The sequence below is a fragment of the Leuconostoc holzapfelii genome, from assembly GCF_012396485.1.
GTDB lineage: Bacteria > Bacillota > Bacilli > Lactobacillales > Lactobacillaceae > Leuconostoc > Leuconostoc holzapfelii.
The window spans coordinates 1-57,212 of sequence record NZ_JAAXPO010000008.1; the positions used below are offsets into that span (position 1 = coordinate 1).

Consider the following 57,212-nt stretch of genomic DNA (forward strand, 5'->3'; position numbering starts at 1 on the left):
AATAGACATAAGAGGGGCCTGTAGCTCAGTTGGTTAGAGCACTGTGTTGATAACGCAGGGGTCACAGGTTCGAGTCCTGTCAGGCCCATCAGTGAGAGAGTTAGCGTTTGCTAGCTCTTTTTTTGTTTTCTCTTTATATTTTCTGAAAATTATCACTACTTGTTTCAAACTACAAAATTTCACTAATTTTATTTTGTGAATATCATAATTAGTTGTTGTGTTGTCAACTAAGTTGACGTGTTTATGAGATATTAAATAAAATTTTGCTTACTTTGTGAAAAAGTGGTATCCTAAATGCAACTGTTTTCGTTTACAATATTTTCATGCAAGCGCGCGGTGTAAATTTTAACGAGGATATTTAACATGGATGGCGCGAAAACCGTCCTGCGTTTATCACCATCGCCCACATAGCTGCCTTGAGGCTTAACTATGAGAGTAATGATAAACAAAGGACGGATAAATGGAAGAGAAGTTATTTAACAAAGGTTTTGTCACAGTTACAATTATTAATTTTATCGTATATCTTGTGTACTATCTCATGATGGTCATTATTGCGGTAATTGCGCATGATCAATTACATGCATCGTTTGGACAGGCGGGATTGGCGTCTGGAATCTATATCATTGGGACATTAATCGCACGTCTCATCATGGGAAAAGAATTAGAGTTGATTGGTCGGCGTCAAGTTGCCCGCTGGGGGGCCATTTTGTATTTAGTCACGACCATTGGTTATCTTTTTGTGCCAACAATTTGGACATTAGATATTGTGCGACTACTGAATGGTTTTGCTTACGGAATGACCTCAACGGCATTAAATGCCATCGTTACCGAATTTATTCCCGAACGTCGTCGCGGTGAAGGAATTAACTACTATGGCTTGAGTACCAGTTTAGCCGCCGCTATCGGGCCCTTTATTGGGTTACTGCTACTCAATGCTACGAGCTTCCACTTTATTGTCATTATGTCAGTCATTCTAATTGCATTGTCAACTGTGGCACTATTTGTGATTCAAATCAATAATGTTGAACTGACTCCAGCACATCTTGCTGAACTTAAATCATGGCGTTTATCGAGTTTTATTGAATATAAAGTCTTGTTGATCGCGATTGTTGGCTTTTTGATGGGTTTGTCCTATTCTAGTGTTTTGGCGTTCTTAGCGTCATATGCGGAAAGTTTGAATTTGGTCGCAATTAGCTCATTTTTCTTCGTTGTTTACGCAGGCATTGTGACGGTCACACGGCCTATGTCAGGGCGCATATTTGATCGTTTCGGCGAAAATATGGTGATGTATCCCAGTTATGCGTTTTTAACCATTGGGCTGTTGGTCTTAGGATTAACCACTAATGGCGCAATGTTATTGCTATCAGGTGCGCTTATTGGTTTGGGGTATGGGACATTTATGTCAAATGGGCAAGCTGTGACCCTCAAACTCGTTCCTAGTCGCCGAATCGGGATTGCGTTATCAACTTACTTTATTGGATTGGATCTTGGATTAGGTGTTGGCCCTTATGCCTTTGGCGCTTTGCACGCGCAATTACCATTTCGTGATCTATATTTTGTCGCAGCAGTTATTCCAGTTATTTCAGCATTACTATATTTTCTCTTTTATAAACCTGGAAAAAATCAGTTTGAACAGACAAGTGTTGCAAACTAAAGAAAAAGCGTTGTTTCACGTGAAACAACGCTTTTTATAATACCCAATCATCTAATGAGTCGACTTCGTGAGTCGGTTTTGGCGACACTTTGGCAATTTGTTCCGGCGTCGAAACGCCAGAATAAACCAAGAGTGTATCAATACCATGATTGATTCCGGCTAGAATATCAGTATGATAATTATCACCGACCATAATGGCGTCTTGTTTTGCCGTTTGCGTTCGTTCTAACGCACCAGTCATAATCGGTGCTTGGGGTTTGGCAATGACAGTGGGCGTGACCTGAGTTGCGGTCTGCACAGCAGCAACGAGGGCCCCGGCTCCGGGCATCATGCCATGTTCTGTGGGTAAATTCGTGTCAGTATTGGTCGCTACGAAAAGTGCACCTGCTTGGATTGCGAGGGTAGCTTGAGCTAACTGGTCGTAGTTAAACGAACGATCCAACCCAACGACCACGACATCAGCAGGCGCTTGGTTAACGAGTGTGAATGCTGCGGCCTGCAAGGCGGATTTCAATCCAGATTCGCCAATGACCAGGACGCGAGCTTGTTGCGCCACTAGCGTGGCCAAATGATCAGCAGTGGCCATCGCACTCGTATAGACCTGATCGGGGGTGGTCGGGATGTCATGATTACGGGTTAAATTATCAGCCACTTCTTCTGGGGTTTTGGTTGAATTATTTGTGACGAACAGATAATTCAAATGATTGGCACGCAAGCGTTCAATAAAGCGTTTACCAGCAGGGTAACGTTCTTTGCCTTGATAAATCGTCCCATCTAAATCAATCAAATAAGTTTTGTATTGCGCCATCTGCTTTAATCTCCATTTAATTTCTATCATCTATATTATATACATCAACAAGTGTTGATATCAAACAACGAATCAACGGACTTCTCTCCAATCTCAATCTCCCTAAAATAAAATCTCCTAAAATATTTTATATTAATGTCCGCCCGCAAGCAGTTGCGGGTTTTCGTTGCTTTTAGGGGTATTTTTTGCGAGATTACGCGGATACGCGTAAAATGAGAAGAGAAAGCGCGTGGTCTAAACGCGTGGTTTAAAAATCGTCATCTGTGTTTCACGAAGTATCTTGGGGGAATTATGTCAAAAAAATATCGCACGCCACCATTTTTAACACCAGCGGCAATTGTGTCGTTGATTGTTGCGGTGAGTGCAGGAAACATCGTTGTGAATGTCGCCACTGGCACGCATGAGGGCGGCCAGGTCGCGCCGAGACAAACGAGTGTCGTATCATCGGTTAGCCAGTCATCAAGTAGTAGTAGTAGTACGACCCCAGAATCCAGTAGTACAACGGCAGAAAGCAGTGTGACTTCTTCATCAGATACAAAGCCAACCTCTTCGTCGTCACAGTCCAGTGTCTCTGATACCAAAGCTTCATCCTCGTCAGTGCCGGAAAACACAGCGCCAGCAAGCTCTGCCTCGGCGAAAACACCAGATACGGCTGTTTCATCCTCAGTGCCTGAAACGACGCCAGCAGGAGGTGCAAAATAATGTTTACAGTACTTGATTTAATTAATCATTATCTCGGTTTTTTCACGACAAATTCGAAGACGAAAGATCGTATCTATACAGTGGTGGGCGCAGTTGGTATCTGGTACTTATTGTATATTGCCTATCGTTTTTTTGCCAATGGGCGTTGGCTGCGTGGGACGCTCATTGCAGCCGTGTTTGCGCTACTAGCATATTTTGTTATTTTAAATATTATTTATTATTTCACCAATAAAGTGATGCGCTGGGACATCTCACCGCGGATTGAAAAAATGATGGGTGGCCCACAACAAGTTGCTGACAAAAACCAACAACATGAGGTCATTGTGCCAGCCAATGGGCTGTATCAAAAACAAGATGTCATGCGTGGAGAGATTACCGTCGATGATGCGCAGCAAGAAAATATTACCCAACTCGCTACGGCCTTATTGCAACTCGGGTTCATGAAACAAGACTACGGACACCTTGGTGCGCAAGCACAACGCCAAATTATTTTGCAACAGTCGGTCATTTTTGCCAATCATCCTGGCACCCTGTTACCTTATTTTGGCATGGTGACGGCGGGAAATATAACCACAATTGTGGGTGGCATCAATCAGTTGCAGGCGCGCGAATTAGGGACACTCGTCACCGTGGGGATGACCCCAACGCCACAAGCGCTTGAAAAATATCGCATTGCGTTATCGTCAGTAACGTTGACGGGTGGGTTGGGTCATGTTGCCACCCGAAGTGAGCTTTTATCTGTGCAACAACCGTATAAGATTCAAGTGGAAGTCGCTTACGAAAAAAAGAATTGATTTATACCAATTCTTTTTTCATGTTGATATGTAAAATGTTTGCTTCGATGAATGCGTCACCGTAGGGTTGAAACCCTAAGCTTTCATAAAAGCCCTTTGCTTGCACTTGGGCACCGAGATCAAGGGTTTGAATTCGGTAGCCTGGGGCTAACTTTTCAATGTAGTCAAATAACTGACGCCCGATCCCTTGCCCGCGCATTGGAAAAAGCGTGGCAACGCGTTGCACATGCCAAATTCCGGGATGCGCTTCAAAAACGCGGGCGGTCGCTGCCAATTTACCATCGACATAGGCCACGATATGCAAAGCAGCTGCTTCGATGTCGGGATTGTCGAGTTCAAGCTGCATTGGGACGCCTTGTTCGGCCACAAAGACGGCTTTTCGGATATTGAGGGCATCGTCATGAATTTTGCCAAGCCCAATTTGATGTAAGATTTGAATTGTCATATTGGTATTATAACAAGATTTAACGCCAGGCGTATCGCTTTATTGGTATAATGGAAACTATGAAAAAACGTGTAAGAAATTTTTTTAAACATTTTTGGCAGGCAATATTAGCGCCTAAAAACTGGTTAGGTCAGTTAAATACGCGGCGTGGATTCTTTACTTGGTTATTAACGTTATTTACCTTAAAAACAATCCTAGCCTATGGCGCTGATTTTGAATGGCTGCATGCACAAGATCCGTTACAAATTGTGTTGATGCTGGTCAATCCAATTGGTTTTACCATGATTTTGTTCAGTTTAACGTTATTCATAAAGCCAAAGCAACTCTATTATGGGGCCTTACTCATTTTAGACACGGTGATGACCTTATTGTTGTACTTGAATGTGGTGTATTTCCGTGAATTTTCGGATTTTATGTCGATTAACACCATTTTGGGCTATAATACGGTGAATCAAGGCGGAAAGGCAGCAGGCGCGATCGCCTTTGGCGTCCACGACATCTTATTTTGGGTAGATATCCTCGTGATCATTGGCTTGATGTTGGCCCGAAAAATTCAACTGGACCGTAACCCGCTGCCACGTTTTCAACCGTTTAAGCTACTAACAGTCGGGGTATTTATCCTGACTGCTAATTTGTTTTTTTCAGATATTGATCGCCCACAACTCTTAACGCGGCAATTTGACCGGGAATATATGGTGAAGTATTTAGGGTTGGGTCCATTTACGATTTATGATGCCATTAATACGTATCAAACAAGCCAAGTCCGAAAAAGTGCTACCCCATCGGAATTTACGCAAGTAAAAAATTATGTGACACAACACTATGCTGACATTAATCCACAGTTCTTTGGTCGTGCCAAGGGTAAAAATGTGATTGTGATTCACTTGGAAAGTTTCCAACAAATGTCTATTGATCGTAAAATCAATGGGCAAGAAGTCACGCCTTTTTTGAATAGTTTGTATCATAGCCAAAGTACGATTGCCTTTGATAATTTCTTTAATGAGGTCGGACAGGGTAAAACTTCGGACGCGGAAAACATGTTAGAAACGTCGACTTTTGGTTTGCCACAAGGGTCACTGTTTTCTAAATTAGGCAATGATCAGACTTTTCAGGCTATGCCCGCTATTTTGAACCAACGCGCCGGCTATTCAAGTGCCGTCTTCCACGGAAATATCGGGACTTTTTGGAATCGTAACAACGTCTACAAGCATATGGGGTATCAAAACTGGGTATCAGGGGATTACTTTGATTTGACCGGCCAAAAGGCCACAACTTGGGGCCTGAAAGATAAATTATTGTTCCAGGAATCAGTCCCATATTTGGAAAAGTTACAGCAGCCCTTTTATGCTAAATATTTGACGGTGACAAATCATACGCCATTTACATTAGATAAAGAAGATCAAGATCCAAATTTTGTGACCACAAATAGTGGGTCGAAAATTGTGGACAATTACTTTATCACGAACCATTATTTGGATCAGTCAGTTAAAGAATTTTTCGATTATCTGAAAAAATCTGGTTTATATGACAATACAATGGTTGTGTTATACGGTGATCATTATGGCATTTCAAATACTGATGCGAAGTATTTGGCGCCGATTTTAGGTAAGAATCAGGATCAGTGGAATGATTTAGATAATGCCAATTTGCAGCGTGTGCCATTTATGATTCACGTGCCGGGCATGACAGATGGCTTCATTGATCACACTTATGGTGGTGAAATTGATGTTGCGCCAACGATTGAACACTTGTTAGGCATTAGCACACAACGCTATATCCAATTTGGGCAAGACTTACTCAGTCAACAACATGCCCAAGTGGTCGCCTTTAGAAATAAGGATTGGATGACCCCAGAATATGCCAGCTTGTCTGGACAGTATTGGAATGTCCAAACCAATCAACTCATCCCAACGCCCACACCTGAACTTCAAAAAACGCTGGATAATATTCAAACAGATGTGGACAACAAGCTTGATATGTCAGACAGTTTGAATCAAAAGAATTTATTACGCTTCTATACGCCAAAGGGCTTTAAACCCGTTGATGCGAATAAATTTGATTACAGTAAAGCCGCGACGATTAAGCGTCTACAAAAGCAAAATAAAACGTTGGGTAAAGCGTCAACGAGCTTATTTGCTAAAAATGGTGATAAATCAACCTTGAGTGATTATGTCACTGATGCACCTGAATTGCATGATGAAAAGACGGATTCAACGCGTCTCGTGCCACGAAATGCTGATGACTGGAGTCAAAGTGAGTAGTGGTTAGATTAAAAGCCCCGAACTGAGTTACCATTACGTTTGGGGCTTTTTTTGATACAATAGAATGGATGCTACATTGGAGGCGCTGCGATGAAGATTTTGATTGGATTAGAAAATATTGGCTTGGGCGGAATGAAGCGGGCCACAACAGTTGTGGGCAATGCCTTGGCCGCAACACATGATGTGACGTATTATAGTTTTTCGGCAATGCCACCCTTTTATACTTTGGCGGCCCCTTTGATGGTGAGCCCAAAGCCGGTCGAATTAGATAATGACGCGCAGCCGTTTCAACGTTTCGCTGAACAAATCCGCGCTTTTGAAACAGTGGCTCGTGGCTTTGATATTGTGATTTTAGCGGGTGGGCTCTTGTCTAGTTTTGCTGCGCAATTGACGTTGCCACGCACACAAGTCATTGGTTGGATGCATAATAATGTCACAACTTATCAAACGCAGTATTATGCGGCAATGCAAGACGAATTCAATGCAGGCTTGCGGGCATTAGATGTGATTGTTGCGCTAACAGAATCAGATTTAGCTGGCTTTTCAGCGTATAATCGTACTGTAAAAATATGGAACCCGCTCACGATTACGCCAAGTGGACGGGCAGATCTGAAACAAAAAGTGATTGCGTTTACGGCGCGAATTGCAATTCAACATAAAGGGATTGATTTTGCGGTGCAGTTGGCAGCCAAATTACCGGATGACTGGCGCTTAGCCATTGCTGGTGGTGGGTCAACAGCGGATATGGCAACCTTTGAGGCGCTAATTGCTGAGTATGGCGTGAGGGATAAGATAATTTATCGGGGCCCGTTAAAAGATGATGCCTTGCGTGACCATTATCGCCAAGCGAGTCTTTTTGTGCAAACGTCGCGCTGGGAAGGGTTACCTTTAGTATTAGCGGAAGCGATGAGTTTTGGGCTGCCGATTGCCGCGATGCAAAATACTGGTTCGGCAGAGGTTTTAGCGGCAGGACAGTATGGTATATTGACGCCCAATGGGGCTGTCGATGCCTTTTATGATGCGATTTCACCATTGTTGCAAGATGAACAGTTACGCACTGAATATGCACAAAAAAGCTTGCAACGGGTGGAAGATTTTAAAATCGGTCCCATTTTAGCACAATGGGAGACGGTGTTTCGCCAAAAATTTGACAACTAAGTTGACAAGAATATAATATTCTTAGAGGCAAACGTGATGACTGAAGAATCTCATTTTAATCATTTAACAAAATTTAAAAAGCCAACGTTTGATAACTTACAATTTCGAATTGGCGAATTGGCACGCATGACAGGGGTCTCAACGCGACAGTTACGCTATTGGGAAAAGCAGGGGTATGTTTCTGCGAGTGCCCGAGAAGATGAACAAGAGTCGCGCTTATATGGGTTCCCCGCTTATGTGAAGGTGACAATTATTAAGCAACATTTAGATGATGGCGAAGCCCTACATGAAGCGGTTGATGCGGCGAATCAGCAAATTGAAAATGTTGGAGTTATTCAACATATCATGAAAACGGCTTTTCAGGGATTAGAAACTTACGAAGGGCAACATGTGGTGAATCTAGGCTTTTTTGATGCAGCAGAAACCCAATTGTTGTACGTATCATTAGATGATACTGGCAAAGCTGTGTATCGCTTGGTCGATGCTAAAAAAGCCAAGCCGCAGACAGCAGCGCAATCATGACAATGTGGACTTATCACATCCCAGTAGCAACACAGCGCGTGGGGCAGACGGTGAAGGCAACGCTTAATGCGTGGTTAGTGCCACAACGAATTCGGGGCGCTTTGCGCATGAAACAACATATTTCTGTCAACGGTCACCAGGTGCCGACGAGTTATGTTTTTCAGACTGGGGATGTGTTGACGTTGCAGTTTGATGCGGCTGATTTTCGGACGAGTACGTCTAACTATCAACCAAACGGGCAACACACGGTGCCTATTATCTTTGAAAATGATGACATCGTTGTGGTCAGTAAACCTGCTGGCATGAAGATGCATCCACATGCGCCAAATGAAACGGACACCTTATTGAACTATTTAGCGGCTGATTTTTCGGCACGTCACTGTATGAGCGCTGGTATGCCGGCACGGCCTTATATGGTTCACCGGATTGACCGGGAAACCTCGGGGGCGGTGATTGTGGCCAAGAATCCCGTTGTTGTCCCGTTATTAAATCGACAGATGGTCGATAAACAGATTCAGCGCACCTATCTGGCTTGGGTGCATGGGACGCTAACTGATTCAGCAGGTATGATGACCACACCAATTGGCGTGGATCCGTTAAATCCGCGTAAGCGGCGCGTGGATGGGTTGGCTGCGCAGGCGGCGAAAACTCATTGGACTAAAATACATACGGTGTATCAGAACACATTGTTGCGTTTACAACTCGACACGGGACGCATGCATCAAATTCGCGTCCATTTGGCAAGTATCGGCCACCCTATTGTGGGGGACTCGCTCTACGGACCGGTTGCGCCAGTGACACGGATGATGTTACATGCCGCGACTATATCAGTCCCGTTACCTTTTGATGGGGGGACACGGCAGGTCAGTGGTCCGTTGCCGACAGATTTTCCAAGACAATTAAAAACAATATAAAAAGCAGCGCATCCGCGCTGCTTTTTATATTGTTGGTTTAAGCTGCTGTGTTAACGTCTTTGTTGAAGTAATTAGCGGCAAAGGCTGCCAATGCGCCACCGAGTAAGTCAGCGACAACATAGACCCAAACGTGACCAAGTGCGTTACCCTTAACAAAAATAACGGGTGACAAAGCACGTGCTGGGTTAAAGGCCCCACCAGTAATTGGTAGTGCGACAATAATGAAGGCTGCCAAGATCAAACCGATGACCAACGGTGCTGGCACATTAGCCAACTTTGTCACAATTGAAATGATCAAAACGAACAAGAATGTTAGGACAAATTCGAACAAGAAGGCTGTGACTGCTTGACCGTTTGAGAAGTTTGTTTGACCCAAACCAGCAATGTCAACGAATTGTTGTACAGTCATCTTTTGACCAGACAAAGCTTGTGTCACTGTTGATGACTTCAAGTAAGCAGAAACACCACCGTAAACGGCAAGTGATGCCACCAAAGCCCCAAGTAATTGGGCAATGACATAGCCAACGAATTCAAGCCATGACAAACGCTTTTGAATAGCCATTGATAATGATACGGCTGGGTTGAAGTGCGCACCTGAAATATGTGCGAAGGCATAGATAGCACCAGTCAAGGCTAGGCCAAAGGCTAGCGCAATTGTGATTGGTGAGGGGGTTGTGGCAGCTGAATAAACAACGCTACCTGTTCCGACGAACACTAAGATAAATGTGCCGAGGAATTCTGCGAGATACTTACGCATGGTGTGTTCTCCTTAATTGTAGATGTAAAATTACCAACACCATCTATTATACACTTTTACATTAATTTACAGTTAAATATTGGTTGAAAAAAGGCAAGTCTGACTTGTTAAACATCGTTGTAGTTTTTTATAACAGGATGTGATAGAATATATTTTGTTGAAAGCGCTTACAATAAATAATAAAAAATCGGACAAGTCTATACAGAAAATATCTTGTACTTACTCATAATGTGTACCAGCACAGTATCACAAACAGAATGGAGAAATCGCTATGATGTCTTTTGTTGTCTTAACAATTGGGATCTTGTTCCTCTTGTTGCTCATTATAAAGTTTAAAATCAATACATTTATTGCCTTGATTTTAACGTCAAGTCTTGTGGGGCTTGGCTTAGGGATGAAACTGGAACAAATTCCGGTGTCCATCCAAAACGGCATTGGGTCATCACTTGGTGAATTGGCCATCGTGTTCGGCTTTGGGGCAATATTGGGGCGCTTAGTCGCCGATGCTGGTGGGGCTTACCGCATTGCTCATACTTTAATTGAAAAGTTCGGTAAACAACGCGTCCAACTCGCCATCATGGTCGCTGCCTTTATCATCGGGATTGCCCTGTTCTTTGAAGTGGGGATGGTCTTATTGATTCCAATCGTCTTTGCGATTGCGTTAGAGGCCGCGGTGCCACTCCTTTACCTGGGCATCCCTATGGCGGCAGCTTTGTCAGTCACGCATGGTTTCTTGCCACCACATCCAGCGCCAACGGCGATTTCAGGTGCGTTGGGTGCTAATCCTGGGACGGTCTTAGTTTACGGCTTAATTGTGGCGATTCCGGCCGCGATTATTGCTGGGCCAGTCTTTACGAAGCTCGCTCAAAAGTTCGCGCCAGATGCGTTTGTTGTCAAACGTCAACTCACCGCATTTGGTGAACAAAAGTCATTTGTTTTAGAGGAGACGCCGAGCTTTGGTATCTCGGTCTTGACGTCATTGTTCCCCGTGTTGATGATGGGGATCACAACCGTGTACACTATTATTTTCAATGACGGGCAACCGTTCAAAAAGCCAACCGGCTTGGATGCTTTCATTACAATGATCGGGAATCCGGTCGCCGCTATGATTATCTCCTTAGTCTTTGCTTTGTGGGCCATGGGTTGGCACCAAGGCCGAAAGACGCCAGAGATGATGGTAACGGTGGAAGAAGCGGTGAAGTCAATTGCCATGTTACTACTTATCATTGGTGGTGGCGCTGCCTTTAAGCAAATCTTGATTGATGGGGGTATTTCCGGTCAGATTTCGCAACTCTTTATTCATTCAGCCATTTCGCCATTGCTATTAGCTTGGTTGATTACCGTTGTGCTGCGCGTAGCGCTTGGTTCAGCGACAGTGGCCGCTTTGACGGCGGCGGGCTTAGTGCAACCATTGATGCTTGCATCGCATGTGAATCCAGCATTGATGGTGTTGGTGATAGGTGCTGGATCATTAGCTGCTTCACACGTTAATGACGCTGGCTTCTGGATGTTCAAAGAATATTTTGATCTTAACGTGAAGCAAACGTTACAGATTTGGACGGTGTTGGAAACGATTATTGCCGTTGTGGGTCTCGGCATGGTACTTTTGTTAAGTCTCTTTGTCTAAGAGAGGCAAAAAAGGTCTTAAAGTCACGACTTTAAGACCTTTTTTGATGACGATGGTATAATGAATGAAAAATGAGCCACAGGAGGGTGGGCGATTGACTGAAACAATGACGCGGCGTTGTGTCGTGGATCATGCAGCTAAAGAGATGGTTGAAGGCGTGTTGTTGCGGGAATTAGAGACTGGCTTACAGCAGGCGATTTTGACAGATTTTCCTGTGTCACAGGATGATGCTTTTATTTGTTTTGATCATCTGTTGCCCTATCGTTTGGACCGCATCAATACGATGCGGCAAGAGAACCACAAAGCCAGTCGCCATATGAATAATAAGTTGACCCATATTTTAACGGATAAGAACTTTAAAGTGATCAACGTGAAAAAACATCAGCGCGCGAACTATACCTTTGGGCAGCGGGTGGCGGATAATGTGGCACAATTTGGCGGCAGCTGGGGCTTTATCATTATTGCGATTGTGACAATGGTCGTTTGGATTGTGGTTAACGGCTTGCATTTATTTCATGTGAATTTCGATCCGTATCCCTTTATTTTATTGAATCTCTTTTTAAGTATGACGGCGGCTTTACAGGCGCCCCTGATCTTAATGAGTCAAAATCGTTCGTCAGATTATGACCGCATGCATGCGGATAATGATTTCCATGTGAATTTGAAGACAGAAGAAGAGATGCGGGTGTTGCACGCAAAAATTGATCACCTGATTCAAAAAGATAATCCGGATTTGTTAGAAGTTCAGGTGCTCCAGACAAAAATGTTAGGCGAAGTCCAGCAACAATTAAGTGCTTTGATTGAGCAACAAACCAAACAATCAGAATAAAAAGACAGCAGGTTAACTGCTGTCTTTTTATGACGCCTTGAGTGTCATGGCATTTAAGGCGACGATGACAGTTGAGAGCGACATGAGGATCGCCCCGACCATTGGGTTGAGCATCAACCCAAAATTAGCCAACGCGCCTGCAGCCAGGGGCAGGGCGAGCAGGTTGTACCCAGCACCCCACCAGAGGTTTTCGATTTGCTTTTTATTGGCCCGCTTGGTGAGTTTGAGAAAATCAATAATGGTTGGTAATTGATTGGTCACCAAGACAGTGTCGGCTGCGGCCTGGGCCACTTGGGTGCCAGCCCCAATAGCAACTGATAAATCCGCCTGGGCGAGTGCCGGCGTATCATTGATCCCATCCCCAATCATCATGACGGCGCCTTGCTTTTGATACGTTTTGACCAAGGTAATCTTTTCTTGGGGAGACACTTGGGCATGGACAGCCGTGATGCCAAGTTCTGCAGCTACACTGTGAGCGACTTGGTGGTTGTCGCCGGTCACGAGGACTGGCACGAGGTGTTGGGCTTTGAGGTAATTGATAAAGACTGGGGCGGTCGGCTTAATGGCATCGCCTTGTGCGACGGCAGCGACAACGTGCTCGTGTTGTAGCAAATAAGAAATAGTCCCTTCGGCTTGCAAGGGGGTATAAGTGAGTTGCTGATCGGTTAAGTACCGTGCAGAAACGAGGCGGAAGTGCGCGCCAGCGACCATGCCGGCAACCCCATAACCGGCCATATTTTCTACCTGTGTTGCAGTCATCACTGGTGCCTGTTGTTGTTTGGCATAATTTAGGATGCCTTGGGCTAGGGGATGCGTTGATTGCGCGTCAAGAGCGGCCATGATCCCAAGTGCTTGGGCACGGTCAAAATTGTCGGTCACTAACTGGGTGACTTTAAACTGGCCAGTTGTCAGTGTGCCGGTTTTATCCATTAAAATATAGCGGAGATGGTTAGCTGCACTGAGTGCCTTATGATTTTTGATTAAAATGCCTTGTGCTGCAGCCAAGGCTTTGGTACGTTGAATAACGAGTGGCACAGCCAGGCCTAAGGCATGTGGACAAGCAATGACTAATACCGTGACGGCAACGTTAATGGCATAACTGAGGCCGTGAATCGGCAGCCAAATCAAGAGGCTGGCACTCGCCACGATGAGCGCGACCCAAAACAGGTAACTGGCAACTTGATCAGCACGGGTTTCCACTTGTGATTTAGTGCCTGCTGATGCCGCAAGTGTGGTTTGTAATTGTCCCACAAAAGATTGTGCGCCCGCCTGCGTCACCTTTACAGAAAGGGTGCCGTTACCGTTGATGGTGCCCCCGACCACAGTGCGGCCGGGGGTTTTATCAATTAAGCGACTTTCGCCAGTCATCAGAGATTCATCGACCTGGCTCTCACCAGTTAAAATGATCCCGTCAGCAGGAAAAGCTTCACCGGCCAAGACTTGGACGACCATACCGGGCTCTAATGTGGCAACGGGCATATCCATCATATGATCGCCATGTTGCACATGAGCAATTTGTGGGAGGAGGGCTTGAAGTTGTGCTGTGGCATCCCCAGCTTGCATGGTGGCGGTCATTTCAATGCGATGGCCCAATAACATGATGACTGTTAGGGTGGCAAACTCCCAAAAAAAGGTCATCACATGTTGGGCTGGCCAAAATAGTTGTGCCAGTAAAGCATAGATGGAATACCAGAAGGTCACGAGCAGTGAGAGGCTGACCAAGCTCATCATGGCTGGTTTTTTGGCTTTTAGTTCGGCTTTTGCGCCATTAAAAAACGGCGGCGTGCCAATGATGTAGAGGGCAATGGCTAAGATCGTCGTGACCCACGTATCACCTGGAAACTGGATGGTGAAAGGCAATGTCATGTCCATCAACGGTGTGATCAAGATGATAGGCAACATCAACGCCAGTGACCACCAAAAGCGCTTGGCCAAGTCAGTCATATCCATGTGTGCCATGCCAGGATCATCAGCCATGTGGCCATGATCGTGCATCATAGGCATGGGATGTGCCATTTTCTCGGCGCCATGGTCATGGTGTGCCATGTCATGGTTGTGTGCTGGTGTGGCTGGGTGTGTATGATGTGCATGTTCATTTGTCATGGTGGGCAATCTCCTCTTGTTGATGTGGCATGCAATCACAAGCAATGCGATCAGGCGCTTGGGCGTATTTCGTCTGGAGCGTGTCTTGGAGGTGTGTAATGTCGTGTTTGGATAACGGCGTGGTGGCCAAGACATCTACCAGGGCTTGACCGACACACATGGCACACATCGCATGGAATGTGCGGGACAAAGTTGCAGTCATTGCCTCATGCTCTGCCACTGTGGGCAAATACAAGCGGTCGCGAATAGCGCCATTGTCTGTCAGATAGCCTTTGGCCTGTAGGCGCGTGATCAGTGTCTTAATCGTTGAAGGCGACCAGTCGGTTTTTTTGGCCATGACACGGATGACTTGGCGACTCGTGGCTTCGCCAAGTGTCCAAATCACGCGCATAATTTCCCATTCACTTGTTGTCATTGTTTGTGTTTGTTTAACCATGACTTTAGTCTACAACTGTAGATTATAAAATGCAAGGTGATTTTTAAAGCACATGGTATGATAGATAGTGACTAAAGAGGTTTTAAACATGGAAAATTGGTTAGTGAAACGTGCGCGGTTAACACCCAACCGGGTGGCAGTGTCGGCGGGTCAACAACAACTCACATTTCAAGAGGTGGCGCAAGCAGCCAACAAATTAGCTGGACAAATTGCTGCGCTTGGGGATGATCACCCACGCGTGGCCGTTGTTATGACGAATACCTTACAAGGGTATTTAGTCATTATGGGTTTGCAACAATTGGGCAAAACCATTGTTTTTATTAATCGGCGGTTGTCCGTGTCAGAAATTAATTTCCAATTGGCTGATGCCGAGGTGTCATTGCTGCTAACTGACGATGCTTATACCGCAAAACTGACGGTCGCACAGCAAGTCAAATTCTCTGAATTACCTCCGGGTCAAGCAGTGACACCAGTGGCAACTTATCCAGATGAATTTGTCACAAGTATCATGTATACATCAGGCACCACGAGTCAACCCAAAGGCGTCATGCAAACGTATCATAATCATTGGGCGTCAGCGATGGGGAGTGCCTTGAATCTTGGACTCACCCACCAAGACGCTTGGCTTGTGGCCGTGCCGATTTTTCATATTAGTGGGTTTGCAATTCTAATGCGCAGTTTGCTCTATGGGATGCGTGTGGCACTCGTTGAAAAGTTTGACGCACATCAAATCAACGATATACTCATTCATGATACAATAACAACAATGTCAGTCGTACCAGTGATGTTAAAGCAATTATTGGCTGATTTGCCCGAAGGGGCCCACTATAATTCACAATTTCGAGCGATGCTACTTGGGGGTGGGCCAACGGATCGCACGACGTTACACCGTGCACAAGCCCACCACATACCAATCATTCAGTCTTACGGGATGACGGAAACGGCGTCGCAAGTGGTCGCGCTTGACCCAGCTGATGCTGATGAAAAGTTGGGCTCAGTGGGGAAACCTTTATTTCCTGTGACCCTGCGTGTTCAAGATGAACAAGGGCAGGCTGTTCCTGCAGGAACATCTGGGACGGTCTGGTTACAGTCGCCAACCTTAACACCGGGCTATTTCAATCGCCCAGAACTATTGGCAAAGAACATGCAGGCAGGCTGGTTTAATACTGAAGACTACGGCTACCTTGATGCGGCGGGCTTTTTATACATTCAAGGTCGCGCAGGCGATATGATAAGCTCTGGTGGGGAGAATATATTTCCTGATGAAGTGGAGTCTGTCTATGCTAAGATGCCAGGATTGGACAAAATTGTCGTAGTGGGCGTCCCTGATGACAAGTGGGGGCGTGTTCCGGTGGCGGTTGTACAAGGGACGGCGTTATCAGCTGCAGCATTGCGGCAATTTGGTCGTGAAAAATTAGCCCACTATAAAGTGCCCCAACGTTTTTACCAAGCTAAAGACTGGCACTTAACGGCGAGTGGCAAAGTACAACGGCGGTTGTTTACAGCGGAGCTAAATCAATTAAAGGCATTACATTAAAACAGGAGTAGCGTAACTAACACAGTTCACGCATTAAAGTTTATGACACAATCACCGAAAAATACCGATGTGCAAGCACTTTTTAATACCATTGCACCCGAATATGACAAGATGAATAATATTATCTCGCTTGGCACACATAAATTATGGCGTCAAAAGGTGATGGCACGCATGACCTTCCCTGATGGGGCGAATATTATTGATTTAGCCACTGGGACTGCGGACTGGGCGTTAGCGCTAGCTGAGAAAAGTGATCCAACGGCGCATGTTACTGGCCTAGATTTTAGTGAGGAAATGTTGGCCGTTGGGCAAAAAAAGGTCGATGTGAGCGATTATTTTGACAAAATTACTTTAGTACAGGGTGATGCGATGGCCCTGCCATTTGATGATGCGGTATTTGACATCGTGACCATCGGTTTTGGCTTGAGAAATCTGCCAGACCCTGTGATGGGACTCAAAGAAATGTACCGTGTGCTTAAGCCTGGGGGACAATTGGTCATCTTAGAGACATCACAGCCAGATAATCCATTGGTTAAGCCTTTCTGGCAATTCTATTTTGGCCAAGTGATGCCAATATTTGGCAAGGTGTTTGCCAAAGGGAAGTATCAAGAGTATAAATATCTCGACGATACAACCGAAAAGTTTATGGACTATATGACACTAGGTCAGGTCTTATTACGCGTTGGTTTTGAAAAAGTAACGATTTCTCGGTTTAACCTTGGGGCTGCTGCAGTGCATTATGCGGTGAAATGAAAAAGCAAAGTACGCTGAGCGTGCTTTGCTTTTTATGTACACAAAAACATGCACAAGGAGTAATTAACCTATTATTTGCCTTCGAGAACCCTAAGTAATGTTTCATGGCATGTTTTTGTATGTGTACTGGTAAGGTACTTCTCTAGTTTAGCTGATGTGAGTGGGGATGATTATTTTATTTTTCTCGGATTTTAAAAACGCTGAAAAAGGGATTTTGATTGCACCGGATGTCTTTGTTGGCCTGTCAATAATACAGGTATGATTAGTGTATCTTGTCAAGAAAAGCCCACGCAACAACCGTGGGCTTTTCTTTCAGTTTATGTGGTACTGCTCCACCTGGATTCGAACCAGGGACCTGCGCATTAACAGTGCGTTATTCTACCACTGAACTATGGAGCAATATGTCGTTTACTCAACTATTTAAGTATAACAACATGAGAATTAAATGTCAATGGTTAATTTTTTCCGAGTTGAATTTTAATCTTATCCAAAGTTTCCAAGAGTTGTGTGGTGGGGATTGTCAACGGTGGCAGCAGGCGTAACGTATTGTGGCCAGCAGATAAAACAATAATATGTGCCGCCAAAAGGTCAGCAACGACTGATTCAACAGGCACCGTGAGTGCAATACCAGCCATCATTCCCAACCCGCGGACGTCATCTACGACTGATAAGTTTTTAAATTCCGCTAATTTATCCCAAAATAGGGCAATTTTTTCTGGCAAGGTTGGTAACACGTCATCCAAGACCGTCAACGTGGCTTGAGCGGCGGACATCACTAAGGGATTGCCACCAAACGTTGACCCGTGGGTGCCATAGCCTAAGGCGTCAGCATACGCATTTTTTGCTAACATAGCGCCGACCGGAATACCGTTAGCCAATCCTTTGGCGGTGGTGAAAATATCCGGCGTAAATCCATATTGTTCAAAAGCAAATCTTGTGCCAGTTCGGCCCATCCCCGTCTGAACTTCATCAACGAGCAACAAAATACCGTTTGTCTGGGCTAAAGCCACTAGCTCAGTGATAAACGCTGGGTCAGCGGGGAAAACCCCACCTTCACCTTGAACGAGTTCCAACATAATGGCCGCCGTATCGTCGGTAATCTGTGCTTTGACGCTGGCAATATCGTTAAATTTCGCGTAGGTAAAGCCAGTTAACATCGGTAGGCCAGCATGGATGCTGTCTTGGCCGGTGGCTGACATCGCCGCATACGTCCGGCCGTGAAACGAGTTGGTAAAGGAAATAATCGTTGATTTGCCGGTGACTAAACGGGCCAGTTTAATGGCTGCTTCATTGGCTTCGGCACCGGAGTTGGCAAAGTAAGTCGTGTAGTCCGGCCCACCGAGTTGTTGCGCGACCGCTTCTTGCAACGGATTTTGGTATAAATTGGGGAGATGCCACATTTTCTCGGCCTGCTGGGTCAGCGCGGCCACGACTTTGGGGTGGGTCGCGCCGATGTTGTAGACACCAATCCCACTGGTTAAGTCACTATAGGCTTGGCCTTGGTCGTCAAACCAAGTCGCATTTTGCGCTTGGGTAAAAGTCACTGGTGCGCGATGGTAATTTGGAAAGAGGGTCATAAATTACTCCTTGTTAAAGTGTGACGACCGTGCCAGGTTGGGAGACGGTGTTGGTGATATGGACATGGTGCACGCCGCGTTTGACCGCGCTCAAGGCACTGTTGATTTTTGGGATCATACCACCGGTGACGAGATGATCGGCCGTTAACTGTTGGGCGGTTTTTGGGGTGAGTGCTTGGAGTAAACAACCGCTCACTTTGACGCCGGCAACATCGGTGAGTAAATAAAGGGCATCGGCGTGGAGTTGCTTGGCAATAGCGGTGGCGGCGTGGTCAGCATTGACGTTTAACCACTGCCCGTCATTTGTCATAGCTAATGGGGCAATAATAGGAATTAAATTTTGTTGCCAGAGTTGTTGGATGAGCTGGGTGTTGACTTGATGAATCACGCCGACATAGCCATAACGCGCTTGATCTAACACATGACCGGTTAAGAGTTGATTACTGCCGGCATTAAGCCCGATGGCAGCGAGCCCGTGTTGGCGAAAGGCTTCGGTGAGTGCAGGTTGGACTTGGCCGAGGAGTGCTAGTTGCGTGAGGTGGAGCCCTTGCGCGGTAGTGACCCGAATACCGTTAAGCTTTTGTACCGGTTCGTTAAATTGCGTCATCAAATGAGAAATCTGGTCACCACCGCCGTGGACAATGGCGACTTGAATATGCTGTTTTTGCCAATGTTTAATCGTCTCAAAAAACTTGGGGGTGAGCTGTTGGGCGGCATTACCGCCAATTTTAATGATGTATTTTTGGGTCATCGTTTCGCTCCTTGGTGTTGCTTACGTGGTATAGAGGGCGTTAATTTTCACATAGTCATACGTCAAATCTGATCCCCAAGCTTGGCCGGTGGCCGCCCCGTTGTTCAGGTCGATTTGAATCGTGATGTGTGGGTCTTCTAGTGCGGCTGTTAGGGCTGCTTGATCGAAGGCCACTGGGGCACCGGCTTGCATAACAGAATAGCCATTGATACTGATAGCGATGGTTTCTGGGGTGATGGCTGTTTCGGCCGCACCGATGGCGGCAATAATGCGACCCCAGTTGGGGTCTTTGCCAAACATGGCGGTTTTGACCAATGATGAGCCGACGACTTTTTTGGCAATGAGTCGGGCGGCAGTCGCTGATGGGGCGTGTGAAACCGTGACGGTGATGAGTTTTGTGGCCCCTTCGCCATCACTAGCGATGGCGATAGCAAGAGCAGTGGTGACGTGATGTAACATCGCTTTAAATTGCGCGTAAGACGCGTCGTCTTGGGCAATTAGCGAATTGCCAGCTTGCCCATTGGCCATGACTAAGACCATGTCGTTGGTGCTGGTATCGCCATCAATGGTGATTTGATTAAAACTCGTCTCGACATCTTCTGACAAGGCTTGTTGCAATAAGTCACTGGTAATGTGCGCATCCGTGGTGATAAACCCAAGCATGGTAGCCATGTTGGGATGAATCATCCCCGAACCTTTGGCAACCCCACTCATCGTGATGCGCTTACCGGCAATGGTGCCTTGAATCGTCACGGCCTTCTCGTTGGTATCGGTAGTCATGATGGCGTGGGCAAACCCAAGCGCATCGCCATCAGGCTGGAGTTGATGAATGCCTGCGGTCACGGTTGCAATGGGGAGGATTTGGCCAATAACCCCAGTTGAGGCGACGCCGACTAAGCTGGGGTCAATCCCTAACTTATCGGCGGTGGTGGTTTGCATGTGTTTGGCATGGGTGACCCCGATTTCCCCCGTGACCGCGTTGGCATTACCGGAATTGACAATAATTGCTTGTAGTTGGCCGTTTTGAATGGTTTGTTTGGTCACTTGGACGGGAGCGGCTTGGACTTGGTTGGTTGTAAACACGCCGGCCACCGCAGCGGGCACGTCGCTGATTAGCCAGCCAAGATCTTTGGCTTTGTGTTTGAGCCCAACATGTTGCCCGTCAGCGTGAAAGCCTTTGGGGGCGGCGATGCTGGGGTGCGATAAGCTGGTGAAAGGGGTGCTGAATGTTTGGGTCATGAATTTTCCTCGCTGTTGGGTTAGGCGTATTGGGCAATCAAATTTAAGCCAGTCGTTTCCTCAAAATGGTACAAGTGATTCATATTTTGAATAGCTTGGCCGGCCGCGCCTTTAATCATGTTATCTAGCACGCTGACAATCGTGAGATAGTGGGTGATGGGATTATAGGTGAGGCCAATATCGGTGAAATTCGTGCCAACGACTTGTTTGATGTCGGGCAAGGTATCCAATGGCATCAAGCGGACGAACGGCTTGTCCGCGTAGGTCTGGTGATAAAGGGTGTCAATGGCTTTGGGTGTGAAAGGTTGTTTTAATTTCACATACGCACTGACGAAAATGCCACGGTTAATCGGCAGCAGTGAGGTGGTGAATTGAATATGCGCTAGACCGGGCTGCCAGCGTTGTAACTGTTGCATGATTTCTGGTAAATGTTGGTGCTGGTTGGGTTTGTACATCATCATATTTTCATTGACGGTGACAAAATGGCTTGCTACTGTGAGTGATTTACCAGCACCGGAGAGACCACTTTTGGCATCGATGACGATACTGTCTGTATCGAGCAACTGTGCTTGGGCCAGTGGTGCTAAAGCCAGTAAGGTAGCGGTCGCGTAGCAGCCGGGGTTCGCAATGTAAGGTTTATCATTATCGTAAAAATCAGCGAGGCTGTAGTTGGCTTGGTCTAACAACGCTTGTGGCGCGGCGGGTTGGTGATACCATTGGGTGTAATCTTTAGCGTTTAAGCGGAAATCACCAGACAAATCAATCACTGGAAAGTGGCGCGCGATAAAGGGCGCGGCGAGTGTTTTGGTCACACCACTTGATGTGGCGAAGAAAACCAAATCGGCGTTTTGCATAATATGCACTGGATCAACCGGTGTTGGTGTAATTTTATACAGTGATTGCAAATGGGGGAAGGTTTGGTCTATGGGTGTCTGCGTGTCAGTTGTCTGGTGAATCGAGACGATTGTCACATAGGGATGCAAGTGCAGCAAACGCAATAATTCCATTCCGGCATAGCCGGTGACACCAACAATCGCAACTTTGAGCTGTTTTTCAGTCATACCATTTCCTCCCGAGTCGTTGCTTTAAATCATAAAACGTTATGTATTTAAATGCAATAAATATGCAATTACGATTTGAATAATCCTAAATTATTGCATAAAAAAAACACCTCGATGAGGTGTTAAGCGCGGGCGGGCAGTTCTACGATTGCCATATCCAATACGTGGCCTTGGCTTTTGGTGCGCAGTTCGTTTAAGAAGAAGCCATCTTGGAGATCTAGCTGCGTATCGAGGGCAAAAACGGTCAGTGTGTAGTTGTGCGTTTGATCTGGTGGCATGGGGCCGATGTAGGCTTGGTTGATCGCCGGATTGGCCGGTTCCTGACACTTTTGGACAAAATGCCAAGTTGAGTTCGTGCCCGAAACAGCCAGATCGGTTGCGCGCAAGTCTTCTGGCACATTGCCAACAGGGACATTGGCGGCTAACCAATGAATCCAAGGAAAACCGCCAACGGGGATGGCGTCATAATCAATCAGACTAATCGACAAGGATTGTGCGCCGGCGGGGATAGCCGTGATGGTGATTGGAAAGTTTGTGGTCGGCATATCTTGCGTGCGATACGCTGCTGGGGCATATTTGGCGTATTTATCCGGCATGAGACCATTTTCGAGTGGCACAGTGAGCTGCATATTATTCTCCAATTAAATTTTTCTTGGCTTGTGCCAAACGGGCGCGAACGGCGACAGACATCTGTCGATTGTAGCGACGAACGGTGCTAACAGCCGTAATGACAGCCGCTGTTCGTTCATCAAGATCGCTGATGTTGTCGATGTCGGTCCGTGTTTTGGCTTCAAAGCGGTCAATAAAGGCCAGTTGTAAGGAGGGTTCGTTTGCCCGCAGGGTTTCTGCGGCGGCGTGCTTGCCGGTAGTAGTTAAGGTTTCTACGGCGTCTTGATAGCCAGTAAAAAAAACGTCGGGGTCGGGCGTATTTTCCCAAGTGAGGGGTTCAGGTGTAGTGGCGTCTTCAGGTGTTGGTGTGACAGTGGGGGCTTTCTTTTTAAAGAGATCAAATAAAGACATGTGGACAACCTTTCATGATAAAATGATTATCTTAATTGTACCGAACATCTGTTTTATTTGGTACAATAAATTTAACATTTAGAGTTGGGGATAATCATGGCGGCACGGAAAACAGTATTTAACGATAAACAGCGTATTTTGAGGCTTTATTCGGCTTTAATTAGCCATCGCGCCTTGTCAATTGAGGAAATTGAAGACATGTTTTTTATTGGGCGAAAAACTGTCCAGCGCGACATTTCTGAAATTCGTGATTTTTTACATGATTTGCAAGTTGGGGAGCCGATTCAATCAGAAATTGTCTACGATCGTCATTCGCGTAAGTATCAATTAACCGAAATGGAGAATTTATTCCGTGTGTTTGATAAGATCAATCAAATTGATGAAAGCGATCCGATGGATTAATGGTAGCCAAAAAGACACCTTGAACTGAACCCCATAAGTTGGAGTAAATCCAACCTATGGGGTTCAGTTCGCCTAAAAGGAAGTGTCTTTTTTTTATGGACAAAACTCTTGACAAAATTACCAACATCGCCTATATTAACATTGTTTATATAAATTATATTAATATGGAGAATAAAATGAAGCAAAAAGATGTAAGAATCTTTATTTTTGTATTAGGTATTTTTGTTTGTATGCTCGATACAACGATAATGAATGTCAGTTTACCCAAAATTGGCCAAAATTTAAACGTGGGGTTGGATGAACTGGCCTGGGCACTCAATGTGTATCTGATCTTATTTGCGGCATTGACCATTCCTTTAACACGGGTATCAGAGTATTTTGGCCCTGAACGTGGTTTTATTTGTGGCACGTTATTTTTTGGGATAGGTTCGTTGCTGTCAGCGATGTCCGACACTTTATTAGCGTTACTCATTGGTCGTGGTATCCAAAGTATCGGCGCAGCGTTGGTATTTCCATTGGCCATGACTTTGGCGATTAAGTCCGTCCCAGTTCAGAAAAGAACGGGCATAATTAGCCTTTTGGGGATTACACAAGGTATTGCGGCAGCTCTTGGTCCGACAGTTGGTGGCGTTGTGACGCAATTTTTGGGCTGGCGATGGCTTTTCTTGATCAATGTACCAATTGTGTTATTGATGTTGGGTTTGAGTTTGAAATACTTATCTATGGCGCGTGAAAGTAAACAATCCGTGGTGCTGGACATCCCTGGGGCAATCTTAAGCATCCTATTTTTGAGTTGTTTTTCCGTGGGCTTGATGCAGGGCCGCATTTGGGGGTGGACTGATTGGCCAACGATAATGTGTCTGGGCAGTGGAATGATCGGCTTTATATTGTTCATCATTGTTGAGTATTTCAGCAAGAATCCAATGGTGCCTTTGCGATTGTTTAGCGATGGTGGCTTTTCCATGGCTGCTTTTGTGATTGTTGTGAGTAACCTATTTTTGGTGGCGACAACGGTCATTTTACCGAATTATTTCACGAACGTTGCTGGAATGGACACGCTACAAGCTTCACTACTGATTACACCAATTTCAATTGCTATCTTTATCTTGGCGCCACTTTCAGGCCTCAGCTTATCGCGTGTTTCAGCATGTTGGCTATTGTCAGGTGGTTTCTTCATGATGGCGTTGGGGTATGCCTGGTTGGGGACCGGCGGCCTTGGTGATATCAAGGAAACAATTGTTGCTGGTTTATTGATTGGCGGTGGGTATGGTGTCATTACAGGTCCGATACTAGTCATTGCAGCGGGACATTTACAGGGAGAGCTTTTGACTGCTTCGCAAAGTGTCACTGGCGTGTTAAGGCAGGTGGGAACGATGCTTGCCGTGGCGATTTTTGTCACCGGATTGTATAGTAATTTGACGCTTGCACGTCAACATACGCGAGACTATGCACAGCAACAAATAGAAGTGTTAGACTTGCCAGAAAAAAATACGCAGCATGTGCTAGCAGATACTGATCAGAAACTGAGGGCAACAGTATTTTCTCCCACAAAGACGAAGAACATGCCGATCCAATTGGCGAAGCAAATAGCAAAAATTGAAACCTATGGCCGTGACCAGCTATGTCAAGCATTTAACAAGCTATACTTAATAACCGTGCCGTTTATTATAGGTTGTGCCATAATCAGCTTCATATTAGGCAATAAGCGCACGCGTTCTGGTGGTGTATAATGAGAAGGGAAAATACGCCAGTGGAGGAATATAAATGATGAAGGGGCGCGAAATTATTTTAGGTATCCTAAAGGGTGGACCACACACTGGTTATGAAATTAACGACATCTTGCAAACACGACTCAATCATTTTTTTGATGCTTCGTTTGGGATGATCTATCCAACTCTGAAAAAGTTGGAGGCCGAGAAATTGGTGACAAAATATCAAGTCACACAGTCAGATAAACCCAATAAAAATGTCTATCAAATTACCCCTGCCGGAGAAGCAGTTTTTTTAAAAGCGCTGCATGAACCAACCGCTGATGAAGTTTTTAAATCTGACTTTTTGATGCGTTTGTATTTTGGACAAGATTTACCAGATGAAGAAGTGGCACAATTTTTAGACGAAGAAATCGCACGGAAAACACAGAAATTATTAGAATTACAGTCGCAGTTGGATTTCTGGATTAGCCAAGGGATGACCAAAACGCAGCGTATCACTTTTGATTATGGGGAAGCATACTATACCGCCACGTTGGCGACACTAAAAGCTGCGCGTAGCAATTTTTAACGTCATTTGAACCATGCCTGATATAATGATGGTATCAAATTCATGTGGGGCAAAAAAATGACCGAACAAGTGTTGTATCAAACGATCGTTGAAAACCAAGACGGTATATCAGGGCATGTACGGACGGTGACCAGTGAGGATTTAGATGTGACCGTTAGCAGTCCATTGCGTGCAGCACCAGGCACGAACCCAGAACAACTCTTGGGCGCGGCGTTTGCCACGTGCTTAAATGCCACCATTGAAGCCGAGGAAATGCGGCGTCGACTGACACATCAGAGTGTTGTCAGGGTGAGTGTCGCCTTAGCACGCGATGTCCAAGGATTTCAGTTCCATGTTAAAGCACGGGTGACCATCCCGCATGTTCCGCACGGTGAAGCAGTGGCTATACTAGCGGTGGCTGAACAGCGTTGCCCGGTGGCTAAGTTATTAGCAGGTAGTGATCATGTGACAGTTGTTTTGGATGCGTAAGTGGTTGAACAGCGACGTTAAAACATGATGGTTTTTAGGCAGAAAAAAGCACTGGATTATCCAGTGCTTTTTGGTTTATTCGTCATTTGATCGAAGTCATCGACCATGTCTTTTGGACCGACGACGGATAAGATATCTTGGGGATGAATTTGATATTGGGCATCTGGGGCCACAATCACTTCGCCGGCGTGGCGGACAGCAATGACATTCAAGCCAAATTTTTTACGAATATTGAGTTCAGCTAGCGTTTTCCCGGTAAATGCTGGGTTGACAATTTGGACTTCCGCCATGGAATAGTCATCAGATAGTTCAATAAAGTTCAGCATATTAGGCGCTAACAGCTTTCGCGCGATGCGGTCGCCCATTTCCCGCTCGGGTTGCACCACAAGATCAGCGCCAATTTTTGTTAGGACACGTAAGTGGGTACGATTCTCTGCTTTGGCAATAATATTTTTTGCCCCGAGGTCTTTGGCATTGATGGTGGCTAAAATACTGGCCTGCATGTTGTGACCGATGGCGATGATGACATGATCAAAACTAGCAATATCAAGCTTACGTAAGACATCATCTTCTTGGGCATCGGCAATGACAACTTGGGTGGCAATGTCACGATAGTCGTTGACATGTTCTTCGTTAATATCAATGCCCAAGACATCTTGCCCATTGGCAACGAGGGTTTCTAGTAAAGCGCCACCGAAGCGGCCTAGACCGATAATAGCGTAGGTTTGACGCATGATTTTTCCTTTCAAATGTTAACCGATAATGACGGATTCTTCAGGGTATTGATAGGGGGCGTGTTCACCGTGAACATTGAGAATGGAGAACATGACGGTATAAACGCCGACCCGACCAATAAACATCGTCAGCATAATGACGCATTGGCCAAATCCGGTGAGGTGGGGCGTCAGGCCCAAGGTCAATCCTGCCGTAGCAAAGGCGCTAATGACTTCAAACACAATATATTCCAGTCCAAAGTGGGTATCAGTGCCTTGAGTGAGCAGGAGTAGAAACGATAGCAGGGCCAGAAAGACTAAGGACACAAAGACAAGTAGCAGAGCGCGTGTGATATTTTCATTGGTCAGCCGCCGGTGGGCAAAAGTGACATCTTTTTTACCGCGCAACGCGGCATGTGTTTTAAGCAACAAAACACCTAAAGTGGTCGTTTTTAAGCCGCCTGCGGTTGAACCAGGTGTGCCACCAACATACATTAGCATCATCGTTAATAAGATGGTTGCGGGAGACATATGGTTGAAACTAAATTGGGAAAAGCCGGCGGTTCTATATGAAATGGCCATAAACAGCGTATTGAGCACACGGTTAACTGGTGACAGTGTATGCGCAATAGCCAAGTTGCGTTGGGTGAGTTCATACAAGAGCCAAGCCCCAAGGATTAAGCTGCCAGTCATGACTAAGGCGAGTTTTGAATGGAGAGAGAGGCGTTTGGTGTGGCGATATAATAAAATGTCTCGCCATACTAAAAAGCCTAGCGAACCAGCAATAATTAAAGCCGCGAGAATCATCAAAACTAAAGGCCGGCTAGTGTAAGCCACACCGTTATCCGGCAAAATGGTAAAGCCGGCGTTACCAAAGGCGGAGATGGCATGGAAGACCGCATAAAAACTCCCGCGTTTGACGCCAAAGTCTTGGATGAAAATCGGCGCTAAACACAGGGCCCCGACGAGTTGAATCACAACCGAGAGTTTAATGACATAGCCAAAAACTACGCGGGTATCATAAAGGCTTTCAAGACTGTAGATTTCTTGTACCATCATGCGATGTCGGAGATCCATTTGCCGTCTCGTTGCGGTGAACAGCAGGACTGAAAATGACATAAAACCTAGGGCGCCAACTTCGATGAGGCACATAATGACAAACTGGCCAAAAACGGTCCAGTGCGTTGCGGTATTAACCACCGTGAGGCCAGTCACTGAGGCTGCCGAGGTGGCTGTAAACAAGGCGTTCATGAAGCTATGGTGCAGATTGCCAAAATGACTGATGGGCAACATGAGTAGGCCAGCGCCAACCGTAATGACGGATAAAAAGCCCAAGGTCAGCCGTTGTGGCATCGAAATTTTGGACCAAAGGGTTTGTCTTTTGGATTGATTATGAAATTTTTTCATCTCCGCAGCAGAGGGTAGTTCAATTTTGCGTGACATGCCCTTATTATAACGTAATTCGGGTTTATTGGATGCGCTTGATGATTTGGTTGTCATAATCTTGATTCGTTTCGTAGGTGATGTCGGTATCGTAGTTGAATTCTGCGGTGTGTTTATGTGGTAATTTAACCTTTGTTGTTGCGCCCATTTGATACCATTCGTACTCTGAATCAATATGCCCAAGATCGATGATTTGCATGCCGACTTGGCTTAAATCCGCAGCAATTAATTTCGCTGTGGGGCCAAGCATCACGATGACTAATTTATCTTGACCGTAAGTACGAATGGCTGCTTCGATCACCTCGAGTTTGGCGTAGGCATTTTTGGCTGGGCAAATGATGCGCGTGATGGTTTGCGCATCAGCAAATAAATCATTGCCCACGCCAGACCGCGAGGTGGCCCCTTCGACGAGTAGCACATCACGGTGCGCCCACAACTGCTTGAGCTGGCCAAAGGCGGCTGTGGCCGGTGTTTTATCCAATAAATCGATGTAAGGGCGCGAAATAAATGTCGAACCGTAGACGGGAGCCCATTGGATTTCTTGGTAAAGTTTTTCGTAGTGGGCGAAATGTGCTTGCCAAAAATCCTGCGCAAATTGATTGTAGCGCTCAGTGTGGTGAAAGACATCTGGCATACAGATTAAAAGTTGCGGCGTCGACGGCGTTTCCAGCAGTGTGCGTAAGCGTGCCGCTAAAGTGGGATCATAATCTTGGTAAGGAATGCTGGCCCCAGCAATTAAGTCGATTTCACCATCGCCAAATCGGGCGACAGATGCATGATGTCGCAGAATAAAAGATAGACTTTGTGTAATAGTTAAAACATTTAGTGTGACCATAGCTCCCCCCCGAGAAATAGTAATCACATCCGTTCGATCGTGCTGGATAATTATTAAACGGCAACAATCATCCGGACAATTTATAACATCTTTCTTTAATTATACTAGAGTTGACTAGCTTTTTAAAACAACTTGCCTTGTCATATTGGGTGAAAAATGACGCGTGAAACAACTTTAAGGACAATTGGTCTAACTGCCAGGAAAAGTAGTAAATCAATTGAAATAATTGTCTTATCACAAACATGGTATAATACTCTTTGAAGAAATTCCCACGAACAGCATTTGTCCGTGGATTTTTTTAAAAATATATCAGAAAGTGGAAACGCGGTCGCATAATCCGGCGCATATGATTTGCCAGCGGCCGCGCTCTGGGAAGATAAATGACCGAATCAACACCAGTCATTGAGATGCGGCACATCGTCAAAAAATTTGGCGATTTCGCAGCCAATGATGACATTAATTTGCAAGTCCAACAAGGTGAAATTCACGCGTTACTTGGTGAGAACGGTGCTGGGAAATCAACATTGATGAATATCCTCACGGGATTATTGCAACCGACATCAGGGGAAATCCTGATTAATGGCCAACAAGTGTCAGTTGACTCACCATCAAAGTCAGATGCTTTGGGCATCGGCATGGTGCATCAGCATTTTATGTTAATTGACGCCTTTACGGTGACGGAAAACATTATTTTGGGATCCGAAGTCACGAAAGGCTTGTCACTGGATACCAAGTCAGCAGCCAAAAAGATTCAGGCCTTGTCTGAACAATACGGATTGCAGGTGGATCCTTATGCGAAAATTTCTGACATTTCCGTGGGTCAGCAACAACGTGTCGAAATTTTAAAAACGCTTTATCGCGGTGCTGATATTTTGATTTTTGATGAACCAACAGCGGTTTTGACCCCACAAGAAATTGACGAATTGATTACGATTTTGCATAATCTTGCAAAAGAGGGCAAGTCAATTATTTTGATTACCCACAAGCTAGACGAAATTCGGGCTGCCGCTGATACAGTGACGGTCATTCGTGCGGGAAAGTCCATTGATACTTTCCCTGTGGCTGGTGTGTCATCACAAGCTTTGGCTGACCTGATGGTGGGTCGCGAAGTGAGTTTCAAAACCACAAAGGCCGATGCGGTGACTGGCGAGACGGTATTAAGCATTGATAACCTTGAAGTACACGATGCCCGCGGTGTCGCTGCGGTCAAGGATTTTTCATTGGCGGTGAAAGCCGGTGAAATTGTCGGTATTGCTGGGATTGACGGTAATGGGCAGACAGAATTAATTCAAGGGATTACTGGGCTGACCAAAGTACAATCAGGTCGAGTGGTGTTACAAGGTCAAGAAATTACCAACAAGAAGCCACGCCAAATCACTGAAGCTGGGGTGGGACACATTCCAGAAGACCGCTTGCGTTTTGGTATGGAAGTTGAGATGACTTTGTCGGAAAACTTGGCCTTGCAAACGTATTACAAATCACCTTTGTCACGTCATGGCGTACTCCAAACTGATGAGATGGATAAGTTGGCTAATCAATTGGTCAAAGAATTTGACGTGCGTTCAGCGGGGATTCAAGTCCTTGCTGGCTCAATGTCTGGTGGTAATCAACAAAAAGCTGTCATTGCGCGCGAACTTAATCGTGACAATGAATTAGTGATCGCAGCACAACCTACCCGTGGGTTAGATGTCGGGGCCATTGAATATATTCATCAACGGTTGATTGCCCAACGTAACGCCGGCAAAGCGGTGTTGGTGGTGAGTTTTGAATTGGATGAAATTTTGAACTTGTCCGATCGTATTGCCGTGATTAACGCGGGTAAAATTGTTGGTATTGTTGACGCAAAAGATACAAATAAACAAGAATTAGGTTTGCTGATGACAGGGATGAGTCTATCTGACGCCCGCGCAGCACTTAAAGAAGAGGTAGACGCCTAATGACAGCACAAAAAAATTCATTTTCGGTGGCGCTATTTTCAGTCCTATTTGGTTTGATTATTGGCGCCGTAATTATGTTGGTTTTTGGTTATAATCCAATTTCCGGCTATGTCGCATTGCTCGGTTCAGCTTTTGGCTCAATGCAAGATATTGGGAGTGTCTTGACCCAAATGACGCCTTTAATTTTGACTGCGCTAGGCTTTACAGTTGCACAAACAGCCGGTTTTTTTAACATCGGTTTATCTGGTCAAGCCTTAGCCGGGTGGGTAGGTGCAGTTTGGTATGCACTCAGTTTCCCAGATATGCCAGCCTACTTGATGATTCCCAGCGCCCTGATTTTAGGGACTGGCCTGGGGGCCTTGGCGAGTGCGATTCCAGGGTGGCTACGCGCGCAATTTGGCGCAAGTGAAGTCATTGTGACAATCATGATGAACTATATTTTGCTATTCTTGGGCAACAATATTTTGCAAAATACGATGGCTAAAGGCATTAAAGATTCTGCAGAAACCACGAAGCAAGTCGGGGCTAATGCTTCCTTACAAATGAAGTGGTTAACGGATTTGACACAGGGATCAAGTATCTCAGCTGGTATTTTCATTGCGTTACTCATGATCGTCGTTGTTTGGTTTATTATGACGAAAACCACCCTGGGCTTTGAAATTCGTGCGGTTGGGTTAAATGCTGATGCCGCGAAGTATGCCGGTATGTCAGCGAAGCGCAATGCCGTCGTGGCGATGGCTATCTCTGGTGGCCTGGCTGGCTTAGCTGGCACAATTGAAGGCTTGGGTAATTACTTGAACTTCTTCACCCAAAATGGCTCACCAGCAATTGGTTTCGACGGGATGGCGGTGGCCTTGTTGGGTGGTGGCTCATATCTTGGCGTTCTAGCCGCAGCAGCTATCTTCTCAGTGTTAAAAATTGGTGGTTTAGGCATGCCAATGTCTTCCGGTGTCCCCTTTGAATTAGTTGACATCGTGACTGCATCGATTATTTTCTTCGTTGGGGCCAGTTATTTGATTCAATTAATTCAAAAGCGTGTGCAAGCAATGGATGAAAAAGCAGCGCAAACTGCAGCGGCCAAAAAGGCGGCAAAAGTGGGGTCGGCAACCGACAAAAATCAGAAAGGTGGTGAATAAAGATGTCATTAATGGCGATGTTTTCACTCGTAATTTCTAGTACATTGGTTTATTCAGCACCATTGATTTTCACATCAATTGGTGGCACGTTCTCTGAACGTGGCGGGGTGGTCAACGTGGGCTTGGAAGGGATCATGGGCATGGGTGCGTTTGCATCAGTGGTCTTTAACCTCACCTTTGCGAGCACGTTTGGTGCAGCAACGCCTTGGCTTGGCTTAATTGCAGGCGCCGTTGTTGGCTTGCTCTTTTCTTTGTTACATGCTGTTGCAACAGTGACGTTACGTGCCGATCATATCATTTCAGGTACGGTAATTAACTTGATGGCACCAGCACTCGGGGTATTTTTGATTAAGGTGCTTTATGGCAAAGGTCAAACGGTACCTATTTCGCAAGACTTTGGTTACACATCAATTCCTGGCTTGTCACATATTCCAGTCCTTGGGCAACTTTTCTTTGCCAAGACGTCAGGACCGGCTTGGCTTGCCATCTTTGTGGCCGTTTTGTCTTGGTATATTATTTTCAAGACGAAGTTTGGTTTGCGACTCCGTTCTGTGGGTGAAAACCCACAAGCGGCTGATACTTTGGGCTTGAATGTGGCGCGTTTGCGCTATTCTGGCGTGATGATTTCAGGTTTGCTTGGTGGTATTGGTGGTGCCGTCGTGGCACAATCTATTTCACTCAATTATTCAGCGAGCACGATTGTTGGCCAAGGGTTTATGGCGATGGCAGCCATGATTTTTGGCCGTTGGAATCCAATTGGCGCGCTGGGCGCTTCATTATTCTTTGGGTTGTCTCAATCCCTTGCAGTGGTTGGTGCGCAATTACCAGGTTTGAAAAATGTGCCATCCATTTGGTTGCAAATTGCACCGTATCTTTTGACAATTATCGTATTGGTGTTCTTCTTTGGTAAGACACGAGCACCAAAGGCTGATGGTGTCAATTATATTAAGGCAGCTTAGCAGCCATTTCAAAAGCTTAGTGATTGCACTAAGCTTTTTTGATGCGATAAAACTGTTTATTATTGCAAATAACGGTCGGGAATATTTTAATTTATTCCCGATTTTTGTTGTTGCTTGGCCATTCTGTTATAATGGTCAGTGATATAAATTTTCTCATGAAACAACACTTGAAATCATCCTAGGATCAGGATGAGAGAGCAGAGAGGTAGTTAATATGCTTGTAATGATGAACATCCTAAGTATCCCAATATTGATTGGGATTGCGTATTTATTTTCAAATGATAAGAAAAACATTCAATGGCGTTCTGTCGCCATTGTGCTAGCCATTGAAGTATTGTTGGCATGGTTTTTCACGCAATTCAAAATGGGGCAAGTGGCCGTGCAAGGTGCAGCCGATGGGTTTAATTGGCTTGTTTCAGTTGCTTCTGAAGGGATTGCTTTTGCTTTGCCAGATTGGTTGACTGCCAATCATGGTGGGCCCAATTTTGTCACCTCTGCTTTATTACCAATTTTACTCGTGGTGCCATTATTTGATATTTTGACGTATATTGGTTTGCTCCCTTGGCTGATTAAATGGATTGGCAAAGGGTTAGCGTTCATCACGGGGCAACCTAAATTTGAAGCATTTTTCTCAATTGAAATGATGTTTTTGGGTAATACAGAAGTCTTAGCTGTTTCTAAGGCGCAGTTGGATCGCATGTCTGCACGTCGCAACTTCACCTTGGCGATGATGTCGATGAGCTGTGTCACGTCGGCAATTATTGGGTCTTATACCCAGATGGTGCCTGGTAAATATGTCCTTACGGCGATTCCGTTAAACATCCTTGGCGCCATTGTGATTTCAGCGATCTTAAATCCAACCAAAGTGGCCCCAGAAGATGATGTCATTGTCCATGTTGCTGGCGATGGCGACAAAAAGGAACCTTTCTTTTCATTTTTGGGCGATTCTATTTTGGGTGCCGGCAAGTTGATTTTAATCATTACGGCAACCGTCATTACATTTGTTTCTTTGGCAGCGTTGATTAACCAATTGTTGAGTTTGACGGGGCTACATTGGTTGACGCTGGAAAATATGTTCGGTGTTGTGATGTTCCCATTTGCTTGGATCTTAGGCTTTAATAGCCATGACGCCTTTCAAATTGCCCAATTTATGGGAACGAAGCTCGTGACCAATGAATTTGTCGTGATGGGTGAAATTTCTAAAAATATTATGGCGCATAAAGGTTTATTTGCCAATGAACACGCGCGGATTGTGTTGACGGTCTTCTTGACGAGTTTTGCTAATTTTGGCACTTTGGGGATGATTATTGGTGCCTTTAGAGGTCTGATTGACAAAGAAAAAAATGATTATATTAGCGCTCGTGTCCCATATATGTTACTTGCTGGTATCTTGGTATCGCTTGTATCGGCAGCAACTGCCGGGTTGTTCGTTTGGTAATGCGTCAGGCACAAAAAAAGCACAATGCTGTGCTTTTTTTAATTTAGAGGTATTCGGCTGTTTTGGCGGCAATTGCATCAGCAGATTGTTTTAAAGCGGCTTGTTCAGCAGCCGTAAGTGCCAAGGTGAAATCAGCCACAATCCCGCCACGCCCAATCACAGCTGGCGTAGAAATATAGCCAGCAAAGCGTGCATCGTAGTGTGACACGATTGCTTCGCTTCGCGCATCGGACAGCACGAGTTGTGCCAACGATACGGCAGCATGAGCGATGGCGAAGTTTGTGTATTTTTTACCGGCAAACACAGTAAATCCGCCAACGCGCGCATCCTCAGCAACCTGGTCTAAATCCAGGTGGTAATTCGCGGCTAAATCGGTGGCGGTTTGACCGAGTGCTTTGACGGTAGACCAAGCTGCAAACTGTGAATCGCCATGTTCACCAAGCATGTAACCAGACACACTACGTGGATCAATCGCTAATGCCTCCCCCAAGGCACGCTTGAGACGCGCCGTGTCTAAATACGTCCCTGTCCCAAACACTTGTTGTGTGGGTAAACCGGTGGCTTGTTGATAGAGTCCAGTAATGACATCCACTGGATTGGAAATCACAATCAGCACGCCGTTGAATCCCGCCGCTTTTAGATCACGTCCTACTTGCTGTACTTCTGGTGTATTCGCCCGTAATTCCGTGAAACGGTCACCGCCAGGTTGAATGAGTTCAATGTGGCCCAGGGCTGAAATAACGACATCCGCATCGGCCAAATCTTTTGGCTCCCCCGCAGTCACAGTGACGTGATCGGGCAGTAAACTGGCGGCATCGCTGAAATCAAGCACTTCTGAAGCGAGTTTATCAGGCTGCTTGTCGACTAAAACGAGTTCGTCAGCGAGCCCCTGACTGACAATAATATGTGCCACTGTGGCACCAACATGACCAATACCTACAACACCAATTTTTCGCATCGTCTCACCTCATGAATAAAAAATGTGTTAATGGTTAGATTATACCCATTTTTATAGGAAAAAGACAAGGTTCATTAATGTTTCACGTGAAACCTTATTGAATTGTCAGGTAAAAATGAGGTGAAAAATACGATGCCAAATTGACCGGATTGTGTCACATGTGGTGGCTAAATTTATGATAAAATATAATTCTGTGCAATACTCTAAAAATATTAAGGGAGTTCATCATGTCATTGATGTCCAAAACCGATTTTCGCAAGGTGTGGAATTCGGTGTTGCCACTCTTTGTTAGTTATTTGCCGTTAGGCCTTGCGAGTGGTATTTTACTACAGTCTGTGCATTTTAACGTGTTACAGACTTTCCTAATTTCTGTCCTTGTTTTTTCAGGTGGTGGTCAATTCTTGGTCGTGTCTTTACTGGCAACACAGAGCAGTGTGAGTACGATACTAATGATGGTTTTCTTCCTAGAATTGCGATACGCTTTACTTGGTGCCACATTGTCACACTATCTAAAACAAGAGTCGAATCGCTTTTTGGCTATCTTTTCACAGTCTATGAACGATGAAAACTATGCGGTGAATCATCTCAAGTTTTTAACGGACAGTTCATGGGATGCCCAAAAGGCACTCTGGGTGAACTGGTTATCCATGTTAGCTTGGGTTTTGGCTAACGTAACGGGTACCATTAGTGCCCATTTTGTTAAGATAGATAGCAGTTTGGTCCATTTTGCTTTAACCGCGATGTTTGTTTACATGCTCGTCATGCACGTAAAGAACAAAAAACGTTTAGTGGCAGCACTGGTATCTGCTATTTTGGCCGTGTGCTTCATGATTACGATTAAGAACACTTTTGGGATTGTCTTGGCGACACTGGTGGCATCTTATGCCGGCCACAGTTTTGAGCAGTGGCAACATAAGCGGCGTGAGGTAGCTAACCCAACCGTGATTGTAGAGGAACAGGTATGAGCGAACTAGGAATTTATGGTTTAATTTTTGGCTTATTTTTGGCAGCTTATCTGCCTCGGGTACTCCCAATTTTTTATTTTTCAAAGCGACAAATCCCCAGTTGGTTCCATGAATGGATGAAATATGTACCTATCTCACTTTTTGCCGCATTGGTTGCAAAAGATGTTTTCATTAAAGGCACAGCCTTTGAATGGCGTTGGTCGCATGTTTTGACAGTTGGGATTGTCTTCTTCATTGCTTATAAAAGTCGCTCAATGGTAATTTCAGTGATTACCGGTTTGATTGCGATTTATCTGACAACAATATTTTTTGGTTAAAGTCTGCTTTGGCAGGCTTTTTTGCTAGCTTGTGTTTTTGCATGAATTTATTTCATTTAAAGATGAAAAAGTTTAGTTTTATTTCTCGATACATTTCAACTAAGATAGAGAGTATACGTGATTTAAGGGGAAAATTTTCATGACGCAAGAACATCAAATGGCACGGACTTTATCGGGTCGTCATATCAACATGATTGCGCTAGGCGGGACAATTGGCACCGGGTTGTTTCTAGGCGCGGGTGACTCTATTCAAAAAGCTGGGCCTGCGATTTTACTGGTCTATATAATTACTGGGTTGTTCATTTTTGCCATGATGCGGGCACTTGGCGAATTGCTGTTATCCGATCATGAACAAACAACGTTTATCGGTTTTATTAAAAAGTATCTTGGGCCGCGTGCTGGCTTTGTGATGGGGTGGACCTATTGGCTTGGCTGGATTATTGTTGCCATGGCTGAGTTAACGGCTATTGGGAAATATATGCAGTTCTGGTTGCCGGGCACACCGGCTTGGCTGTGGGAAATGATTTTTCTCGGGCTGTTATATATGATGAATATCGTAGCGGTCAAAGCCTTTGGTGAAGCAGAATTTTGGTTCTCGTTGATTAAAATCATTGCGATTGTCGCCATGATTGCAACGGGAATCATCATGGTTTTGGGCCACGTTCGGACTAGTGCTGGCGTGACACAACTCTCGACACTATGGTCACATGGGCTTGTTGCACATCATGGCAGTCAACTCCTGACAACCTTCCAGATGGCCTTTTTCGCCTTTTTGGGGGTTGAGTTTGTTGGGATTGCAGCATCTGAAACGCAAAATCCCAGCCACACCATTCCCAAGTCAATCAATTCAATTATTATCCGCATCTTAATCTTTTATGTTGGCGCCCTACTAGCCATTATGGTGATTCAACCTTGGACCCATTACAGTGCGGATAATTCACCGTTTGTCCAAGTATTTTCAAACATTGGCATTACGGCGGCCGCTGGGCTAATTAATTTTGTCATTTTAACAGCTGCTGCATCGTCGTTGAATAGTGCGCTATTTACTACCGGCCGCATGCTTTTCTCTTTGGCGCCTAAGACAAGTTATTTTGCCCAATTGAATCGTCGGTTGATTCCAATGCGGGCGATTACCTTTTCTGCAATCCTTGTTGCTGTGGCGATTGGCTTGAGTTACGTCTTTCCAAAGGATGCTTTTGGGTTAGTCACGTCAACTGCATCGGCAACGTTTATTGTCATTTACGTTGCGCTGATGATAACGCATCTGGCTTATCGTCGTTCGGCTGACTTTAAAACGGGCAGCCAGCAGTTTAAGTTGGCTTTTGCACCGGTGTCAAATTATTTCACGATTGGATTTATGTTAGCAATATTTGCGATTTTACTGTTGTCACCAGCAACGATGGTGACAACAGTGCTGGCGATCGTGTGGTTTATTGTGTTAACCATGCTGAGTGTGTTACGTGTTAAAAACAATTAAAAAACCGCCTACGGGCGGTTTTTTTAGGCCATAAAATAGGTTAAAATTTTGGCTTCATCTAAAGCGGCTTTTTCTTCGTCACGCACATCGAGGACAATTTTACCAGCATTGAGAATAATTAAGCGATTGCCATACTTTAAGGCATCCGCTAAATTATGAGTAATCATCAGAGCTGTCAGGTGGTTTCTCGTGACTTGGTCATTTGTGGCGTGCATCAACTGCTCTGACGTTTTCGGATCCAATGCCGCTGTATGTTCGTCAAGTAATAGCAATTCTGGTTTAACACGGGTGGCCATGAGAAAGCTCAAAGCTTGACGTTGGCCACCGGATAGATCGCCAGTCGCGGTCTGTAAGCGGGTATCTAAATTATTTCCCATGACCTTGGTGAGTTGGGCATACTCAGCGAGCTTGTCTTTACTGAGTCCACGGGGTCTCAGCGTGCGCTTTTGGCCGCGTTTTTCAGCCAATAAAAGATTTTCGGCGACGGTCATGCGTGGCGCCGTACCCATTTTAGGGTCTTGGAAAACGCGTGCGATGGTGTTGGTGCGGGATACCGCCGTGGTGTTAGTAATGTTTCGTCCGTTGTGTGATAAGGTGCCGGAAGCAACCGGAAGATTACCAGCAATCGTGTTGAAGAGCGTCGACTTGCCGGCACCATTCGTGCCGAGCACTGTAATAAAATCACCAGCATAAATATCAAAATTCAGCTGATCAAGGATTCGGACGTTGTCACCAACAGTGACAACAATGTCTTGTAATGAAAATACGGGGCTAGTCATGTGTGATCACTCCTTTTTTAATAACGTGGTCGAGTTTCAGCGCATGGCGTAAACGTGGTAGCATCATAGCAACCGCCAGGACAACAGCTGAAATCAAATTCAAATCGTTGGTTGAGAAACCAAGTTGTAGCACGGCTAACAGGACAAGACGGTACAAAATTGATCCCACAATCACTGCCACCAGGCGTTCATTTAGGGATAAGTCGCCAAATGCGACTTCACCAATAATGATGGATGCCAAAGCAATCACGATAATGCCAATCCCCATATTAATGTCGGCGTAGCCATTGTTTTGTGCAATCACGGCACCACCAAAGGCGATCAAACCATTGGAAAGCATCAAACCCATAATGGTCATGCGATCCGTCTTAATTCCGATAGATTGTGCCATGGTGGGATTATCACCTGTAGCAATGAAAGCTTGTCCGAGTTCTGTTTGCAAGAAGAAAACAAGGCCCAAAGTAATCATAGTAATGATTATGAAGCCCACAACAACGGAATCAAAATATTTTGGTAAGTGTTGGAGAAAGGCTGATGAGAAAATAGACTTTTGATTGAGCAAAGAAATATTGGCTGACCCCATAATTCGTAAATTAATGGATAGCGAGGCCGTCATCACCAAGATACCGGCCAAAAGAATGGGGATCCGGCCTTTGGTGTAGAGTAGACCGGTCGTTAAGCCGGCTAAAGTGCCGACCACAAAGGCAGCGAGGGTGGCGAGGTAAGGATTCACCCCGTGGGCAATCATCGTCACCGCAGTCGCGGCGCCGAGAGGGAATGACCCTTCAACGGTCATGTCGGGAAAGTCTAAAATGCGAAAGGTTAAAAAGAGGGCCACGCCTAGGACGGCCCATAGTAACCCTTGGCCAATACTTGATACAATGATACTCATTTGATTACTTCTCCTTTTGTCTCTGCTGCTTTAACCATGCTGTCGGGTAGGTGGATGCCTAGTAGCTGGGCTTGCTTTAAATTCACAACCATATCCCCTTGTGTAATAGTTTTAACTGGGTAGTTGGCTGGATTTTTACCTTTCAGCACCTTGGCAGCCATGATACCGGCTTGATAACCGATGTCATATTGACTGACGGAAATCGTTGCTAACCCACCATCCTTGACCATGGTATCGACTGCGGGGATGACTGGAATTTTATTCTGGTTGGTCACGTTAATGAGGGTTTTCATGGCACTCGCCACGCCGTTATCTTGTGGGGCATAGACCACGTCTACTTGACTCGCCATGGTTTCGGCGACTTGTTGCATATCATTTGTCGTTGAAATCGTATAAAGCTTAACGTCGTAACCGGCTGCTTGGGCGAGTTTGGCCATATTTTTGGCATTGTACTCCCCACCATGATCAGAAGTGGTATAAATAATACCAAGTTTCTTGGCGTTTGGCACCGCTTGCTTGATGACGCTGAGATGCTGAGAAAGCGGTGAATCACCGGTTGTGCCCGTGACATTATTGCCAGGATGTTGCGTTGTTTTAACCAGACCCGAACCTGCCGGGTCAGTGATGCCGGCCAAAATAACTGGGTTGCCACCGTTGGCGGTTTTAGCCAATGACAATGCAGCGGGTGTGGCGATACCAATGGTTAAATCAGCATTTTCATTGGCAAATTTTTGGGACATTGTTTTCAAGTTGGCTTGGTTGGCTTGGGCATTTTGATAATCAATTTTGATTTTCTGTCCGCTATAACCTTCTGATTTTAAGCCGTCGAGAATCCCGCGATGAATTTCATCTAACGCGGGGTGCGTGACTAATTGCAGAATCCCAACTGTTGGGACGTAGTTGGCCTTTTTTTCGCTGTTGGCGGGGTGACTTGTTGTCACAAAGGCAACGGCAAGGAAGGCGAGGATGGCCGTGATTGTGGCTAATAAGCGTTTGTTCATCTTCAAATCTCCGAATTTTTCTGTAAAATAAAATTGACCTTGGACGGCCACACAGGGCTTTCCAAGGTCAAAAGAAAAGTCTGTATGGCATATTTCCATACAGACCCGAATGTCTCACAAAATGCGTCGGTATGGATAAAACAAATGTTTTAAACATCAGCTTTATCCGTTACCGAAAAGCTGACTTACCGACGCCACCAGGCATTGTTCAGTTGTGCAAAAGCATGTTGCATGACTTAATCTCCGAGTTGTTTATGGCTTAAGAATACTAAGAATTTGATGAGTTGTCAATAGTTGATTGAACTAAATCCTGTGAAAATTAACGCACATGGTAAAATAGTTGAAGTTACCGAAATTTGTTTACGAGATATTCTTGATATGATGCGCAGGGTTTTGTTAATCACTGGTAAATTTCAATGCGCGGATCCTACTGGTAACTGCTTTATTGTATGATCTTAAAAATGTTGTTGTAATCTCATTTTTTTCATAAAAACACTTATGATTAGCACTTGGGCTTTTTAAATATGCTCGGAAATATGGTACACTTAGTCATACTAAAATAAACTGGGGGTTGTTGTTCCATTTTTTGATTTTAGATAATTGATTATTGCACCGACGCGTGAATATGTCCGGGGTGAGCACAACGCACTAAATTTGGATGCTCGAACAATGTCGTGATTTACCCACGCACTTGTGAAGGGAATTTAAGCTTGGTGCCAATCAAAACATAATGTATCATCGTTTCATAAATTTCAATACATAATACAAGGATTATTAAGATGACAAATGTTCTACAAAATTTTATTTACCCAAGTAATCAAACACTAGGATCGAAGGAAAAGTACCTTCGGGTTGAAGGCAATGTTTATTTCGGTGGTAACACATTGGAAATGACTAAATTTGCTAACGTGCAATTTGACACTTATTATAATGCGTTTTCAATTCCATTGTGGCGAGAAAATGTTGGTTTAGCGGACACGCAATTGACGATGGCTGGTTCAGGGACTGTCGATGTGGAATTATGGCATTTATCAAATCGTAACATTAAGGAATTTAAACAGAGTGTTACTATTGAACTTACTGAAGATCGTCAGGTGGTTTACGACTTAGACATTACCAATCCATTTGCTTATAGTGGACTCGTCTATATCAAAATAGTGGCTAAGCGCGATGTTGAAGTGACGGCAATTGCTTGGCAAACACGGACAGCTTATCGTCGAGATGCTAAACTGGGAATTTCTGTGACACACTTCAATCGCAAAGCGTATGTTTTACCAGCGATTAAGCGTATCAAGGATGGCTTGCTGGATGTTGCGGAATGGCAAGAAAAAATTGACTTCATCGTAGTTGATAATTCAAAGAATATCACAGAAGAAGAAGCCATGGGTGTGACTATTATTCCAAATGAAAATACTGGTGGTTCTGGTGGCTTCACACGTGGCTTTTTATATTATAAGAATGATACCGATGCAACACATGTTTTGTTCATGGATGATGATGCCAGTTTAGAAATTGAAAGTATCAAGCGTGCTTATCAAATTCTGTCATTTGCCGAAAAAGCGAATACTGCTGTTGGTGCGGCATTATTTTATGAAGATCGTCCGGATATGTTGATCGAACGTGGCGCGCAGTTAGACGCAAAGGCAACGTGGTTAGCGAAGTTCCGCGATACTGATGCGACACGAGCAGGTGATGTATTAGGACAAGAATTGGATGAAGAAAAGAATGAGTATTTTGGGTGGTGGTTTAATGCCTTTCCAATTGAGTACACGGATCATTTGACTTTACCGTATTTTGTCCGTGGTGATGATGTATCATTTGGTGTCTTGAACAAGTTCCACATGGTGATGGGGAATGGGATCGCTGCCATTGCTGAAAATTTTGACTATAAAGTTGCAGCCATGACAGAATACCTTGATTTACGTAATAAGCTACTGGTGAACAGTCTATTTATCAACCGACCATCGCGAATGGTTATGTATTATTGGAAGTTGGTTTTGGAGTCAGTGCTGGCTGGACGTTATGGTTTTACAAAAGTTTATAATATGGCGCTACGTGATTTTATCCACATGTCACCCGAACAAATGGTGAAAAACGCCAATATGCAAGATAATATGGCTAAGATTAAGCAAATTAGTGCTGAAAACGCTTTACATGAAATTGATTTAGCCGATTATGACTTAGTGCGTACTAACTCACTTGCCGAAGATTCAAAGGTGACGATTTGGCGTCGCATCACGCTAAATAAACTATTTTTCCCACTACGCAATGACAAGATCATCTTCCAACCATACATGCGTGTGCCAGCATATCGCCAAATTTCAGGATTTCGAAATATTTTGTATGTCAACCCGGAAAACGGCAAGGGATTCGTAGCGAAAATTAACCGTTTTAAGACGCTAGGTGGATTGTTTAATGGGTTCTTTAGTGGCATATACTTGCTGTTTTCATATGGTCCGGTGCGTTCTCGGATGCGCCACGCATTGCCATATTTGACAAGTGAATCAATGTGGCATCAAATTTTAAATCTTAAAGACAAGGATTAATTAATTTTCATCAACGTAGATTTTGAGATTGATAATAAATCTTTGAGAAAGATGAAGTATGACAAACGAAAATAAAAAAATTATGGTACGCGCAGAAGGTTTAACTAAAAACTTCTCGCTGTATGCAAACCAATCAGAAAAGTTGAAGTCTATTTTTAAAGGCAATCAGGCTGAGTCTAACTTTTGGGCCTTACGGGGCCTTTCTTTTGAAGTCGAGGCGGGCGATGTTGTCGGCATTGTCGGCACTAATGGTTCCGGGAAATCAACGCTTTTAAACATTTTGAGTGGTGTCATTCCGCAAACTTCAGGCACGATGCAATTGAATGGGTCAATTGGTGTTGTTGCCATCAATGAAGGCTTAAACTGGGAATTAACGGGGCGCGAAAATATTCGTCTTAAGCAAATCATGATGGGCAGAAGCATTAAAGAGATCAATGCAATGATGCCAGATATCATTGAATTTTCCGAGTTGGGTGAGTTTATTGATCAGCCGGTCAAAGATTATTCCAACGGCATGCGCGCCAAACTTGGCTTCTCAATTGTGACACATAATGACCCAGATATTTTAATTGTTGATGAGGCATTGTCTGTTGGTGATTCAAACTTTGCCAACAAAGCGTTGGGGAAGATAAAAGAATTTATTGCTGAAGGTAAGACAATTTTCTTTGTTTCTCATGATTTAGAACAGGTGCGTCAATTTACAAATAAAGTGATGTGGATTCAATATGGCAAAATGCGTGATTTTGGGCCTACAAAGGTAGTTGCTGATGAATATGCGGCATTTATTAAGACGCTAGATGCAATGGATGGGGCTGAACGGGATCAATATGTTGAGACACAAAAACGTGCGCAACGTATTTTTAAAATTGATGAGGTAAAAGATGATCTAAAAAGTCGAGGATATGATGAAAATGACATTCAAAATATTACAAAGTTCCGAAGTTTTGAGGGATTTAGTCGTGTTGGGTTATATGGCTCGTTGTTAATCGTTATCGCATTAATGGCGTTAATTGCCCAGAATTATTTGAAGGGTGGGATGTAAAATGTGGACTGTTGTGAAATCGATTTTTGACCTCGCAGCTGAGCAAGTGCGCAACATTGGGATGACTTTCCGACTTGCTATTTATGATACCCAGGCCCGTAATGCCCACAAATATCTTGGCACACTTTGGGAAATCCTTGATCCCCTCTTTCAGGTATTAATCTATGCTGTTATTTTTGGTGGGGGTTTTCGAACAAAGGCACCAGTCGAAGGCATGCCCTATTTTGTTTGGATGTCAGTGGGTTTTTCAGCATGGTACTTGGTGAACCAAGGTTTCTCTGATACAATTCGTTCCATGCAAGATCAAATATTTATGGTGAGAAATGTTAAGTTTCCAGTTTCAATCTTGCCATCAATCCGCGTCGTGCAAGTATTCCCAGCCGTTGCATCAATTTCTGTCGTTGCCGCTATTTCAATGATTGTAACGGGTAACTTTCATCCGAGTCTATATTGGCTGCAAATTGTTTATTATGGCCTTGCTGCTTTATTGATGCTGTTTTTCTTAGGTATTTTTTCAGCAACTATCAATATCCTCATTCCGGATTATGATATGATTATTCGTCAAGTGCTTCGATTGACCTTCTTCATGTCAGGTATTTTGTTTCAACCAGAAAAAGGCACATTCTTTAATAATTTGATTTATTATTCAACTAAAATTAACCCATTTTATTATATTGTTAATGGATGGCGAGAGACGTTCTTATACCAGCACTGGTTTTGGAATTCTCCTGCCAGTATGATGATGTTCTGGCTGGAAATTCTATTGTTTGCTATTATTGGGTCTCATTTGTATTTGAAATTTAAAGATCAATTGATTGATTTTGTTTAGCATGATAATCATTGGTCAAATCGGTAGGCGACGGCTTTCATATAGAAATCCGTCGCTTTTTTGCTCATTGGCCGTAAAGTTGTTAGAATAGAGGATATGCAAAAACAATATCATTATCTAACTGAAATGGGTATTGTGAGTTTAGGTGGTGGAATTGGCGGCAGCCTACGCTATCTCCTACACTTTGTCCCAGGCATTGGCCAACTTCCTGTGATGACCATGTTGATTAATTGGTCAGGCACATTTTTTTTGGCGTTGTTAGGCGCTTATTTGGCACAGAAAGTGAGCAGACTCGCCGGCTGGCAAGCGTTTATTGGGACCGGCGTGATTGGCGGCTATACAACCTTTAGTACAATGATGTTACAAACCTTTCAACTCGCGCAAACGCAGCCGATGTTTGCGGTCAGCTATCTCTTGTTGACGCTTGTGGGTGGACTGGTGCTATTGCGAGCAGGACATCGGTGTGGCCTTTGGTTAGGCGGAGGCCAAGTATGAGCATCCTAGTGGCAATATTTATTGGCTCTTTTTTGGGCACGTTAGGCCGTTATCTGTTGATCACGTTTTGGCCGTGGCAAACAACGTATTTGACCGCGGTTTTTGCCGTGAATATGTTGGGCGCTTTTTTAATGGGCGCTATGTTTGCCACTGGGACGCTCCAACTTTGGCACGGCGCGGTGGCAACCGGTGTTTTGGGCGGACTCACCACGTTTAGTACGATGATGACGCAAAGTGCCCAACAGCCACGTCAGCAAATACGTTACTTAGGGTTACAGGTTTTATGTGGTCTGTTGAGTTTTGGCGCTGGGAGTACCTTAGCAGCCCTGTTAAAATAAATTAATTGAACCCCAAATACCGCAACATGCGACATTTGGATTGGGAGAAAACAATGTCTAAAATAGCAATTATTAGTGATTCCGCTTCAACGATTCCAACCACATTGCGGAATCGCTATCATATTTTCCAAGTGAACGATCCGATTATTTTCGGGGATGAAGTTTACAAAGAAACTGTTGATATTCAAGGTCTTGGCGCATTAGTTAAGATGATGAAAGAAAAGAAAATGGTAGCGTCGACCTCACAACCAGCACCTGGTGATTGGGAACAGGCTTTAAATGATGCTAAAGCGGCCGGTTATGATGCAGCACTGATTGTACCGATCTCTTCTGGTTTATCCGGCGCCTTTCAAACGGCCCAAGCGGTAGCTGCAAGTTACGATGGTATGGCTGATGTGCGCGCTTGGGACTCGAAGTTTGCCGTAATGGGGTCGGGTATGCAAGCCGTGATGGCCGCGGTGATGGCAGAAAAAGGGCAATCCCTAGATGACATTTGGTCCGCATTAACAGCCTTACGTGAGACGTTTGACGTGCGTTTTGTTGTGAATGATATTTCCCATTTACAACGCACTGGGCGATTATCGCGTGGGGCAGCACTTGTCGGTGGTCTATTGAATATCAAGCCCATTTTATCTATGGATGTGCAGGATGAAGGTAAAATCGGTGCGGTTGGGAAAGCGCGCAAGATGAGCGGCGCTTTGAAAGAAATCAAGGCCGCGCTCGATCACTATTTGACCCAAGTTGATTACCCAGTTCGGGCGGTGGTTGTTGATGGTAACGATCCTAAATTGGGTGATAAGTGGTTAAAGGATCTCCAAAATGACTATCCAACTGTAAAGTTTGAACGTGGTGAAATTGGCGCCTACATCGGCGTGCATACTGGTGATGGTGCCATGGGCGTCCTTTGGGCACGCGATTGGGAAACATTGATTGGTGAATGATAGCAGTAGGTAAGGGTGACCTTGGCTACTGTTTTATTTCGAAGTGTTTTAATCACTTGTTTAATCTGGCGTTAAAGCAACGCGTGGTATAATAATATCACAAAATTAATATACGGGGACAACTAAATGAAACGATCAAAAGCATACCAAATTACTTATGAGGTATTGAATGCCGTGACGCATGGGCTGGGTTTTTTACTGGCGATTGCAGCAGGTATTTTATTAATTTTTCACATATTACGGCGACCAGTCACGGGACTTGAAGTGACGGCAATTGCCATATATGTTGCCACGGTTGGTTTTTTCCTACTAGCCTCAACGTTGTTTCACTCATTGGTGTTCACGCGGGCTGCAAAAGTCTTTCAGTTTTTTGATCATGCGGGGATTTATTTGGTCATACTCGGCAGTTATACGCCTTATACTTGGTTATTGATTAAAGGTTGGGTGGGTTGGACCATTTGGGGTGCCATTTTAGCCATGACCGTTGCTGGGTTTATCTATGATTTATTTTTTGTTGGTCGCTGGCCATGGGTATCGGTGACAATTTATTTGGTCATGGGTTGGTTAATTGTACTTGCCATGCCGGTGTTGTGGGGCGTTTTGTCGCATACGGCGTTTTGGTTATTAGTTGCTGGTGGTTTGACCTACTCAGCCGGTACCATTTTTTATTTGGTACCTAAGATTCCGATGGGGCATGTGTATTGGCATGTGTTTGTATTGGGTGGCGCCGGTTTAATGTTTGCCAGTATTTATATCAGTTTATAATGAAAAAAGCGCACAACATCGTTGTGCGCTTTTTTGAAGTTGGTGTGCAAGAAAAAACAGGCCATCGACACGATGACCTGTTGCATGAGTGGACAGTCAGGGGCTCGAACCCTGGACCCACGGATTAAGAGTCCGTTGCTCTACCAACTGAGCTAACTGTCCAAAATATTGCGTTGTTTCAAACAACATATAATATAATACCATGGCATGTTGAAATGTGCAAGCCTTTTTTAAAATAATAATCGGACAGATGTTCTCTGGCGGGTACGGCGAATATAGTATAAAATAAAGGAAGTTAAATTGGAAGGGAATGTGTCTGATCGTGGGTCAGGCACGCAGTGAGTAACTTATGTTAGATTTTATCAAATCAATTATTATTGGCATAGTTGAAGGAATTACCGAATTCTTGCCGGTATCATCAACTGGGCATATTATTTTGGCTGAATCATTAATGAATATCCCTGGTGGCGCTGTTTGGACGAAGAGTTTCACGGCCGTTTTCGATTATGCGATTCAGTTGGGCGCCATCTTTGCCGTTATTCAACTGTATTTCCACAAATTAAACCCCTTCTCAACGCGTAAGACACCACGCGAGCGCTTCCAAACATGGCGTCTGTGGATCAAGGTGATTGTGGGCGTGCTGCCAGCTGTTGTGTTTGGTTTGTTGCTAAATGACTTTATGGATGCGCACTTGTTGAATCCCTGGGTGGTCTCAGCAACCTTAATTATTTACGGTATCGCCTTTATTGTGATTGAAAATCGCCAAAAAGGGATTGCGCCTCGCGTCACTGATGTGAATAAGATTACTTTCCAAATGGCCTTGTTCATTGGCTTATTCCAATTATTGTCATTAGTTCCTGGTACTTCGCGTTCTGGGGCAACGATTCTAGGGGCCATTTTGCTTGGCGCATCACGCTTTGTTGCGGCTGAATTCTCGTTCTTCTTGTCAATTCCAGTGATGTTCGGGGTGACTATTTTGAAGGTGGGGATGTTCCTCTTACATGGCGGTTCGTTTACTGGGGCGCAACTTGTTGTGCTATTCATTGGCTTTATTGTTTCATGGATTGTGGCTTGGTTTGCCATTAAGTTTATGATGCAATACATTCAAAATAATGACTTTAAAGCCTTTGGTTGGTACCGAATTGTTGTGGGTGTCTTATTCTTAATCTTAGGTGTGACTGGTTTAGTTCACATGTCATAATCAAAAAGCTTTCAAACGATCGTTTGAAAGCTTTTTATTAATTGAGCTTGTAAAGGCACCCATGTGATAGCGTATAAAAACAACCGACTGAATGATCAGTCGGTTGTGTCGTTTTCTAAGCGTTCAGGTTGTGAAAAAATCATATCAGCTGGTGTCAGGAGGCCGATATCTTTGACCACAACGTGGCCAGAAAGGTAGCCGCCCACCTTTTGCGTTAGGCCAATTTTATTATAGCCAAAAGTGACGGTGGTATGTGCTTTGAGCGCTGCACCACGCACTTCACCGGTTGTGGCATCAATACCTGTGGGTGTGTCCACGGCAATGACAGCCTTTTCGATATGGTTTGCTGCTTTAATCATTTTCTGCAAACCTTCGGGTAAAATGTTGTTCAAACCAGTGCCAAAAATTGCGTCAATGATTAAAGTCGCCTGGTTAAAATCGCTTTTTTCGGCGCGAATTAAGCCGTGTTTTTCAATGATGGCCAACTGGCGTTGGACAGTATCCTTTGCACGTGCCACGTTACCCACGAACTGCAAGGATACGTTGAAGCCTTGCGCATAGAGTAATCGGGCAATGGCGACGCCATCAGCACCGTTATTGCCCAGGCCAGCGAGGACTAAAATATGTTCTAGATTAAAATGGCCAGCCCCAATCACTTCAAGGACTGCCATTGCGGCACGTTCAATCAGTACATCTTGTGGCATACCGATTGTCTCTACCGTATAATTGTCAATTTTTTGCATTTCTGCAGCCGTTACAAGTTGCATTCTCGTCACTTTTCTTTCTCAATCTGAATTTTATTATACAGGATAAAACAGTATCGTGGGATGAGATTTACTTGACTTGTTAATGTTCGCCTTTTTCTCTGATACAATAGTTAGTAAATCTATTGGGGGTATCACATGCAACACTTAGACTACAGTCAACAAGCTACTTGGCAACAGGCAGACGACACACCATTTCAATCGCCAATCGACATTAACCAACAACAGGTGAAGCCAATGACGGCCTCAAACTTGGGCATTACTTTTCAAGGACAAACGACCTATGACGATCGGGTTGTAGGTGAACAGTTTTTAGTCCATGGGACATTGCAATTGGCCGGCGAAACGTGGCAATTGGAACGGTTTCATTTTCATGATGGTGCGGAACACTTGATTGACGGGCAACGTCATGATGCCGAAATTCATTTTGTTTTCTTACAAGGTGAGCGTGTCTTGGTCTTAGCAGTTTTAGCTGATGCGTCCCGTGAGGTCACGTCAACGCCTATTACAGACATTTTCAATGGGCCAGTGGCGGCAACCACGCTTGTTGCGTTATTGCCCACCGAGCGGGCCTATTATCGCTATGTGGGCTCACTAACTACGCCACCGCTTGGTCGCGATGTTACGTGGTTAGTTTTGGCGCAGCCGATAATGATTGCACCAGCAGATGTCGCCTTACTACATGCACATTACCCAGAGAATTATCGTGAGGTACAGGCACTGGCTGGTCGTGAAATTTTATCCATTCCTGATGAAAAATAAAGCCATCGCATGGCTTAATATGTGAATCGTTGGCATCGCGTACGGTGCTTTTTTTGTTGTGAAACACCGCTATATCAGGTAAACTAGAGATTATGGAAAACTTTCAAGAACAATTAAAAAATCGGCGTACTTTTGCGATTATTTCGCACCCCGATGCCGGAAAAACAACACTGACAGAGCAATTGTTGCTGCACGGTGGGGTCATTCGTGAGGCCGGGACTGTTAAGGGCCGTGGCTCAAATAAACTTGCGTCATCCGACTGGATGGCAATTGAACAACAACGTGGGATTTCAGTGACGTCTTCTGTGTTGCAATTTGATTTTGATGGCAAACGCATCAATATTTTAGACACCCCAGGGCACGAAGATTTCTCGGAAGACACGTACCGGACATTGATGGCCGTGGATTCGGTTGTCATGGTTGTCGATGCCGCCAAAGGGATTGAGCCACAAACTAAGAAACTCTTTGAAATCGTAGCCCAGCGTGGCATCCCTGTTTTTACGTTCTTTAACAAAATCGATCGTGATGCGCGACCAGCATTGGACTTGCTAGATGAACTAGAGTCAGTCTTGGGGATTCAAGCTTATCCGATGAATTGGCCAGTCGGGTCAGGGCAGATTTTGCAAGGGATTTATGACTTGCAACGGGATACGATGGTGCCGTTTAAAAATGCATCATCGCATCCCGAAGTGGTGTCAGAAACCATGGATGAAATCGAATTGTTACGGGATGCGGGTAATCCGTTTGACCGTGAGGCGATTGCGCATGGTCGTTTGACCCCAGTTTTCTTTGGGTCAGCCCTGGTTAATTTTGGGGTAACTGAATTCTTGCGGGATTATCTGGCTTACGCGCCAGCCCCCGCTGCGGTGACAACTGTTGACGAACAAGTCGTTGCCCCTGAAGATGCTCAGTTTACTGGCTTTGTCTTCAAGATTCAAGCCAATATGGATCCCCGTCACCGTGATCGCATCGCCTTTGTGCGGATTGTATCGGGTGAATTTAGCCGCGGGATGGATGTCACGTTACAACGCAACAGCAAGAAGTTGAAGTTATCAAATGTCACGCAATTTATGGCTGAAGAGCGTGAGAACGTGCAGACGGCTGTGCCAGGCGATATTATTGGGGTTTATGATACGGGGAACTTCCAAATTGGGGACACCATTTATGCCGGCAAAAAAGTCGTGCAATTCCCAGATTTGCCAACCTTTACCCCAGAACTCTTTAATCGGGTGATTGCTAAAGATGTGATGAAGCAAAAGTCTTATCATAAGGGCATTCAACAATTGGTGCAAGAAGGCACGATTCAACTCTACAAGTCTTGGCAAGGTAGTGAGTATATTATCGGGGCCGTAGGCCAATTGCAGTTTGAAGTGTTCCAATTCCGAATGGAAAATGAATATAACGTTGAAATTCAATTTGAGCCAATTGGGTCAAAAGTTGCGCGCTGGATTGCCCCGGAGCAGTTAGACGAGAAAATGGCATCAAGTCGTAACTTGTTGGTGAAGGATCGCTATGATCAACCGGTGTTCTTGTTTGAAAACAAGTTTGCTATGAACTGGTTCCACGACAAGTATCCAGATGTTGTCCTTGAAGAAAAAATGTAATTTTGAAGTCAACCGCACAGGTTGACTTTATTTTTAAAAAATATTGTAAGCGGTTGCAAGTTGTGTTATAATAAAGGCAACAAATGAAGAGGAGGCCGTTAATGACGCAAAGTAATTTATCAGAAATTGCAACGTCATGGGGCACCATCTTGTAGACTACGGTTAATAAAAGACATGTCCAAATTGGATGACACTAACAAATGATTTGAGTGATTAACCAATGTCGTAAAAATTTATTCCCTGCATCAATTAAACAAACAAGCAGATAAAATTTTCTGGACAACAGCGACAAATCATGCAGGCGTGATAGATTGGCAAGAAGCGAGACGATGCCCTGATGTGAATATTTCAGCTTCGATCTGCGTTTGCTGCGCAATACAAAATTGCATACGAAGAACCTGACATCATGCGTGCATGGGTCAGGTTTTTTGGTTTATAATAGAAACGGCAAAAAATCAGGCCAATGGGCATGATGAAATAATGAGGAGGAAGTGCCAAAGTGTTTTGGCACAAAAATATATGGCAGCAAAACCAAATAATGCAATTTATGATTTACATGATAAACCACCTTTTTTCACTTGGTTAGGGTTGTCGTTGCAGCATCTATTTTCGATGTTTGGGGCAACGGTCTTGGTGCCATTACTGGTCGGGTTAAATCCTGGCGTGGCCCTGTTTACCTCAGGAATTGGCACACTCTTGCATTTGCTGATTACGCGCGGTAAGGTGCCGGCATATATGGGGTCTAGCTTTGCCTTTATTGTGCCAATGGCGGCTTTGATGAAGACGATTGGCTATCCCGCGGTTGCGCAAGGCATCATTGCGGTTGGTTTGGTGTATCTCATCGTAGCTGTTGTGATCAATTTCACTGGGACGCATTGGATTGATCGTTTATTTCCCGCAGAGGTTGTTGGGCCAATTATTATGGTCATTGGGTTAAGTCTGGCTGGTTCAGCTGCCAGCTCAGCAACGATGTTAAATGGGCATTATGATTGGAAGATATTTGTTGTTGCGCTGATTACTTTACTTGGCACAATTGCCTTTAATATGTTTCTCAAAGGGTTTCTTGGCCTATTACCAGTGCTTTTGGGCATTGTTTTTGGTTATATTGTCGCAATGCTCTTTGGTCTAGTTGATTTGTCACCGGTGGCTGCCGCACATTGGTTCCAACTCCCAAATTATGCAACATTTATCGGCCATGACGGTTTTCATTTTTATCCTGGGGCAGTTTTGAGTATGGCGCCCTTGGCCTTGGTCACCTTATCAGAACATTTGGGGCATTTGATGGTTTTGTCTAAAATTACTGGGCATGACTTCTTTGAAAATCCTGGCCTGGAGCGCACCCTGGCCGGTGACGGGACGGCGTCAGTAGTTGCCGGATTAGTTGGTGGACCAGCCGTCACGTCTTATGGTGAAAATATTGGTGTGATGCAATTGAGTCGCGTATACTCTGTTTGGGTCATTGGCGGAGCGGCGTTCTTTGCGGTTGTCTTTAGTTTTATCGGTAAGTTGTCGGCATTGATTTCAACAATTCCTGGTGCCGTCACGGGCGGTGTCGGTTTCATGTTGTATGGTGTGATTGCCGCTGCGGGCCTACAAGTCATTGTGGATAATAAGGTGGATTACAGTAAAAAACGTAATCTGATGATTGCCGCGCCAGTATTGGTGGTGGGGATTGGTAACTTCCATTTACAGTTGGGCGCGCAAATGGACTTTTCAGGTGTTGCTATTGCAACACTTTTGGGGATTATTTTAAACCTCGTGCTACCAAAAGTAGCGGCGAGTGAACAATAAGCCAGTAAACAAGCAAAAATGCTTGTTTTTTTTATCACAAAAATCCAACTTTTATGACACAAAATTGACCTCAATGATAAAATGAGTGAAAAAATCGTCAGCGCGGGGGCTCAAAAATATTGGCAGGCACGCTTGTTCATCGGATGAACGAATCATCACGCTTTTCAGGATATCACTTGATTTTTCGAGTTATAATTTGTTGTTAAAATCCTTGTTGCTATGATTTGAAATGGCGTCAATGCGGTGGATTGAAAATTATGAAAAGTGAAGCGCTTTCTTTGTGAAAAAGTGACGTAAAACGGTTGTATTTCATTTTGAAAAGCGTATTATAGGTTTATATGTTATGACGAATAGCCGTTTACGACCATTTCGCCAAATTTATTGAGAAAGGAGAAGGCGCATGGATGACCCTACGGCACCGTTTGAGTTTCTAGGCCTCACGTTCGATTGGGGTACGATACTTTCAACGTTGCTGGCTATGGCAATCGTTGTGATTGTATCGATTGTGCTCACACGACAGCTCTCGTTACGACCAGGTAAGCGACAAAATATGATGGAGTACTTACTTGATTTTACGAATGGTATCGTGGATGGCCAATTGCCAAAGAAGCAAGCACGCCAATTCGGTTTGTACGCATTTTCGTTGTTTTTCTTCATTATTGTGGCAAACGAAATGGGTATGTTGCTTCAATTGCAAGGTGCAGATGGGGTGACTTATATTAAGTCACCAACTGCAAACCCGATCGTGACGATGACGTTAGCCATCATGACTTTGATGGTTGCACACGGTATGGGCGTGCAGCAGCTTGGCTTTAAGGGCTACCTTAAAAACATGCTGTTCACACCTTATGTTTGGATGTTACCACTCAATATCATTGAACAATTGGCTAACTTCTTAACGTTATCACTGCGTTTGTTTGGTAACATTTTCGCTGGCGAAATGTTACTGACACTCGTGGCTAATAGCCTCGCTTGGCCGGGACACTTTAACGGATTCTGGTCAGTATTGGCATTGCCGATTGAAATGGTCTGGCAAGGCTTTTCACTCTTCATTGGTGGAATACAGGCCTATGTATTTGTTATCTTGACTGGTGTGTTTATCGCCCAGTTATCTGGTAATGAATAAATGAATGGGGAACTTGAGCATCTGGCTGGTTGTTCCCAAACAACGCGGGAGCGTTTCATCTAATCAAACTAAAACGTTGCCAAACATGGCTCACCTAGGTGAGTCATGGTGTTGGTACGCTACAATAAGGAGTAATCTCATGGATTTGCACAATCTTGGTGTAATCGCAGCGGGTCTTGCAGCCGCTGGAGCCGCTGTTGGTGGTGGTATTGGAAACGGTGTTTTGATTTCACAATTCTTAGCAGGTATGAGTCGTCAACCAGAACTTGAAAGCCGTTTGTTGTCTCGTATGTTCTTGGGTGTTGCGTTGGTCGAAGTTATGCCAATTTTGTCAATTGTCTTCGCCTTCATGTTGATGGGCAAGTAATCATAAGAATGAGTGGAGGAAAATCATGTTTGGTTTAACAACCTTAGCAGCAAACAAATTACCTCTCGGTAATATGCTGTTTATTATCATTTCATTCCTCGTGCTGATGGTTATTTTGAAGAAAGTGGCCTACGGGCCGTTGACTAAGGTACTTGACGAACGTGCTGAAAAAATTTCAGCGGATATTGATGGCGCTGAAACAGCGCGTCAAGAAGCCGAAACTTTAGCAGCACAACGGCAAAGCGAATTAGCTGAGACGCGTCAAAAAGCGACGCAAGTGGTAGCTGATGCAAAGGCAAGTGCACAAAAGCAAAGCGATGCCTTACTGACGGCTGCTGCTGACCGTGCGACTTTGATTAATCAGCAAGCGCAAACAGATGCTGAAAAGCTCAAGGAAGACGCGATTTCTACTGCAAAAGACGATGTGGCAGCGCTTTCGGTAGCGATTGCTTCAAAGCTCATGCAAAAGGAACTCTCGTTAAATGATCAACAAGCATTAATTGATGCTTACATTTCAGATTTAGAAACTAAATAAAGGGGTATTGGGATGGCAAAAAATCTTAAAACGATCGCTAACCAATACGCCAAAGCAATTTTTGAATTATCGAGTGAACAAGATAACCTTGCGGCAACGCGTGCGGATTTAAATGCAATCCAAGCCGTTTTAGATGCCACGCCAAACTTTATTGTGACCGTGACAGCTAATGATGTCGCTGCGCCAGATCGGGCAGCACTATTAGCAACTTTAACGCAAGGTGGCGTCCCTGCTGTCCAAAATTTAGTGCAATTATTGGCACGCAACCAACGTTTGGCTTTGTTGCCAATGGTCATTGCGGCTTTTAATGAACACGATAATGCGGTGCACGGTATTGTTGATGTCACAGCGACGACGGCTGTGACACTTGATGCGTCACGATTAGCCAAGTTAGCCACAGTATTTGCAACAAAGACTGGGGCTAAAAAAGTTAATCTGACAAATGTTGTGGATGCGTCAATTCTTGGTGGTGTCATTTTACAATCATCATCAACGTTAATTGATGGTAGTCTACGCACAAAAATTGCCAAAATGAAGGCACAATTATTAGGTTAGTGAGGAAGAATGAATGGCTATTCAAGCTGAAGAAATTTCTGCTTTAATTAAGCAACAGCTCGAAAAGTTCGACACAACGCTAACTGTAGAAGAAGTGGGAACTGTTACTTATATCGGTGATGGTGTGGCCCGTGCAACTGGCTTGGCAAATGCTATGGCTGGTGAATTGCTCGAATTTGCCAATGGCACATTTGGGATGGCCCAAAACCTCGAATCAAGTGAAGTCGGCATCATCATTCTTGGTGGTTATGACGATATTCGCGAAGGTGATACAGTTAAGCGTACTGGCCGCATCATGGAAGTGCCAGTTGGCGAACAATTAATTGGACGCGTTGTGAACGCATTGGGGCAACCCATCGATGGCTTAGGTGAAATTAAGACGGACAAGACACGTCCTGTTGAAGTTAAGGCACCAGGTGTTATGCAACGTAAGTCTGTTTTTGAACCATTACAGACAGGAATTAAAGCAATTGATGCCCTCGTGCCAATTGGTCGAGGACAACGTGAATTGATTATTGGTGACCGTAAGACAGGTAAGACGTCTTTGGCCATTGATACAATTTTGAACCAAAAAGATCAAAACATGATTGTCATTTATGTGGC

The 57,212-nt window shown here is 44.7% G+C and carries 57 protein-coding genes and 3 tRNA genes (1 of these 60 running past the window's edge); 39 read left to right on the plus strand and 21 right to left on the minus strand.

Features of this window, described 5'->3' with window-relative positions; genetic code table 11:
- Positions 1-14: 14 nt before the first annotated feature.
- A tRNA-Ile gene (locus HF966_RS07155) sits at positions 15-88 on the plus strand.
- 372 nt (positions 89-460) lie between these two features.
- Positions 461-1,654 carry an MFS transporter gene (locus tag HF966_RS07160; RefSeq protein WP_168677459.1) on the plus strand — a complete coding sequence of 398 codons (1,194 nt, stop codon included), beginning with the start codon at positions 461-463 and terminating at the stop codon, positions 1,652-1,654.
- 34 nt (positions 1,655-1,688) lie between these two features.
- Here HF966_RS07160 and HF966_RS07165 read toward each other — a convergent pair whose 3' ends face one another.
- Positions 1,689-2,462, minus strand: coding sequence for a TIGR01457 family HAD-type hydrolase (locus tag HF966_RS07165; RefSeq protein WP_168677461.1), 774 nt, complete (start codon positions 2,460-2,462; stop codon positions 1,689-1,691).
- Between the two features lie 291 nt (positions 2,463-2,753).
- Here HF966_RS07165 and HF966_RS07170 point away from each other — a divergent pair, with 291 nt between their 5' ends.
- A complete protein-coding gene (locus tag HF966_RS07170; protein WP_168677463.1) occupies positions 2,754-3,164 on the plus strand; it encodes a hypothetical protein in 411 nt (136 codons plus the stop codon).
- On the plus strand, positions 3,164-3,958 hold the full coding sequence (locus HF966_RS07175; protein ID WP_168677465.1) for a DUF6681 family protein: 795 nt from the start codon (positions 3,164-3,166) through the stop codon (positions 3,956-3,958). Before HF966_RS07170 ends, HF966_RS07175 begins: the two co-directional genes overlap by 1 nt.
- A gap of 1 nt (position 3,959) precedes the next feature.
- On the opposite strand, the gene HF966_RS07180 is transcribed toward HF966_RS07175, so the two are convergent.
- Positions 3,960-4,403, minus strand: coding sequence for a GNAT family N-acetyltransferase (locus HF966_RS07180; protein ID WP_168677466.1), 444 nt, complete (start codon positions 4,401-4,403; stop codon positions 3,960-3,962).
- Positions 4,404-4,453: 50 nt separating this feature from the next.
- Here HF966_RS07180 and HF966_RS07185 point away from each other — a divergent pair, with 50 nt between their 5' ends.
- From HF966_RS07185 to HF966_RS07200, 4 genes are all read left to right on the plus strand, one after another.
- Complete coding sequence (locus tag HF966_RS07185) at positions 4,454-6,664, plus strand: LTA synthase family protein (protein ID WP_168677468.1); 2,211 nt, start codon at positions 4,454-4,456, stop codon at positions 6,662-6,664.
- Between the two features lie 90 nt (positions 6,665-6,754).
- Positions 6,755-7,822 (plus strand): glycosyltransferase, encoded by a 1,068-nt coding sequence (locus HF966_RS07190; protein ID WP_168677470.1) that lies wholly within the window; start codon positions 6,755-6,757, stop codon positions 7,820-7,822.
- A gap of 36 nt (positions 7,823-7,858) precedes the next feature.
- The gene (locus HF966_RS07195; RefSeq protein WP_168677471.1) at positions 7,859-8,344 is read left to right on the plus strand and encodes a MerR family transcriptional regulator; all 486 of its coding nucleotides are present in this window, start codon (positions 7,859-7,861) and stop codon (positions 8,342-8,344) included.
- A complete protein-coding gene (locus HF966_RS07200; protein WP_168677472.1) occupies positions 8,341-9,258 on the plus strand; it encodes an RluA family pseudouridine synthase in 918 nt (305 codons plus the stop codon). The genes HF966_RS07195 and HF966_RS07200 overlap by 4 nt, the downstream gene beginning before the upstream one ends.
- A 37-nt stretch (positions 9,259-9,295) precedes the next feature.
- Here HF966_RS07200 and HF966_RS07205 read toward each other — a convergent pair whose 3' ends face one another.
- On the minus strand, positions 9,296-10,015 hold the full coding sequence (locus HF966_RS07205) for an MIP/aquaporin family protein (RefSeq protein WP_168677473.1): 720 nt from the start codon (positions 10,013-10,015) through the stop codon (positions 9,296-9,298).
- A gap of 271 nt (positions 10,016-10,286) precedes the next feature.
- On the opposite strand from HF966_RS07205, the gene HF966_RS07210 reads away from it, so the two are divergent.
- Positions 10,287-11,642 (plus strand): gluconate:H+ symporter, encoded by a 1,356-nt coding sequence (locus tag HF966_RS07210; RefSeq protein WP_168677475.1) that lies wholly within the window; start codon positions 10,287-10,289, stop codon positions 11,640-11,642.
- Positions 11,643-11,748: 106 nt separating this feature from the next.
- Positions 11,749-12,471: a DUF1003 domain-containing protein gene (locus tag HF966_RS07215; protein WP_168677586.1), complete on the plus strand. Its 723-nt coding sequence runs from the start codon at positions 11,749-11,751 to the stop codon at positions 12,469-12,471.
- A 27-nt stretch (positions 12,472-12,498) separates the two neighbouring features.
- On the opposite strand, the gene HF966_RS07220 is transcribed toward HF966_RS07215, so the two are convergent.
- Both HF966_RS07220 and HF966_RS07225 read right to left on the minus strand, forming a co-directional pair.
- Positions 12,499-14,574 (minus strand): copper-translocating P-type ATPase, encoded by a 2,076-nt coding sequence (locus HF966_RS07220; RefSeq protein WP_373306380.1) that lies wholly within the window; start codon positions 14,572-14,574, stop codon positions 12,499-12,501.
- Entirely contained in the window at positions 14,564-15,010 is a 447-nt protein-coding gene (locus HF966_RS07225) for a CopY/TcrY family copper transport repressor (RefSeq protein ID WP_168677476.1), read from the minus strand. Before HF966_RS07225 ends, HF966_RS07220 begins: the two co-directional genes overlap by 11 nt.
- Before the next feature lie 88 nt (positions 15,011-15,098).
- On the opposite strand from HF966_RS07225, the gene HF966_RS07230 reads away from it, so the two are divergent.
- Together HF966_RS07230 and ubiE are read left to right on the plus strand one after the other, a co-directional pair.
- Positions 15,099-16,547: an o-succinylbenzoate--CoA ligase gene (locus HF966_RS07230; RefSeq protein ID WP_168677477.1), complete on the plus strand. Its 1,449-nt coding sequence runs from the start codon at positions 15,099-15,101 to the stop codon at positions 16,545-16,547.
- Between the two features lie 42 nt (positions 16,548-16,589).
- Positions 16,590-17,300 carry a bifunctional demethylmenaquinone methyltransferase/2-methoxy-6-polyprenyl-1,4-benzoquinol methylase UbiE gene (ubiE, locus tag HF966_RS07235; RefSeq protein ID WP_168677479.1) on the plus strand — a complete coding sequence of 237 codons (711 nt, stop codon included), beginning with the start codon at positions 16,590-16,592 and terminating at the stop codon, positions 17,298-17,300.
- Positions 17,301-17,627: 327 nt separating this feature from the next.
- On the opposite strand, the gene HF966_RS07240 is transcribed toward ubiE, so the two are convergent.
- From HF966_RS07240 to HF966_RS07270, 7 genes are all read right to left on the minus strand, one after another.
- Positions 17,628-17,699, minus strand: a tRNA-Asn gene (locus HF966_RS07240).
- A 56-nt stretch (positions 17,700-17,755) separates the two neighbouring features.
- Positions 17,756-18,877 (minus strand): acetylornithine transaminase, encoded by a 1,122-nt coding sequence (locus tag HF966_RS07245; RefSeq protein ID WP_168677480.1) that lies wholly within the window; start codon positions 18,875-18,877, stop codon positions 17,756-17,758.
- Between the two features lie 13 nt (positions 18,878-18,890).
- Positions 18,891-19,628, minus strand: coding sequence for an acetylglutamate kinase (gene argB / locus HF966_RS07250; protein ID WP_168677481.1), 738 nt, complete (start codon positions 19,626-19,628; stop codon positions 18,891-18,893).
- 21 nt (positions 19,629-19,649) lie between these two features.
- Positions 19,650-20,867, minus strand: a complete 1,218-nt coding sequence (argJ, locus tag HF966_RS07255; protein WP_168677483.1) for a bifunctional glutamate N-acetyltransferase/amino-acid acetyltransferase ArgJ — start codon at positions 20,865-20,867, stop codon at positions 19,650-19,652.
- Positions 20,868-20,887: 20 nt separating this feature from the next.
- Complete coding sequence (gene argC, locus HF966_RS07260; protein ID WP_168677484.1) at positions 20,888-21,928, minus strand: N-acetyl-gamma-glutamyl-phosphate reductase; 1,041 nt, start codon at positions 21,926-21,928, stop codon at positions 20,888-20,890.
- A gap of 122 nt (positions 21,929-22,050) precedes the next feature.
- Positions 22,051-22,557, minus strand: a complete 507-nt coding sequence (locus HF966_RS07265; RefSeq protein WP_168677485.1) for a YbhB/YbcL family Raf kinase inhibitor-like protein — start codon at positions 22,555-22,557, stop codon at positions 22,051-22,053.
- Position 22,558: 1 nt separating this feature from the next.
- Positions 22,559-22,948 carry a GTP-binding protein gene (locus HF966_RS07270; RefSeq protein ID WP_168677487.1) on the minus strand — a complete coding sequence of 130 codons (390 nt, stop codon included), beginning with the start codon at positions 22,946-22,948 and terminating at the stop codon, positions 22,559-22,561.
- Positions 22,949-23,044: 96 nt separating this feature from the next.
- On the opposite strand from HF966_RS07270, the gene HF966_RS07275 reads away from it, so the two are divergent.
- From HF966_RS07275 to HF966_RS07290, 4 genes are all read left to right on the plus strand, one after another.
- Positions 23,045-23,350 (plus strand): kinase, encoded by a 306-nt coding sequence (locus HF966_RS07275; protein WP_168677489.1) that lies wholly within the window; start codon positions 23,045-23,047, stop codon positions 23,348-23,350.
- A gap of 176 nt (positions 23,351-23,526) precedes the next feature.
- Positions 23,527-25,080, plus strand: a complete 1,554-nt coding sequence (locus tag HF966_RS07280) for an MFS transporter (protein ID WP_168677491.1) — start codon at positions 23,527-23,529, stop codon at positions 25,078-25,080.
- 37 nt (positions 25,081-25,117) lie between these two features.
- Positions 25,118-25,630, plus strand: coding sequence for a PadR family transcriptional regulator (locus HF966_RS07285; protein ID WP_168677590.1), 513 nt, complete (start codon positions 25,118-25,120; stop codon positions 25,628-25,630).
- Positions 25,631-25,687: 57 nt separating this feature from the next.
- Positions 25,688-26,098, plus strand: coding sequence for an OsmC family protein (locus HF966_RS07290; protein WP_168677492.1), 411 nt, complete (start codon positions 25,688-25,690; stop codon positions 26,096-26,098).
- 56 nt (positions 26,099-26,154) lie between these two features.
- On the opposite strand, the gene HF966_RS07295 is transcribed toward HF966_RS07290, so the two are convergent.
- The 3 genes from HF966_RS07295 to HF966_RS07305 are packed head-to-tail and all read right to left on the minus strand — an operon-like array spanning position 26,155 to position 29,089.
- Positions 26,155-26,832 carry a potassium channel family protein gene (locus HF966_RS07295; protein WP_168677494.1) on the minus strand — a complete coding sequence of 226 codons (678 nt, stop codon included), beginning with the start codon at positions 26,830-26,832 and terminating at the stop codon, positions 26,155-26,157.
- Positions 26,833-26,850: 18 nt separating this feature from the next.
- Positions 26,851-28,254 (minus strand): TrkH family potassium uptake protein, encoded by a 1,404-nt coding sequence (locus HF966_RS07300; RefSeq protein ID WP_168677496.1) that lies wholly within the window; start codon positions 28,252-28,254, stop codon positions 26,851-26,853.
- Positions 28,255-28,279: 25 nt separating this feature from the next.
- The gene (locus HF966_RS07305) at positions 28,280-29,089 is read right to left on the minus strand and encodes an SP_1767 family glycosyltransferase (protein WP_168677498.1); all 810 of its coding nucleotides are present in this window, start codon (positions 29,087-29,089) and stop codon (positions 28,280-28,282) included.
- Between the two features lie 380 nt (positions 29,090-29,469).
- On the opposite strand from HF966_RS07305, the gene HF966_RS07310 reads away from it, so the two are divergent.
- From HF966_RS07310 to HF966_RS07325, 4 genes are all read left to right on the plus strand, one after another.
- A complete protein-coding gene (locus tag HF966_RS07310) occupies positions 29,470-31,026 on the plus strand; it encodes an ABC transporter ATP-binding protein (RefSeq protein WP_168677500.1) in 1,557 nt (518 codons plus the stop codon).
- Positions 31,026-32,162: an ABC transporter permease gene (locus HF966_RS07315; protein WP_168677502.1), complete on the plus strand. Its 1,137-nt coding sequence runs from the start codon at positions 31,026-31,028 to the stop codon at positions 32,160-32,162. The genes HF966_RS07310 and HF966_RS07315 overlap by 1 nt, the downstream gene beginning before the upstream one ends.
- 2 nt (positions 32,163-32,164) lie before the next feature.
- Positions 32,165-33,121, plus strand: coding sequence for an ABC transporter permease (locus tag HF966_RS07320; RefSeq protein ID WP_168677504.1), 957 nt, complete (start codon positions 32,165-32,167; stop codon positions 33,119-33,121).
- A gap of 214 nt (positions 33,122-33,335) precedes the next feature.
- Positions 33,336-34,559 carry a NupC/NupG family nucleoside CNT transporter gene (locus HF966_RS07325; RefSeq protein WP_168677506.1) on the plus strand — a complete coding sequence of 408 codons (1,224 nt, stop codon included), beginning with the start codon at positions 33,336-33,338 and terminating at the stop codon, positions 34,557-34,559.
- A 43-nt stretch (positions 34,560-34,602) separates the two neighbouring features.
- Here the strand turns inward: HF966_RS07325 and HF966_RS07330 are convergent, their stop codons facing one another.
- On the minus strand, positions 34,603-35,517 hold the full coding sequence (locus HF966_RS07330) for a lactate/malate family dehydrogenase (protein WP_168677507.1): 915 nt from the start codon (positions 35,515-35,517) through the stop codon (positions 34,603-34,605).
- A gap of 227 nt (positions 35,518-35,744) precedes the next feature.
- On the opposite strand from HF966_RS07330, the gene HF966_RS07335 reads away from it, so the two are divergent.
- The 3 genes from HF966_RS07335 (at position 35,745) to HF966_RS07345 (ending at position 38,276) form a co-directional block, all read left to right on the plus strand.
- Entirely contained in the window at positions 35,745-36,482 is a 738-nt protein-coding gene (locus tag HF966_RS07335; RefSeq protein WP_168677509.1) for an AzlC family ABC transporter permease, read from the plus strand.
- Entirely contained in the window at positions 36,479-36,799 is a 321-nt protein-coding gene (locus tag HF966_RS07340; RefSeq protein ID WP_168677510.1) for an AzlD domain-containing protein, read from the plus strand. Before HF966_RS07335 ends, HF966_RS07340 begins: the two co-directional genes overlap by 4 nt.
- Before the next feature lie 139 nt (positions 36,800-36,938).
- A complete protein-coding gene (locus tag HF966_RS07345; protein ID WP_168677511.1) occupies positions 36,939-38,276 on the plus strand; it encodes an amino acid permease in 1,338 nt (445 codons plus the stop codon).
- A 23-nt stretch (positions 38,277-38,299) separates the two neighbouring features.
- Here the strand turns inward: HF966_RS07345 and HF966_RS07350 are convergent, their stop codons facing one another.
- From HF966_RS07350 to trpX, 3 genes are read right to left on the minus strand one after another with little or no spacing between them, the layout of a single operon-like run.
- Positions 38,300-39,055, minus strand: a complete 756-nt coding sequence (locus tag HF966_RS07350; RefSeq protein ID WP_168677513.1) for an ABC transporter ATP-binding protein — start codon at positions 39,053-39,055, stop codon at positions 38,300-38,302.
- Positions 39,048-39,947 carry an ABC transporter permease gene (locus HF966_RS07355; RefSeq protein WP_168677514.1) on the minus strand — a complete coding sequence of 300 codons (900 nt, stop codon included), beginning with the start codon at positions 39,945-39,947 and terminating at the stop codon, positions 39,048-39,050. Before HF966_RS07355 ends, HF966_RS07350 begins: the two co-directional genes overlap by 8 nt.
- Positions 39,944-40,948: a tryptophan ABC transporter substrate-binding protein gene (gene trpX, locus HF966_RS07360; protein WP_168677516.1), complete on the minus strand. Its 1,005-nt coding sequence runs from the start codon at positions 40,946-40,948 to the stop codon at positions 39,944-39,946. Before trpX ends, HF966_RS07355 begins: the two co-directional genes overlap by 4 nt.
- Positions 40,949-41,727: 779 nt before the next feature.
- Between trpX and HF966_RS07365 the strand changes: the two genes are divergently transcribed.
- From HF966_RS07365 to trhA, 7 genes are all read left to right on the plus strand, one after another.
- Positions 41,728-43,494, plus strand: coding sequence for a glycosyltransferase (locus HF966_RS07365; protein ID WP_168677517.1), 1,767 nt, complete (start codon positions 41,728-41,730; stop codon positions 43,492-43,494).
- Positions 43,495-43,552: 58 nt separating this feature from the next.
- On the plus strand, positions 43,553-44,536 hold the full coding sequence (locus HF966_RS07370) for an ABC transporter ATP-binding protein (protein ID WP_168677519.1): 984 nt from the start codon (positions 43,553-43,555) through the stop codon (positions 44,534-44,536).
- A 1-nt stretch (position 44,537) separates the two neighbouring features.
- Complete coding sequence (locus HF966_RS07375; protein WP_168677521.1) at positions 44,538-45,365, plus strand: ABC transporter permease; 828 nt, start codon at positions 44,538-44,540, stop codon at positions 45,363-45,365.
- Positions 45,366-45,461: 96 nt separating this feature from the next.
- Positions 45,462-45,860: a fluoride efflux transporter FluC gene (locus HF966_RS07380; protein WP_168677522.1), complete on the plus strand. Its 399-nt coding sequence runs from the start codon at positions 45,462-45,464 to the stop codon at positions 45,858-45,860.
- Entirely contained in the window at positions 45,857-46,198 is a 342-nt protein-coding gene (locus tag HF966_RS07385) for a fluoride efflux transporter FluC (RefSeq protein ID WP_168677524.1), read from the plus strand. The genes HF966_RS07380 and HF966_RS07385 overlap by 4 nt, the downstream gene beginning before the upstream one ends.
- Before the next feature lie 53 nt (positions 46,199-46,251).
- Positions 46,252-47,139 carry a DegV family protein gene (locus HF966_RS07390; RefSeq protein ID WP_168677526.1) on the plus strand — a complete coding sequence of 296 codons (888 nt, stop codon included), beginning with the start codon at positions 46,252-46,254 and terminating at the stop codon, positions 47,137-47,139.
- A gap of 126 nt (positions 47,140-47,265) precedes the next feature.
- Positions 47,266-47,904 (plus strand): PAQR family membrane homeostasis protein TrhA, encoded by a 639-nt coding sequence (gene trhA, locus HF966_RS07395; protein ID WP_168677528.1) that lies wholly within the window; start codon positions 47,266-47,268, stop codon positions 47,902-47,904.
- Positions 47,905-47,993: 89 nt separating this feature from the next.
- Here trhA and HF966_RS07400 read toward each other — a convergent pair.
- A tRNA-Lys gene (locus tag HF966_RS07400) sits at positions 47,994-48,066 on the minus strand.
- A 187-nt stretch (positions 48,067-48,253) separates the two neighbouring features.
- Here HF966_RS07400 and HF966_RS07405 point away from each other — a divergent pair.
- Positions 48,254-49,105 carry an undecaprenyl-diphosphate phosphatase gene (locus HF966_RS07405; protein WP_168677530.1) on the plus strand — a complete coding sequence of 284 codons (852 nt, stop codon included), beginning with the start codon at positions 48,254-48,256 and terminating at the stop codon, positions 49,103-49,105.
- Between the two features lie 95 nt (positions 49,106-49,200).
- Here HF966_RS07405 and HF966_RS07410 read toward each other — a convergent pair whose 3' ends face one another.
- A complete protein-coding gene (locus HF966_RS07410) occupies positions 49,201-49,872 on the minus strand; it encodes an NAD(P)H-hydrate epimerase (RefSeq protein ID WP_168677532.1) in 672 nt (223 codons plus the stop codon).
- Positions 49,873-50,007: 135 nt separating this feature from the next.
- On the opposite strand from HF966_RS07410, the gene HF966_RS07415 reads away from it, so the two are divergent.
- The 8 genes from HF966_RS07415 to atpA form a co-directional block, all read left to right on the plus strand.
- On the plus strand, positions 50,008-50,631 hold the full coding sequence (locus HF966_RS07415; protein WP_168677534.1) for a carbonic anhydrase family protein: 624 nt from the start codon (positions 50,008-50,010) through the stop codon (positions 50,629-50,631).
- A 92-nt stretch (positions 50,632-50,723) separates the two neighbouring features.
- Complete coding sequence (locus HF966_RS07420) at positions 50,724-52,235, plus strand: peptide chain release factor 3 (RefSeq protein WP_168677536.1); 1,512 nt, start codon at positions 50,724-50,726, stop codon at positions 52,233-52,235.
- Positions 52,236-52,754: 519 nt separating this feature from the next.
- Positions 52,755-54,026 carry a uracil-xanthine permease family protein gene (locus HF966_RS07425; protein WP_168677538.1) on the plus strand — a complete coding sequence of 424 codons (1,272 nt, stop codon included), beginning with the start codon at positions 52,755-52,757 and terminating at the stop codon, positions 54,024-54,026.
- 400 nt (positions 54,027-54,426) lie between these two features.
- Positions 54,427-55,152 (plus strand): F0F1 ATP synthase subunit A, encoded by a 726-nt coding sequence (gene atpB, locus HF966_RS07430; protein ID WP_168677540.1) that lies wholly within the window; start codon positions 54,427-54,429, stop codon positions 55,150-55,152.
- Positions 55,153-55,291: 139 nt separating this feature from the next.
- On the plus strand, positions 55,292-55,519 hold the full coding sequence (atpE, locus tag HF966_RS07435; RefSeq protein WP_004902064.1) for a F0F1 ATP synthase subunit C: 228 nt from the start codon (positions 55,292-55,294) through the stop codon (positions 55,517-55,519).
- Positions 55,520-55,544: 25 nt separating this feature from the next.
- Complete coding sequence (gene atpF / locus HF966_RS07440; protein WP_168677542.1) at positions 55,545-56,054, plus strand: F0F1 ATP synthase subunit B; 510 nt, start codon at positions 55,545-55,547, stop codon at positions 56,052-56,054.
- Between the two features lie 12 nt (positions 56,055-56,066).
- Positions 56,067-56,609, plus strand: coding sequence for an ATP synthase F1 subunit delta (gene atpH, locus HF966_RS07445; RefSeq protein WP_168677544.1), 543 nt, complete (start codon positions 56,067-56,069; stop codon positions 56,607-56,609).
- Between the two features lie 13 nt (positions 56,610-56,622).
- On the plus strand, positions 56,623-57,212 hold the start of the coding sequence (gene atpA, locus HF966_RS07450) for a F0F1 ATP synthase subunit alpha (RefSeq protein WP_168677546.1). 925 nt of this gene lie beyond the right edge of the window; only the first 590 of its 1,515 coding nucleotides appear in the window; the start codon lies at positions 56,623-56,625; its stop codon lies beyond the right edge, outside the window.

Excerpts from the sequence above, each read along its gene's own strand:
- HF966_RS07160 (WP_168677459.1), top strand. The coding sequence starts at position 461 with ATGGAAGAGAAGTTATTTAACAAAGGTTTTGTCACAGTTACAATTATT.
- HF966_RS07165 (WP_168677461.1), bottom strand. The coding sequence starts at position 2,462 with ATGGCGCAATACAAAACTTATTTGATTGATTTAGATGGGACGATTTAT.
- HF966_RS07170 (WP_168677463.1), top strand. The coding sequence starts at position 2,754 with ATGTCAAAAAAATATCGCACGCCACCATTTTTAACACCAGCGGCAATT.
- HF966_RS07175 (WP_168677465.1), top strand. The coding sequence starts at position 3,164 with ATGTTTACAGTACTTGATTTAATTAATCATTATCTCGGTTTTTTCACG.
- HF966_RS07180 (WP_168677466.1), bottom strand. The coding sequence starts at position 4,403 with ATGACAATTCAAATCTTACATCAAATTGGGCTTGGCAAAATTCATGAC.
- HF966_RS07185 (WP_168677468.1), top strand. The coding sequence starts at position 4,454 with ATGGAAACTATGAAAAAACGTGTAAGAAATTTTTTTAAACATTTTTGG.
- HF966_RS07190 (WP_168677470.1), top strand. The coding sequence starts at position 6,755 with ATGAAGATTTTGATTGGATTAGAAAATATTGGCTTGGGCGGAATGAAG.
- HF966_RS07195 (WP_168677471.1), top strand. The coding sequence starts at position 7,859 with ATGACTGAAGAATCTCATTTTAATCATTTAACAAAATTTAAAAAGCCA.
- HF966_RS07200 (WP_168677472.1), top strand. The coding sequence starts at position 8,341 with ATGACAATGTGGACTTATCACATCCCAGTAGCAACACAGCGCGTGGGG.
- HF966_RS07205 (WP_168677473.1), bottom strand. The coding sequence starts at position 10,015 with ATGCGTAAGTATCTCGCAGAATTCCTCGGCACATTTATCTTAGTGTTC.
- HF966_RS07210 (WP_168677475.1), top strand. The coding sequence starts at position 10,287 with ATGATGTCTTTTGTTGTCTTAACAATTGGGATCTTGTTCCTCTTGTTG.
- HF966_RS07215 (WP_168677586.1), top strand. The coding sequence starts at position 11,749 with ATGACGCGGCGTTGTGTCGTGGATCATGCAGCTAAAGAGATGGTTGAA.
- HF966_RS07220 (WP_373306380.1), bottom strand. The coding sequence starts at position 14,574 with ATGACAAATGAACATGCACATCATACACACCCAGCCACACCAGCACAC.
- HF966_RS07225 (WP_168677476.1), bottom strand. The coding sequence starts at position 15,010 with ATGGTTAAACAAACACAAACAATGACAACAAGTGAATGGGAAATTATG.
- HF966_RS07230 (WP_168677477.1), top strand. The coding sequence starts at position 15,099 with ATGGAAAATTGGTTAGTGAAACGTGCGCGGTTAACACCCAACCGGGTG.
- ubiE (WP_168677479.1), top strand. The coding sequence starts at position 16,590 with ATGACACAATCACCGAAAAATACCGATGTGCAAGCACTTTTTAATACC.
- HF966_RS07245 (WP_168677480.1), bottom strand. The coding sequence starts at position 18,877 with ATGACCCTCTTTCCAAATTACCATCGCGCACCAGTGACTTTTACCCAA.
- argB (WP_168677481.1), bottom strand. The coding sequence starts at position 19,628 with ATGACCCAAAAATACATCATTAAAATTGGCGGTAATGCCGCCCAACAG.
- argJ (WP_168677483.1), bottom strand. The coding sequence starts at position 20,867 with ATGACCCAAACATTCAGCACCCCTTTCACCAGCTTATCGCACCCCAGC.
- argC (WP_168677484.1), bottom strand. The coding sequence starts at position 21,928 with ATGACTGAAAAACAGCTCAAAGTTGCGATTGTTGGTGTCACCGGCTAT.
- HF966_RS07265 (WP_168677485.1), bottom strand. The coding sequence starts at position 22,557 with ATGCAGCTCACTGTGCCACTCGAAAATGGTCTCATGCCGGATAAATAC.
- HF966_RS07270 (WP_168677487.1), bottom strand. The coding sequence starts at position 22,948 with ATGTCTTTATTTGATCTCTTTAAAAAGAAAGCCCCCACTGTCACACCA.
- HF966_RS07275 (WP_168677489.1), top strand. The coding sequence starts at position 23,045 with ATGGCGGCACGGAAAACAGTATTTAACGATAAACAGCGTATTTTGAGG.
- HF966_RS07280 (WP_168677491.1), top strand. The coding sequence starts at position 23,527 with ATGAAGCAAAAAGATGTAAGAATCTTTATTTTTGTATTAGGTATTTTT.
- HF966_RS07285 (WP_168677590.1), top strand. The coding sequence starts at position 25,118 with ATGAAGGGGCGCGAAATTATTTTAGGTATCCTAAAGGGTGGACCACAC.
- HF966_RS07290 (WP_168677492.1), top strand. The coding sequence starts at position 25,688 with ATGACCGAACAAGTGTTGTATCAAACGATCGTTGAAAACCAAGACGGT.
- HF966_RS07295 (WP_168677494.1), bottom strand. The coding sequence starts at position 26,832 with ATGCGTCAAACCTACGCTATTATCGGTCTAGGCCGCTTCGGTGGCGCT.
- HF966_RS07300 (WP_168677496.1), bottom strand. The coding sequence starts at position 28,254 with ATGTCACGCAAAATTGAACTACCCTCTGCTGCGGAGATGAAAAAATTT.
- HF966_RS07305 (WP_168677498.1), bottom strand. The coding sequence starts at position 29,089 with ATGGTCACACTAAATGTTTTAACTATTACACAAAGTCTATCTTTTATT.
- HF966_RS07310 (WP_168677500.1), top strand. The coding sequence starts at position 29,470 with ATGACCGAATCAACACCAGTCATTGAGATGCGGCACATCGTCAAAAAA.
- HF966_RS07315 (WP_168677502.1), top strand. The coding sequence starts at position 31,026 with ATGACAGCACAAAAAAATTCATTTTCGGTGGCGCTATTTTCAGTCCTA.
- HF966_RS07320 (WP_168677504.1), top strand. The coding sequence starts at position 32,165 with ATGTCATTAATGGCGATGTTTTCACTCGTAATTTCTAGTACATTGGTT.
- HF966_RS07325 (WP_168677506.1), top strand. The coding sequence starts at position 33,336 with ATGCTTGTAATGATGAACATCCTAAGTATCCCAATATTGATTGGGATT.
- HF966_RS07330 (WP_168677507.1), bottom strand. The coding sequence starts at position 35,517 with ATGCGAAAAATTGGTGTTGTAGGTATTGGTCATGTTGGTGCCACAGTG.
- HF966_RS07335 (WP_168677509.1), top strand. The coding sequence starts at position 35,745 with ATGTCATTGATGTCCAAAACCGATTTTCGCAAGGTGTGGAATTCGGTG.
- HF966_RS07340 (WP_168677510.1), top strand. The coding sequence starts at position 36,479 with ATGAGCGAACTAGGAATTTATGGTTTAATTTTTGGCTTATTTTTGGCA.
- HF966_RS07345 (WP_168677511.1), top strand. The coding sequence starts at position 36,939 with ATGACGCAAGAACATCAAATGGCACGGACTTTATCGGGTCGTCATATC.
- HF966_RS07350 (WP_168677513.1), bottom strand. The coding sequence starts at position 39,055 with ATGACTAGCCCCGTATTTTCATTACAAGACATTGTTGTCACTGTTGGT.
- HF966_RS07355 (WP_168677514.1), bottom strand. The coding sequence starts at position 39,947 with ATGAGTATCATTGTATCAAGTATTGGCCAAGGGTTACTATGGGCCGTC.
- trpX (WP_168677516.1), bottom strand. The coding sequence starts at position 40,948 with ATGAACAAACGCTTATTAGCCACAATCACGGCCATCCTCGCCTTCCTT.
- HF966_RS07365 (WP_168677517.1), top strand. The coding sequence starts at position 41,728 with ATGACAAATGTTCTACAAAATTTTATTTACCCAAGTAATCAAACACTA.
- HF966_RS07370 (WP_168677519.1), top strand. The coding sequence starts at position 43,553 with ATGACAAACGAAAATAAAAAAATTATGGTACGCGCAGAAGGTTTAACT.
- HF966_RS07375 (WP_168677521.1), top strand. The coding sequence starts at position 44,538 with ATGTGGACTGTTGTGAAATCGATTTTTGACCTCGCAGCTGAGCAAGTG.
- HF966_RS07380 (WP_168677522.1), top strand. The coding sequence starts at position 45,462 with ATGCAAAAACAATATCATTATCTAACTGAAATGGGTATTGTGAGTTTA.
- HF966_RS07385 (WP_168677524.1), top strand. The coding sequence starts at position 45,857 with ATGAGCATCCTAGTGGCAATATTTATTGGCTCTTTTTTGGGCACGTTA.
- HF966_RS07390 (WP_168677526.1), top strand. The coding sequence starts at position 46,252 with ATGTCTAAAATAGCAATTATTAGTGATTCCGCTTCAACGATTCCAACC.
- trhA (WP_168677528.1), top strand. The coding sequence starts at position 47,266 with ATGAAACGATCAAAAGCATACCAAATTACTTATGAGGTATTGAATGCC.
- HF966_RS07405 (WP_168677530.1), top strand. The coding sequence starts at position 48,254 with ATGTTAGATTTTATCAAATCAATTATTATTGGCATAGTTGAAGGAATT.
- HF966_RS07410 (WP_168677532.1), bottom strand. The coding sequence starts at position 49,872 with ATGCAACTTGTAACGGCTGCAGAAATGCAAAAAATTGACAATTATACG.
- HF966_RS07415 (WP_168677534.1), top strand. The coding sequence starts at position 50,008 with ATGCAACACTTAGACTACAGTCAACAAGCTACTTGGCAACAGGCAGAC.
- HF966_RS07420 (WP_168677536.1), top strand. The coding sequence starts at position 50,724 with ATGGAAAACTTTCAAGAACAATTAAAAAATCGGCGTACTTTTGCGATT.
- HF966_RS07425 (WP_168677538.1), top strand. The coding sequence starts at position 52,755 with ATGGCAGCAAAACCAAATAATGCAATTTATGATTTACATGATAAACCA.
- atpB (WP_168677540.1), top strand. The coding sequence starts at position 54,427 with ATGGATGACCCTACGGCACCGTTTGAGTTTCTAGGCCTCACGTTCGAT.
- atpE (WP_004902064.1), top strand. The coding sequence starts at position 55,292 with ATGGATTTGCACAATCTTGGTGTAATCGCAGCGGGTCTTGCAGCCGCT.
- atpF (WP_168677542.1), top strand. The coding sequence starts at position 55,545 with ATGTTTGGTTTAACAACCTTAGCAGCAAACAAATTACCTCTCGGTAAT.
- atpH (WP_168677544.1), top strand. The coding sequence starts at position 56,067 with ATGGCAAAAAATCTTAAAACGATCGCTAACCAATACGCCAAAGCAATT.